Raw genomic sequence first — 57,671 nt, forward strand, 5'->3', positions numbered from 1 at the left:
TCGTACGTGACCAAATCGGAGATAAGCGGCGTTCCGCGTCACGGGTCTGTGACCGGAAAGCGACGGGGGTGGATGCGGACGCGCTTGTCGCGATACAGATGAACATATGAGCAGCAACGGGGGAGCCCCTTACGGATCCGGCCATGGATCCGGTCAACCCGGTCACGGGCCTGGTCAACCCGGTCACGGCCCCGGCTACGGGACCGACGCGCCGACCAGTTTCGGACTGCAACCGCCGCAGCCGGCCGGGCCGTACCCGGGGAACCCGTACGCGCAGCCGACGCGGGTGGCCGCGCAACCGGCGCCCCCGTCGGCGTCGCAGCCCCCGCAGGACCCTGGTGCGGGGCGGCTGATCGCGGGTCGTTACCGGCTGCTCGCCAAGCTCGGCCATGGCGGCATGGGCACGGTGTGGCGGGCGCAGGACGAGACGGTGGACCGTGAGGTCGCCGTCAAGGAGCCACGCGTACCGGACCATCTTCCCGAGCGTGAACGGGCCAACGCCTTCGAGCGGATGCGTCGTGAGGCCCGCGCGGCGGCCAGGCTCGATCATCCGTCGGTCGTGAACGTGCACGATGTGGCGGTCGTGGACGGCCGGCCATGGATCGTGATGGAGCTGGTGCGGGGGCGTTCGCTGGGCGACGCGCTCCAGGAGGGCACCCTCGGGGTGCGTGAGGCGGCGAGAATCGGTCTCGATGTGCTCGGCGCGCTGGAGGCGGCGCACGCCGCCGGCATCCTGCACCGCGACGTGAAGCCGGACAACGTCCTCCTCGGCCGCCACGACCGGGTCGTCCTCACCGACTTCGGCATCGCCCAGATCGAGGGCGAGACGAACCTGACCGACACCGGCGGCTTCGTCGGCTCACCCGAGTACATCGCCCCGGAGCGGGTGCTGGGCCAGCGGCCAGGACCCGCGTCGGACCTCTGGTCCCTCGGCGTCGTCCTCTACGCCGCCACCGAGGGCGTGTCGCCCTTCCGGCGCAGCAACACGCCGGCCACCCTGCAGTCCGTCCTCAACGCCACGCCCGCGGCGCCCGCCTCCGCCACGGGCCCGCTGGCCGAGGCCATCAACGGCCTGCTGCAGAAGGACCCCGCGCGCCGCCCGACCGCCGCGCGGGTCCGGGAACTGCTGGAGACGGCCGCGAACCCGCCGGCCCCCGCGCCCACCCAGATCGTCCAGCGGATCGCCGGGCCGCCGGCGGCCGAGTCCGGCAAGGGCGTCCGTGTCGGCGCCAGGACCCTCGCGGGGCTCGGCGCGGTCGTCGTCGCGGCGGCGGTGACCGCGTATCTCGTGATCGCCGATCCGTTCGCGGGGCCGCTGCCGGACGGGTGGAAGCAGCGGGACCTCGGCTCGAAGGTCGCCGCGAGCGTGGGCGTGCCCGCGGACTTCGTGCGGGACAGGATCGAGCCGGACGCCACCGACGGGACGATCGCGCAGTACAGCGACCCGAGCGGGCTGATCCGGATCAACGTCGACCGGGACATCAAGAAGGACGACAAGGAGAACGAGATCCCGGGCGTGGCGCTGGACCGGGCGTACGCCGACTGGGAGCTCGTCAAGGACGGCGAGTACACCCTCGACGTCGCCGACGACCCCGCGCCCAAGGGCCGGCCGCAGGAAACCACGTTCCAGGACCACGAGGCCGCCGAGAACACCGTCGTCTACACGACCACGGACACTCAGAACCCGCGCCTGCGCGAGGCCCGGGTCCTCTACTACAGGGCGAGCAACGGCGACATGTACCGGATCTGGATCGACTATCCCGGCAAGGGGCACTTCACCGAGCAGGGCCGCGAGATCGCCCGTACGGCCCTCGCGAACCTGAAGATCGACACAATGTAGACGCGTGGCGGGGCGGAGCCTGCCTCAGGAGAGGCTGACCGCCAGGTCGTTGGTGACGGTGAAGAAGAAGCGGGCCTGAGGGGACGCGCCGCTCGGCGTGGTCAGGGGGACGGCCGGATACTTGTCGGTGTCCTTGCGGTCCACGATGTCGTCGAACAGCCGTCCGAGACGGATGGGTTCGGCGTCGGCGGAGGGGCGCAGGAACAGGTCCCAGATCACCTTGTCCGGTCCTGCCGGGTCCGGCAAGGACGTCAGCCGGGCGTGGAATCCGCGTACGCCCGTGCTCGTCGCCGGTGCCTCGAAGCCCGCCACCCCAGCGCCCCGGGCGACGCCCACCAGCGCCGCGCCGGCGCCGAGCCCGGCCCCGTGCAGAACACCCTCCACGGCGAGCGAGCCGTCGCCGACGGGCAGCGCGGTGACCTCGGCGTGCGCCGGGCGGTGGAAGGCGCGCAGGGCGAGGTAGCCGTCCTTGGTCGCGTACGGGATCCACCAGGCGACCGGCGCCTCCTGCGGGACCTCGGCGGTCAACAGGCCCCGCTGCTCGACCAGTCCGGCCCGCAGCCGGCGCCGGGCCTTGTCCTCGGCCCGCTCGACGTGGAGGTCCCAGCGGCCCTCCGCGAGGGTCAGGTCGGCCCGGTTCAGCGTGGCCGTCCACGGGCTCTTCGCGTCGTCCGGAGTCTCCCGCTCCAGCGGGACGCGGATCTCGTCGTCGCCGTGGCGTCGGCGCAGGACCAGCGCGAGGTCCTGCCCGGACACGCCGGACGCGGCCACCGAGATCCGTACGCCGCCGAGCGCGTCGACGCGGCAGCCGGCCCTCGGGCGTAGCGGCCGTAGCGGCCGTAGCGGCTTCGCCTCGGCGTTCTCGGCGGAGAGGACTGAGGGCACCGCCGCCGTGGTGGCCGTGGTGGCCGTGGTGGCCGTGGTCGCCGCAGCCCGTTCCGGGCCGGGAGTGCGGGACGTGCGCGGCAGCAGCGACCCCATGGCCCGCCGTAGCCGCCGTCCCAGCTTCACCGTCGCCGGGGTGCGGGCTTCCTGGAGCTCGGCGATCAGCCGCTCGTACTCCGCGGCGATCGCGCGGGGCGCGTACCGCTGGACGGTGGTGCGGCCGGCGGTGCCCAGGGTCTGCCGTAGCGCCGGGTCGTCGATGAGGCGCAGGAGGCCCGTGGCCAGGGCCTGCGGGTCGGACGGGGGGACGAGGAGGCCGTCGGTGCCGTCGGTGATGATCTCGCCGGGGCCGTGCGGGCAGTCCGTGGCGACCACGGGGACCCCGGCGTGCATGGCCTCCAGGATGGTCATGCCGAAGGACTCCCACTCGGAGCTGACGGCGGCGACGGAGGCCTTCGCCCACTCGGTCTCCAGGGTGGCGTGCGCGCCCATCAGGAAGACGTGGTCGCCCAGGCCGAGCGTGTCGATCGCGGTACGCAGCTTCGCGCGCTCCGGGCCCTTGCCGTAGATCCGCAGCCGCCACTCGGGGCGTTCCGCCACCACCTTGGCGAAGGCCTCGATGAGCAGGTCGTACCGCTTGACGGGGAACAGTCGTCCGGCGGCCACCACCAACGGGGCCCGCAGATCGGAGGGTTCGGCCTTCGGGCGGGGCGCCGCGTTGGCGATGTCCGTGATCCGGGTGCGCGGCCCGGGCAGATGACGGCGGTGGTCGGCGGCGTCCCGCTCGGAGACGGTGACGAACGCGTCCAGGCGGCCGATCGCCGCGTTCTGCGCCTCGCGCACACCGGGCACGTGGTTGTCGTACGACAGGTGTTCCTGCCCGATGAGCAGCGGGCGGCGCGACGAACCGGAGGAACCGCGCGATCCCACCGAGCCGTGCTCGGCCAGGAAGACCACCAGGGCCGGGCGGGTCGCGATGACGACGTCGGCGTCGGTGGTGTCGAGGAAGGCGCGCAGGCGTTCGTCGGTGAGCGCGGTGTAGCGGTGGGCGAGGACCTCGGTGGGCGGGACGACGGTGGAGGGCCGGGACATCAGCTCGTGGCCGCCGTCGTACGACTCGGCGTCGGGGCGTTCGTCGACGAGCGGTACCAGGCCGACCTTGCCGCTCACGCCGAGCAGGGGGCGCTCCTCGGTGCGGAACACCGAGACGACCTCGACCTCGTGACGGGCCGCCAGGGCCCCGGCGAGGTTGAGGGTCGAGCGGACGGTGCCGCCGATGGCGTACGCGTTGTGGAGCAGGAAGGTGATCTTCATGGCGCTCAGTGCGTCCTCTCGGCGATCCATGCCAGGACCCGGTCGGCCACGCCCGGCTCGTCCAACAGTGCCCCGCCGTGCGAGGAACCGGCGACCGTGTCCACCGTGACCCCGTTGAGGGGCATGTTGTGGTCGGTCTCCTCGGACGCTTCGAGGTCGAGCGAGTGCTGGACGGGCACGAGGTCGTTCGCGGAGTGGAGTAGGTACATGGGGGCGTCGTCTCCGCCGGAGGCACGGCTCCTGGCGGACATGTCCTTCCAGGTGTCCCGGCAACTCGGGTGCGTGGAGGCGTCGGTGTCGGCTGCGTCTTCCTCGGTGTCCGCCGTGTCCGGGGAGCAGCGCGCCAGGATGGTGGCGTTGTCGCGGAGCTTGCGCTGCCTGTCCGTCGCGCCGGGGGCGTTGCCGTCGTTCCAGGCGCGGCGCGGGGAGTTCACGGGCGAGAGGGCCACCACGCCGTCGACGCGGTAGGCGCCGGCGCCGTAGGTCGCGACGGTGGTGGCTATCTGGCCGCCGGAGGAGGAGCCCAGGAGCACCAGCCGGTCGGTGTCGAGGGCGAAGTCGGCGGCGTGGTCGCGGATCCAGTCCAGCGCGGACAGCGCGTCGGTCCGCTGGGCCGGCCAGGGCGCGTCGAAATTCAGCCGGTAGTCGACGGCGAAGACGGCGAACCCGGCGTCTGCGAAGGTACGCGACCAGGTGGCCCAGCCGGTGTCCTCGTACCAGTAGCCGCCGTGCAGGATCACGATGCCCGGCTGTTCCCCGTCCCGTTCCTCACCGGCGGCGTTCCAGTAAGCGTCGAGGGTCTGCCGGTCGTGCGAACCGTAGGAGTACGTGGCCTCGTTGCGGTCGGCCGCCTCGCTGTCCCGCGCGTCGGCGACGAGGAGGGCCGCGACTGTCGCGGCGCAGAGCACGAGACAACCCCAGAGCCGACGCACGGCCACCTGCCCTTCGAGTGACATGACGGCAGGCGCCGTTGTCCCCGGGCACGGGATCCGACCGAAACGTCCACAGTGAGGGGGCGCTCGCACAGCCTGCTTGCGTGAGCAACCGGACTATAAGCGGCCTCCGCGACCAAGCGTCAACCGGGGTCCGATGGTTGGCCGGAAATATCCGGCCTCAACACCTTGGCGGGGTCGTGGATGACTTGTGCGAGCATCGCCCACAGGCGCACACGTCCAGGTGACGGCCCCACACAGGCGAACTCCGGTGGGGCCGTCGCCCTTGTCCGGCCACGTCCCTCTACCATGCCGTGACGAGTGCATGATCGGCGCGAAGGGCGAGCGAGCGTGGGCATCGAACACCTGGACGTGCGGGCTCACGCGAGACAGCGCTGGGCGGCCAGGGCCGCACTGGGCTGCGCGGTCCTCGCCGTGCTGCTGCCGCTCGGCTACGCCCGCGAGGCGAGCCTCCTGCTCGCCGCCGGGGTCGTCCTGGGCGTCGGCCTCACCGTGGCCTCGCTGTGGTGGGTGCTGACCCGTCGCGGCGCCGCCCGGATCGCGGCGGGCGCGCTGGCCGTGGCCGCACCGGTCGGCGTCATCTGGTGGTTCGCCGCCGTCAACCTGCTCTGGGTCGTGGTCGTCTCCGCCGCCCTGTGGGGTGTCGCCGTCTGGTCCGGGAAGTTCGCCCTCAGCAGCACCAGGTCGCACCAGGTGCACGTACCGGAACACCGCACACCGGCGCCCACCCGCCCCTTCCTCATCATGAACCCCAAGTCCGGCGGCGGAAAGGTCGAGCGCTTCCGGCTGAAGGAGAAGGCCGAACGCCTCGGCGCCACGGTCCATCTGCTCGACCCCGCGCACCACGAGGACGTCGCCGTCCTGGCCCGGGACGCCGTCCGTGCCGGCGCCGACCTCCTCGGCGTCGCCGGCGGCGACGGCACGCAGGCCCAGGTGGCAGCCATCGCGGCGGCGTACGACGTGCCCCTCCTCGTCATCTCCGCCGGCACCCGCAACCACTTCGCCATGGACCTCGGCCTCGACCGCGACAACCCCGCCGCCTGCCTCGACGCCCTCACCGACAAGGGCGTCGAACTCCACGTCGACCTCGGCTACGCCAGCGGCCACCCCTTCGTCAACAACGCCTCCTTCGGCGCGTACGCCGCCGTCGTGCAGAGCCCCGCCTACCGCGACGACAAGGTCCGCACCACCCTGGAGCTGCTGCCCGAACTGCTCACCCACCAGCGGGGTCCGCGCCTCACCGCCCGTATCGGGGACGCCGTCATCGACGCGCCCCAGGCCGTCCTCGTCAGCAACAACGTCTACCGCAGCGACGACCTCGTCGGCCTCGGCCGCCGCGAGCGGCTGGATGCCGGGGTGCTGGGCGTCGTCGGCATCCGCGTCGACAGCGCCGCCGAGGCCGCCGGCCTGGTCCTCGGACCCAACGCCCCCGGCCTCAGCCTCCTCATCGCCGACGAGATCGTCGTCGAGGCCGACCGGCCGGAGATCGAGGTCGGCGTCGACGGTGAGGCCCTCGTCCTGCCCACCCCCGTCCACTGCCGGGTCTCGCCGAAGGCCCTGCGCGTCCGAGTGCCCCGCGACCGCCCCGGCGTCCCCGAGCCCAAACCGCCCCTGGACTGGCGCCGGTTGCGCAAACTCGCCGCCGCCGTCGGCCGTACGGCCCTGCCGAAGCACCGCGAACGGTACGGCTGGGCACAGGAGTTGTGGAACCGCCGCCGTTAGTGGCTCGCGCCTACCGGGCGGTACGTCGACAAGCTCCGGCCCCGCGCGGTAGTGATGGGGCATGAGCGACGACGGCGAACACCCGCACGACGAACACCCGTACAGCGGTAGGACGTCCCAGGCCGCCGGTCGGCTGATCGGCGGCCGTTACCGCCTCACGGAACGCGTCGGATCCGGCGGCATGGGCACCGTGTGGAAGGCCGTCGACGAGCTCGTCGACCGCGAAGTCGCCGTCAAGCAACCGAAGTTGCCCGGTGACGCCGACGACCCGGACGGCCCGGAGAACGAGGCGCGCCGACGGGCCGCCAACCGGCTCTACCGCGAGGCCCGCGCCGCCGCCCGCGTCGACCACCCCTCCGCCGTCACCATCCACGATGTCGTGGTCGAGGACGGCTCCCCGTGGATCGTCATGGAACTGGTCCGCGGGGAGTCCCTCCACGAGGTGCTCGAGCGCGGCGCCCTCACCCCCGCCGAGTCCGCCCGCATCGGCCTCGCCGTCGTCGGCGCGCTGCACGCCGCGCACCAGGTCGGCATCGTGCACCGGGACGTCAAGCCCGCCAACGTCCTCCTCGGGCCGCACGGCCAGGTCGTCCTCACCGACTTCGGCATCGCCCACGTCCAGGGCGAGGAATCGCTCACCGTGACGGGGGAGTTCGTCGGCTCGCTCGAATTCGTCGCCCCCGAGCGCATGGCCGGCCCCGGCGCCGCCGGCCCGCCCTCCGACCTGTGGTCCCTCGGCGTCCTGCTGTACGCCGCCGTCGAGGGCTGGTCCCCCTTCCGCCGTACGACCCTGGAGTCCACCCTCGCCGCGATCCTCTCCGCCGAGCCCCCCGAGCCCGAGCGGGCGGGCCCCCTCGGACCCCTGCTCGTACGGCTGCTGGCCAAGGACCCGGCGGAACGCCCGGACGCCCAGGAGGCCGCCGGAATCCTGGAGGACGTGGCGAAGGAGCGGGCTCCGGACACCCAGACACCGTCCGAGCTGCGGCAGTTGGGCGAGGACGTGGGGACGATGCGGCTGGGCGGCACGCCCGCCGGTCCCGCCGGAGCCGTGCCGGAAGTCGTGACGGCAGCCGCGACGGAGGCCGCGACGAGCGCCGTGCCGGAAGCCGCGACGGGGGCCGTGCCGGAGGCCGCGACGAGCGCCGTGCCGGAAGCCGCGGCGGAGGCCGTGCCCGAGGCCGCGCGCACCACCGCGGTCGGGGGAGCCTCGGCCGCGCGGGCGAGGGACGGACGGCGTGCCGGACGCCGCGTGGCCGCCGTGGCCGCCAGCGGGCTCCTGCTGGCCGGCGGGGGAGCCTGGGCCGGGGCCGCTCTCGACACGGGCGAGGAGTTCACCGAGGTCCCCGAGCCCAGCGTCGGTTGGGTGGACGCCCGTGTCGCGTCCCCCAGTACCGGCAGCACGGCCGGTACCACGGCCGGTACCCGCTGGGTCGCCCACCGCGAGAAGGCCATGAACGCCGTCCTGTCCCTTCCCGCTTCCTACGAACGGCTCAGTGCGGAGGGCGGCGGCGACGATCAGCCCCGTACGGTCACCTACGACGGCGAGAAGGGCATCCAGGTACGGCTGACGCAGTGGGACCAGGCGCCCGCCTCGCCCATGGAGCAGGCCAAGGACTCCACGGACATCGTGGCGCACGGTGTGAAGGCGGCGGCCAACTACACCACCACGAGCTTCCACGACGACGAGGCCGTCCTCGCCGACACCACCCACTCCGCGGACGGCACCCCCACCCGTGTCATGGAGCTGATCATCCGCACCGACGACAGCCGGATGTACGAGCTGCGCGTGGACATGCCGAAGGGCACGGAGGACGAGAAGACGGGCACGGCGCTGTTCAAGGGCGCGCGGGAGCGGCTGGAGATCGGAACACAGTGATCAACACCGCATTCGCGGCCGCACGGCACCGCTCGCCGCGCTGATCAGCGACTTCGTTGCCAGCGATCACTGGCGTGGTGCGCGCGCCCGAGAAACCCTGTTACCGCCGGGTACCCAAAGTCGTCCGGTCCGGAATACCCTGCGCGTCATGACGGACTCGCAGGCCCCCGAAAAGACCGGCACGACCACCACGGGAACGACCGGCACGGCACGGACGACCGGCACCAACCCCCTCGCGGCAGCCCCCCGGGGCGCCCGCACCGCCGCCGACGTGGTCACCCCCGAACTGGTCGCCCAGCTCACCAAGGGCGTCGTCGGCTCCGGCCGCACCGCCAACCACACGCCGTTCACCGGCGAGAAGCTGGCCGACCTGCCGGAGTCCACCCCCGAGGACGTGGAGAAGGCGTACGAGCGGGCCCGCGCCGCCCAGGCCGTCTGGGCCCAGCGGCCCGTGCGCGAACGCGCCGCCGTACTCCTCCGCTTCCACGACCTGGTCCTCGAACGCCAGGCCGAGGTCCTCGACCTCATCCAGCTGGAGACCGGCAAGGCCCGCCTGCACGCCCACGAGGAGGTCCAGGCCGTCGCGGTCGCCGCCCGCCACTACGGCCGCAAGGCGCCCTTCTACCTCAAGCCGAAGCGGCACACCGGAGCCGTACCGACCCTCACGAAGGTCACCGAACTGCGCCACCCGCGCGGTGTGGTCGGCCAGATCGCTCCCTGGAACTACCCGCTCGAACTCTCCGTCGGCGACGCGATCCCCGCCTTCGTCGCGGGCAACGCGGTCGTGATGAAGCCCGACACGGAGACCTGCCTGACCGCCCTGTGGGCCCGTGACCTGCTCATCGAGGCCGGCCTGCCCGCCGAGGTCTTCCAGGTCGTCATCGGCGAGGGCCCCGTCATCGGCCCCGAGGTCGTCAAGCACGCCGACTACGTCTCCTTCACCGGCTCCACCCGCACCGGCCGCGAGGTCGCCCAGGGCGCCGCCGCCCGTCTCGTCGGCGTCTCCCTCGAACTCGGCGGCAAGAACGCGATGCTGGTCCTCCAGGACGCCGACATAGAGAAAGCCGCAGCGGGCGCCGTCCGCGCCTGCTTCAGCTCCGCCGGCCAACTCTGCATCTCCATCGAACGGTTGTACGTCCACGAGTCCATCGCCGACGCCTTCCTGGAGCGCTTCGCCGCCCGCACCAAGGCGATGCGCCTCGGCAAGTCCCTCGCGTACGGCGCCGAGATGGGCTCCCTCGTCGGCGAACGCCAGCTGGAGACCGTCACCCGCCACGTCGACGAGGCCGTGGAGAAGGGCGCGAAGGTCATCGCGGGCGGCGTCGCCCGCCCCGACATCGGCCCCTACTTCTACGAGCCCACGATCCTCGACGGCGTCACGGAACCCATGTCCGTCTGCACGGAGGAGACCTTCGGACCGGTCGTCTCCATCTACCGCTTCAAGGACGAGGACGAGGCCATCGCGGAGGCCAACTCCACCGCGTACGGCCTCAACGCCTCCGTCTGGACCAAGGACGGCCGCCGTGGCCGCGAGGTCGCCTCCCGCGTCCGCGCCGGCACGGTCAACGTCAACGAGGGCTACGCCTCCGCTTACGGCAGCGTCCAGTCCCCGATGGGCGGCATGAAGGACTCCGGCCTCGGCCGCCGCCACGGCTCCGAGGGCATCCTCAAGTACACGGAGGCCCAGACGGTCGCCCAGCAGCGCATCCTCCCGATGGCCCCGGCTTTCGGCATGGACGACGAGAAGTACGCCCAGTTCATGAGCCGAAGCCTGAGGGCGATGAAGGCACTCCGGCTCCGCTAGTCCACCTTTCGCACTTACGACCCGCACGGACACTCAACGAGGAGCACACGTGCCCCAGGACGCTTACGACTACGACGTCATCGTGGTCGGATCGGGCTTCGGCGGGAGCGTCACCGCCCTGCGCCTGACCGAGAAGGGCTACAAGGTCGGCGTCCTGGAGGCGGGCCGTCGCTTCACCCGCGCCACCCTCCCCAAGAACTCCTGGGACCTCAAGAACTACCTGTGGGCCCCCGCCCTCGGAATGTTCGGCATCCAGCGCATCCACCTCCTCGGCAACGTCATGGTCCTGGCCGGGGCCGGTGTGGGCGGCGGCTCGCTCAACTACGCCAACACCCTCTACGTACCGCCGAAGCCGTTCTTCGAGGACCCGCAGTGGAAGGACATCACCGACTGGCAGGAGGAGCTGAAGCCGTACTACGACCAGGCCCGCCGCATGCTCGGCGTACGGCTCAATCCGACGATGACGCCGTCGGACGTACACCTCAAGGCCACAGCGGAGCGCATGGGTGTCGGCGACAGCTTCCACCTCGCCCCGGTCGGCGTCTTCTTCGGCGACGGCGAGGACGCCGACGGCAAGGCGAAGGCCGCGCCCGGCGACCAGGTCGCGGACCCGTACTTCGGTGGCGCGGGCCCCGCCCGCAACGCCTGCACCGAGTGCGGCGCATGCATGACCGGCTGCCGGCACGGCGCGAAGAACACCCTCAACGAGAACTACCTCCATCTCGCCGAGAAGGCGGGCGCGGTCGTCCACCCGATGACCACGGTCGTCGCCCTCACCGAGGACTCCCAGGGCGGCTACGCCGTCACGACCCTCCCGACCGACAGGCGCCGCAAGGGCGAATCCCGGGTGCTGAAGGCCCGCCGGGTCGTCCTCGCGGCCGGCACCTACGGCACCCAGACCCTGCTGCACCGTATGAAGGCGGGCGGTCAACTCCCGCACCTCTCGGACCGCTTGGGCATGCTGACCCGCACCAACTCCGAGGCCCTGGTCGGCGCCCAGACCGACAACCGCCGCTACCGCAAGGCCCACGGCGTGCCCGAGGTCGACTTCACGCGGGGCGTGGCGATCACCTCCTCCATCCACCCCGACGCCAACACCCACATCGAGCCCGTCCGCTACGGCAAGGGCTCCAACGCGATGGGCGGCCTGTCGATCCTCCAGGTCCCCTACGCGGGCGGCACCGCGTCGGACGCCTCGCGCGTCCTCGGCTGGCTGGCGTACGCGGCCAAACACCCTCTGCTGGTAGCCCGTTCCCTCTCCAACCGCCGCTGGTCGGAGCGGACCATCATCGGCCTGGTGATGCAGTCCCTGGACAACTCCCTGACGACGTATCTGAAGCCGAAGGGCCTGGGCAAGGGCCTGCTGACGGCACGGCAGGGCCATGGCGCCCCCAACCCCAAGCAGATCGAGGCCGCCTCCAAGGCCGCCTCCGCCCTGGCCGCCGAGATCAACGGCTTCGCCGGCAGCAACGTGGGCGAGCTGATGGGCACCCCGCTCACCGCGCACTTCCTCGGCGGCTGCCCCATCGGCGCCACCGCGGCCGACGGGGTCATCGACCCGTACCACCGGCTCTACGGCCACCCCGGCATCTCCGTCGTCGACGGCGCCGCCGTCTCCGCGAACCTGGGCGTGAACCCGTCCCTGACCATCACCGCCCAGGCCGAGCGCGCGATGTCGTACTGGCCCAACAACGGCGAGCCCGACCAGCGCCCGGCCCCAGGCGCCGGCTACGAACGCCTCCGCCCGGTCGAGCCCCTGCACCCGGCGGTCCCGGCGGACGCCTTCGGCGCGCTGCGGCTGCCGCTGGTACCGGTGCCGACGGTGCCGCCGAAGAAGTAGCCACGGCCGAAGAAGTAGCCACGGGAGTGGCGAAGGCGGAGAAGGACCCGCACCCCCCTCCGAGCGCGGGTCCTTCTCTCGTGTGCCAGGTGTGACCGGCGAGTGGCGTGAAGGGTTGCCCCTGCGATGACAGTTTTTTCGTGTGGCGTGAGTCACACACGAAGGGGGCTGAAGTGGCACAACGTATTGGTGCGCTCTGCTGTCACATACATGTTCGATGGGGCCTGTGGTGCCCCTGTGAGACATGAAACGAAAGTCGTGAAGGTGGGGGACATGCAGTCGAAGATGTCGCGGGCGGTGGTGGCCGTCTCGGTCGTGGCCACGCTGGGGTTCACCGCGGCGTGCGGTGGGGGCGGCGACGAGGACAAGGGCGCGGAGACGAAGCCGTCGGCCGCCGGCAGTGCCACGGCCGCCGGTGACTCGAAGCAGGACGCGGCCGGGAAGTCCGCGCTGACCGAGGCCCAGCTGAAGGAGGCGGCCCTCGCGAAGGGGGACGTGAAGGGGTACAAGGTCGCCGACATGCCCGCGGAGGACATGCCGGCCGAGACCGTTCCCGCGGAGCCGGCCGCCTGCCAGCCCCTCGCGAACATGTTCAACTTCACCTCAGACCCGCAGCCGAAGGCCCGCGCCGGACGCACGGTCACCTCGGAGGACGAGCTCTCCGCCAATGTCATCTCCCTCGCGCTCGCCGCGCACGGGCAGAGCGACGCCGAGAAGGTGATGGCCGACCTGCGCAAGGCCACGGAGACCTGCACCAAGTACGAGCACGTCGGCAACAAGTACTCCGACATCGAGGCCCTCACCGCCCCCGAGCAAGGCGACGAGGCCGTCGCGTACAAGCTCAAGGGCAACATCGAGGGCGCGAAGATCCCGATGTCCTTCACGGTCGTGCGCAGCGGCTCCACGCTCATCGGGTTCTACTCGATGAACATGCTCGACGCGGACAAGGCGGAGGTGCCGGCCGAGCTGCTGGAGGCCCAGGTCGCGAAGGTGGAGAAGGTCGCCGGCTGAGCGGCGGCGACGCCGTATGACGAAGGGCCCCGCGAGAGGAAGTCGCGGGGCCCTTCTGAGTCGGCACCGACGTCACGGCTGCGCCGGTGCTTCGAAGCGGCGCCGGGGGATTGCGCCGCGGGCCCGGAGTCCGGAAGTACGATCGGCGCCCCGGCGCCCCGGCGCGCATCGGGGGCGCGCACCTGGTGTCGACCATTGACGGCAGGCGGCGGCTGTTCTCGCATCGTGAGGGAGGGACGACGGCCTCCGCAACCGTCCCGACCACCCTTGAACAGATTCCGCCGGCCGGCCCCGGGCGTCCCCGGAGCCGACCGTTCTCTTGAGTGACCGGGCTGCTGTCCCCTGCCGTCCGGTCACAACCCTGGAGCGAGGTCCCACGGCGTACGCACGATCCGTACGCCTCATCGCTCCAGCGGAGCCACGCGTGGTTCTTTCGGGCCGGGCCTGGCTGGCACGGACACCGACACCAACGAAGCGTGTCGTACGACGGTCACGCGCCGTACGGGTGAGAGAGCAGGCGTACTTACGTGCGCCGCTTGTGCGCTGCCTCCGCGCGCCGGTCAGATGCGCCCCCGGCACAGCTCCAGCAGGGTCATGGCGAGCGCGGTGCCGGGCTTGCCGAGGGCGTCCCTGTAGTGGGCGAGGATCTCCATCTCCCGCGACAGGTTCACGCGCCGCCCGCCCGACTCGATCCGTGCATCCTGAATCACGGCCGACACCGCCATCCGTTCCTGCACCAGCCCGATGATCCGGTCGTCGAGCGCGTCGATCCGTTCCCGCGCACCGCTGATCACACCGGCGGCCTCCACGGTCCGGGCACCGGTCTTCTCGGTGGCCGTCTTGTCGGTGGCGGCGGTCTTCTCGGTGGAGGTGATGGTCATCTTCGGGGCTCCTCGGCGTGTCCGATCGGCCGCCCCGCCCCGACAGTTCCCGAAAACGCCAGGCGCCCCGGGCCTTGTCGGCCCGGGGCGCCTGGGAAGTCGCTTGTCAGTAGCTCAAGCAGCACGACCATGGCAGCCGGTGGGCCGGCGGCCATAGGTAAAGACGAAGGTCGAGTGCGCAAGCATGCGGCCCAGTATGCCACGCCCGCGCGCCCGCCCAGCCCAGGGGCAAGGCGTCACACTGCAGCTTCGGTCCGGGGCGCCGTTGCGGCGCTGCGTGTGGGGCGGGGTGCGTGCGTCGCGGTTTCGGTCTGGGGTGCGGTTTCGGCGCTGCGTGTGGGCGGGGTGCGTGCGTCGCGGTTTCGGTCTGGGGTGCGGTTTCGGCGCTGCGTGTGGGCGGGGTGCGTGCGTCGCCGTTTCGGTCTGGGGCGCCCGTTCCGTGCTGCCTGCGGGACGGGGAGCGAGTGCCACCGCTTCGGACCGGGCGCCGGTTCCGTGTCGTCGCTCAGGACCGGATGCTGTTCCACGTCGTCGCCCCGGGCCGGAGGCCTTACGCGCTGCTTCGTCAGCCGGAGGTGATTTTCCGTGCCCCGCTCCGGCCGCAAACTTGTCCACCTCCGGGCCGAGAGGCCCTCTCCGTGCTGCCTCTGCCGCCCGAGGCGCTCGCCGCGCTGTCTGTTCCGGCCGAGGGGGCTGCGCCGAGCCATCCCGCCGACCGAGGGGCCGTGCCGCGCTATCGCGCAGACCGAGGGACCTGCCCCGTGCCGTTTCTCCGATCGCGGCGCGGCGCCTTTTACCCGGCCTCCGCTGTAGCCGAGTCCGGTGCCTTCTCCTCCAAGCGAGTCGGGTGGTGGGTGGGCGAAGGGTCTCGGGGTCTGGGGGCGGAGCCCCCGGTGGCCCACTCCAAGAGACGGCACCCCCCGGTAGACTCGGCCACACAGACCCCCGCCCAACCGCCGGAAGGCACCCCGTGTCATCAGCGACCCCCGCTGCCACCGCCCCCGACACCGTCCTGGTCGTCGACTTCGGCGCGCAGTACGCCCAGCTCATCGCCCGTCGCGTCCGCGAGGCCCGGGTCTACAGCGAGATCGTGCCGAGCACCATGCCGGTCGCGGAGATGCTCGCCAAGAACCCGGCGGCGATCATCCTCTCCGGCGGCCCCTCCTCGGTGTACGCCGAGGGCGCCCCCCGCCTCGACCGCGAGCTCTTCGAGTCCGGTGTCCCCGTCTTCGGCATGTGCTACGGCTTCCAGCTGATGGCCACCACCCTCGGCGGCACCGTCGACAACACGGGGGCGCGCGAGTACGGCCGTACGCCCCTCCACGTCTCCAAGGCCGGCAGCACCCTCTTCGAGGGCACCCCCGACGAGCAGTCGGTCTGGATGTCCCACGGCGACGCCTGCTCCGCCGCCCCCGAGGGCTTCACCGTCACCGCCTCCACCGACGTCGTACCGGTCGCCGCCTTCGAGAACGACGAGAAGAAGCTGTACGGCGTCCAGTACCACCCGGAGGTCATGCACTCAACCCACGGCCAGCAGGTCCTGGAGCACTTCCTCTACCGGGGCGCGGGCATCACCCCGAGCTGGACCACCGGCAACGTCATCGAGGAGCAGGTCGAGGCCATCCGTGAGCAGGTCGGCGACAAGCGCGCGATCTGCGGCCTCTCCGGCGGCGTGGACTCCGCCGTCGCCGCGGCCCTCGTACAGAAGGCCATCGGCTCCCAGCTGACCTGCGTGTACGTCGACCACGGCCTCATGCGCAAGGGTGAGACCGAGCAGGTCGAGAAGGACTTCGTCGCCGCGACCGGCGTACAGCTGAAGGTCGTCGACGCGGAGGAGCGGTTCCTCAAGGCGCTCGCCGGGGTGTCCGACCCCGAGGAGAAGCGCAAGATCATCGGCCGCGAGTTCATCCGCGTCTTCGAGCAGGCCCAGGCGGAGATCATCGCCGACGAGGGCCCCGAGGTCGCGTTCCTCGTCCAGGGCACCCTCTACCCGGACGTCGTCGAGTCCGGCGGCGGCACCGGCACCGCCAACATCAAGTCCCACCACAACGTGGGCGGCCTTCCGGAAGACCTCGAGTTCAAGCTCATCGAGCCGCTCCGCAAGCTCTTCAAGGACGAGGTCCGGATGGTCGGCCAGGAGCTGGGGCTCCCGGAGGAGATCGTCCAGCGCCAGCCCTTCCCGGGCCCCGGCCTCGGCATCCGGATCGTCGGCGAGGTCACCAAGGACCGCCTCGACCTGCTCCGCGAGGCCGACGCCATCGCCCGCGAGGAGCTGACGGCGGCCGGCCTCGACCGCGACATCTGGCAGTGCCCGGTGGTCCTCCTCGCCGACGTCCGCAGCGTCGGCGTCCAGGGCGACGGCCGCACCTACGGCCACCCCATCGTCCTGCGCCCGGTCTCCTCCGAGGACGCCATGACCGCCGACTGGTCGCGGCTGCCGTACGAGGTCCTCGCGAAGATCTCCACCCGGATCACCAACGAGGTCGCCGACGTCAACCGCGTCGTCCTCGACGTGACGAGCAAGCCCCCGGGGACGATCGAGTGGGAGTGAGCCCCGGCGTGACTCCCCGGCGTGACTCCCCGGCGTGAGTCCCCGGCTTCGCTGCGCGAAGGGGCTCAGGTCCGTTTGAGCGTCCGCACCGGCGCTCCGGGCTTCCAGACCTGGACGACCAGATACTTGTCATCCTCGACGTAGGTCCGTACGACCTCCGTCACCTCGGTGCGGAAGAGGTGGAACGGCTCCGGCGGTTCCACCTCTTCGCCGTACGCGGCCTTGACCGCGGGATCGTCGACCTCGACAGCCCGCCCGCTCACCCGTACGTCACCGCCGCCCATCCCCGTCCCCGGGCCGGGATTGGCCTGGAGCGCGAAACGGGGATCGCGGCGCAGATCGAGCGCCTTGAGCGAGTCGGGCATCATCCCCAGCCACAGCTCGCCGTTCACGAACCGAACCTCCAGCCCGGTCGTACGCGGGGAGCCGTCCTTGCGGAGAGTGGCGAGGATGTGATGGGTGAAGGCCCCGAAGCGCGCCTCGACGGTCCGTGCGAGCTCGGGTTCGGCGGCGACGAACGCGCCCCAGTTCGAAAGATTCTCCGGCATACGTCGAGTCTGGCGCGGATACCCGACAACCACTGTCCGGTTACCCCGAGCGACGTACGGCTTGACCCGAACGGTGTGCGATCTCGCGCGCTTCTGTGACTTGCGTAACGGTTGCGCACTCTCTTCACGGAACGGGCCTGTTCCGCGTGGGGGACCGACGGTAACTTCCGATTCGTAAAGGAAGTCAGTCTGGAGGACACATGCACGGGCCCACACCGCCCCTGCCCCTACCCACCGACCAGCTTCGGTTCGCCATGCCGCCGATGCACGAGTCGGCGGAGGACGAGCGGCGGCACCGCAAGGAACGGCTGGCCGGGGCTCTGCGGATCTTCGGGCGACTGGGGTTCGAGGAGGGGGTCTCGGGGCACATCACCGCACGCGACCCGGAGTTCAGCGACTGCTTCTGGGTCAATCCGTTCGGGATGCCGTTCAAGCACGTCACGGTGAGTGACCTGGTCCTCGCCAACCAGGACGGGCAGGTGATCGAGGGCCGCTACCACGTGAACCAGGCGGCCTTCACCGTCCACGCCCAGGTGCACGCCGCCCGCCCCGACGTCGTCGCGGTCGCCCACTGTCACTCCGTGCACGGCCGCGCGCTGGCCGCCCTCGGGGAGCTGATCGACCCGATCACCCAGGAGTCCTGCGCGTTCTACGAGGACACCGCGCTGTACGACCACTACACGGGTGTCGCGGTGGACGCGGACGAGGGCCGCCGGATCGCCGCGGTGCTGGGGAGCCGCAAGGCTCTGGTGCTGCGCAACCACGGTCTGCTGACGGTCGGCGACTCCGTCGACGCGGCGGCGTGGTGGTTCCTGTCGATGGAACGCTCGGCCCAGGTGCAGCTCACCGCCAAGGCGGCCGGACGCCCGCTCCTCATCGAACACCGGCTGGCCGCGGCGACGCGGGAACAGGCGGGCGGCGACCTGGTGGCATGGATCAACTACCAGCCGCTGTGGCAGGACATCAGCCGCAGCGAACCGGATCTGCTGAGCTGAGCAGCAGCGCCCCGAAAGGGGCGCGGGGCGGGGTCGATAGGCGACTCCGCCCCGCGGGCGCGACCAGCCACAGAACACCCGCCGGACGCGAGACGGCCGTGTGCAGCCGTGTACGGCCGTGTGTTTGGTACGGCGGCTGCGCGAAAGCCCTCAGAAGTCGCGAAGCACCGCCGCCTTCGTGGCCGCGAACTCCTCGTCCGTGAGGACACCGTCGCGGTGCAGCGCGCCGAGTTCGCGGAGACGGCGAAGGAGGGTGTCGTGGTGGTCGGCGGCCGACGGCGGGCCCGTGGCGGCCCCGGCCGGCCCGGACCGGTCCGCATGGTCGTTCGCCCGCGTCGACGGGTGAGGCAGCCGTGCCGTCACCGCCGTCGCGACGAGCGCCGTGAGCAGGTCGCGCCGCGTGCTGCCCCACAGGTCGAGAGCGAACGGGTCCCGCTCCGGCGGCAGCTTGGAGAACACGGTCTCCCGCGTCACGAACCGCAGGAACCCGTCCTCGTAACCGGAGTTGGGCAGCCACTCGACCTGCACCAGATCTCCGAGGTCGATGATCCGCGGGCCGGTCGCGCGCTTCACGCGATCGGACGTGTCGTTCCAGTCGATCCTCACCTGCGTACCGTCGAACGACACCGTCCCGTCGCTGGACCGCACGGACACCGGTACGGGCGGCCCGGGCAGCAGATAGGTCCTGGCAGGCTCCTTCGGCGTCTGCTCCAGCAGCATGGACTGCCGTATCTCCTCGGCCACGTACTCGGCGATCCCCGAACGGTCGAGATCGACCGTCAGCCGGTACGGGTCGGCCGCGTCCGGCAGCCGCCCGCCCGTCGCCTGGAGCAGCGGATCACTGCCCTCACGCAGCCGCAACCGGAGCCGCCCGCGCTTGCGTTCGGGCTCGTAGACGACACCGGCCACCGCCTCCAAGGGCACCGCGATCTCCCCGTACGTCTGCCGGAACAGCGCCACGGAACGGTGCAGGCCCGGCGTGATCCGAACCGTGCTGCCGTCGAAGGCCCAGGTCCCGTCCCGCTGGATGATCTCGGCCATAGAAGGATTCTCGCAGCCGGGTCAACACGAGCACCGAGACTTCACCCCGCCCATCACTTGCGGGGAGTGGCCCCTGCCGGACGCGGGCCGTGTTCCGTACGGCACAATTCGCTGTCATCGCAGGGCAGTTGTACGGCCGCACGGCTGTGGCAGTGAGCGGATGTACGTACGACGTCCGGCGATGACGGTGATGGCGTCGATGAAAGCGTCCAGGGCGGCGTCGACAACGGCGTTCATGGCGTGGACGACGGTGTTCATGGCGTTCGATACGACGGTGGCGGCGAATGCCGAGGAACGCGGACGCGTAGGCGGACGCGGCGCGGGAAGGCGGGCTCGGACGTGGCGGTGCAGGAGGCGAGAGGCGGTATGGGCGCGGGCGCCCATACCGGCGGCTGCACGTGCGGGGACTGCCCGCACGGGGCACGCGCGGGACATCGGCGCGCAGTCGCGGAGTTCCTGCTGAAACGGGAGGAGTTCGCGTCCGGGCAGGGGCTGCCCGCCGCCGTCGCACACTCCGCGTCCGCCTCCCGGCAGTGGGTCTCCGACGAACTCACCCAGTCCGCTGCCCTCGTGGCCGAACGGGGCCGGGTCGAGGGCGAGGCCTGGCTCGCCTGCCTGTGGCTGCGCACGGCGATCGTCGTCTGGATCGCCGTCGTGACCCTCCTCCTCGTCCAGTCCCTCACCGCGATCGGCGCGGGCTGGACGGTCGCCCGCACCGCCGGTCTGCTCGCCGCCCTGCTGGTGGGCGCCACGCTGACGGGCGCCGGATATCTGCACCGGGCGCGCGGCGGCGCCCTCGCCCCGGTCATCGGTGAGGACAACCGTCTCTCCACCTCCCGTGCCGTCGCGGCGAGTTGGGTCCTCTTCGTCGTCTTCGCGATCCTCGTCCTCGTCGGCCGCCTGGCCGCCGCCTCCGACCACCGCGAACGCGACGCCCTCATCGCCGGCCTCGACCTCGCCCGCGGCGCCGGCATCGTGACCGTCCTCGCCGTCGTCTGCGGCATCGCCGTCCTGGTCCGCCGTGTGGTCGGCCTCCGCGTCCTCGCCCAACGCCTCCAGAAGGTCCGCGCCCACCGCCCCCGCGCCGCCGACCTCCTCACCGACGACTCGGGCCGCGGCAGCTTCACGGACATCCAGTACGTGATCATCTGCACCGTCGCCCTCGCCTTCGCGGCCGTCCGCCTGGCCCGCCGCCCCGACCAACTCCCCGATCTCCCCTGGGGCCTCGCCCTCCTCGTCCTCGTCTCCGCGGCCACCTACGTCGCCGGCAAATACGCCGAGGGCGGCCGCCCCGTCATCCTCTCCGTCGTCCGCGCCCGCGAGGCCGGCGACCTCGACGCCCCCATCCGCAACGGCGACGACATCGAGATCCGCGGCGCCGGCTTCGTTCCACCCGGCGCCCAGACCGCCGACCGCCTCTCCCGCATGGTCGTCCGCATCGGCCCCGTCCATGTCCACGTCCCCCTCGTTCCCGTCGCCGGCGGCTTCAGCAACCCCACCGACGCCGTCCTCACCGCCCCCGTCCCCGCCGACGTCGAACCCGGCAAGGTCGAGGTCCAGGTCGTCACCGCAGCGGGCGTCGAAACCAACCGCTACACGATCGAGGTCTCCGCGGACTGACCCCGAGCGCCGGTCCGAAGCGCCGCGAGGACGAGTGCGCGAAGGACGGGGACGGGGACGGGGCTGGGCGGCGGGCGGCGGGTGGTGGGGCGAAAAGAACATCCGGGCCGCCTTCCGGCGCCGGACCAGGCTGCCCGCCCGGAAAAACGTTCCGCACTATTGAGCGCCCCCACCCCTCCGAACGTATCGTCTGTTGAGGGGTCAACTTGCACGGCGGACAAGAGGCGGCGCAGACCATGACTCATGACATTCGCTCGAACTCCTACACCCCCTACGTCGACGGCGGCCACGACCTGCGGGACACAGCGACCCGCTACGCCCTGCTGCCCCTACGCATCTTCCTGGCCGTCACCTTCATCTACGCCGGCCTGGACAAACTCACCGACAGCGCCTTCATGGCCGACTCCGGCTCCGGTTCCATCGGCGACATGATGAGCGCCGCCCGAGACTCCTCCGCCATCCCGGCCCTGATCGACATGGCCCTGAAGAACCCCGTCGGCTTCGGCTACGCCATCGCCTTCGGTGAACTCGCCGTCGGCATCGGCACTCTCCTCGGCCTCCTCTCCCGCCTAGCCGCCCTCGGCGGCGCCCTGATCTCCCTCAGCCTCTGGCTGACGGTCAGCTGGTCGGCATCCCCGTACTACTACGGCAACGACCTCCCCTACTTCATGGCCTGGATCCCCCTGATCCTCGCCGGCGCCCCGGTCCTCTCGGTCGACGCGGCCATCCGCTCCCGCCGCCACGCAGGCACCAGACACCGCGCAGGCACCCACCGCTGAGCACCCCTCTCCGCCCCACTCACCACCACTCGGTCCCAACAACCCGCCCACGTCGACCGAGCCGCCCGCCTCCACCGAACCGCCTGGACCGCCCACCCGAGCTGCGTGTCCGGGCCGCGCCTCCGAGCGGCGCGCCTGGACCGTTCCTCTGAGTTGTCTGTCTGGACCGCCGGTCTGGACCGCCGGTCTGGACCGCGTCCCTAGGTCGCGTCCCCAGGACGCACACCGGCGTCGCCTGCCCGGCCGTGTGCCTGAGGCGCCTGCCCGAGCGGCGTGTCGGGCTGCGCGTCCGGGCCGTCCGCCCACAGCCCATCCGCCGGACCATCTCCCAGACCCAGACCCAGACCCAGACCTAGACCTAGACCTAGACCCAGACCCAGACCCAGACCCAGACCCAGACCCAGACCCAGACCCAGACCCAGGAGCCCAGGCCGGGGCCGCAGCGCCGGAGCTCGGCAGTGACCGCCGTCGGTGTATGCCTGAGGCCGGGTAACAAGACCGCCCTTGGTCAACCCGCTCCGGCACCGGCTGCGACTCGCACCTGCTCGGCCGTTGCGGGCGTCGGCTGCCTGGTAGCACCCCCCTCACGCACCTGCTCGCCGTGTTCACTCCAGAGCTGCCCCCGCGTCCCGCCCTTGTCCGTCAATCCGACCCCCGCGCCGCCTCTCCCGTCGTCCCCGCCCTCCCGGCTTGTTCGGTTGCTCCATCCCGTCCCGCCGTCCCGGTCGGCCCCATCGACCCGGTCGTCCCGCTCGCTCCCGCCATCCCGGTCATCCCGCTCGCTCCCATCGGCCCGGCCGTCCCCGTCCGTCCAGATGCCCGGCGGCCCCGTATCGAGTGGTTCAGGAATGCCACCGCACCCGCGAGGCACAGTCCGCCGACGATGAGCGGTATCACGACGAACCACGGAGTGTGCCAGGCGTCGCCCGCGTCTCCCAGGTAGACGACACCGGTGGCGGTGAGGAAGAGGCCGGCGACGAGTTTGCCCGGCCGGAAGTCATGACGCAGCACGGGCCACCTCCGCCTGTCCCAGACCCACTTCGAGGTCGATGGTGAGGGTGCCGCCGTTCTTCGAGCCCTTCGCCGGGGACAGCGTCAGCCGATCGCTCTTGTCCGGTGCCACGTCCACGTCCTCCTTGTCGTCACCCGGCAACTGGATGTCACCGAGGCCCACCTCGATGTCGAGCCGCACGGTGACGTCCGGCGGTACCACCACCTTCACCTTGCCCGCGCCCACCTCCACTCTCGTGGCCAACGTCTCTCCCTCGGCCACGTCCACCTCCGACAGGTCCAGCGTGCCCACGCCGGTCCCCAGCTCGTACCGGGCCGCCACACTCTCCGCGTTCCTCGGTGTCCACTCCGTACGGGCCCAGTCGGTGGTGATGTTGGCCGGGAGCGCCGCCGTGCACGCCAGGAGCCCCGCCGTGACCACGGCCAGGAAGATCGACCCCGCCCCCGTACGGCCCAGGAGGGCGCTCAGGGCTATGCCCAGGCCGAACACGGTCAGCGCGCAGGCCAGGCCGGTCTGCAGGCTGGCGGCCAGTGCGCGGTCCTCCCAGGTCGCGCCGGTGCCGATGCCGCCGGCGAGCAGCGCGAGCAGGAAGACCCAGCCACCTATCCACCGCGGCCCACGCGGCTTCGGCGGCCGCATGACGCGTATGTCCGGGCGGGATGGCGGCAGGCCCCGGGCGATGTTGACGGCCGCCGCCATGTCCCGGTCGCGGGTCTCCCACGGCCCCCACAGATAGCCCGTGCCGCCGACATGGGTCCCGTCCTTGACTATCGGGTCCCGCCACCAGGACGGGTAGGAGGCGGGAACGGGCGGCGCCTGGGCCTCCGGCGGCGCGTCGGCCACGGCCTGCGCGGCAAGCGGATCGGGATCAGGGGCGCCGCGCTGCTGCGACCAGTACCCCGCGCCGGCCAGGAGCAGGGAGACGACCACGGAGAAGGTCAGCACGGTGGTGTTGCTCAACAGGGTGAGAAAGACGCCGCAGCCGACCAGCGCGAAGAGCACGGCCGCGAGGGCCTGGCCGTCGACCCGGCCGGTCAGCAGCTTGCGTACCTCGTTCTCCTCCTCGTCGTCGTAGGGCACGAAAAGCCAGGCGAAGCCGTAGAAGATGAGGCCCAGGCCGCCGGTCGCGGAGAGCACCGCCAGCACCACCCGGAAGATCACCGGATCCATGTCGCACTGTCGGCCGAGCCCCGCGCAGACACCGCCCAGCATCTTGTACCGCCGGTCACGGCGGAACCTGTGCGGAGCGGCGGAGGCGCCGGCCGGATCATCGGGGGCGAGGCGGCCCGTCGCGCCGACGGCGGACTGGTCCGCCGCGCCGGGCGAGGGCCGGCCAGCCACCGGTGAACCGCCCGGGCCGGTGGGGGCCGCTTGATCCGCGTGCGCGCCCGCGCCCGCCCGCGTGCCCGCGCCTGCGTGCGTGTGCGCGCTTGCCCGGGCGCCCGCGCCCGCGTGCGGGCCCGCGCCCGCGTCCTCGTGTGCGCGCGGCTCCTCGGCCGTGCCCGATGGGGGCACGGCGTCCTGCGGCTCGTCGGTGAGCCGCCGGGCGTCCGGACCCGAGCCGGGGCCCGGCTCCTCCGCTGCCGCGTGCTGGTGATCCGTCATGCGTCCATCGTGACCGCCGAGCCGGTCCGATGGCAGTCGGGATGACCCTGGTCGAACCCTGATATCCGCCCGGGGATGCGTTCGATCACGCCTGGGCCGAAGATCAGGGGCGTCTCGGGGATCGACCCTGATGCCTCGATCGGCCGTGCGTGTGAACATCGATGGCATGCCGGAAGCCGCAGCACTGCCAGTCGACACTCCGCGGCCCCCGCGCAAGCTCTACCGCAGCAGCGACGGACGCTGGCTCGGAGGCGTGGCGCGAGGGCTCGCCGGACATCTCGGCCTGCCCGTGATCTGGGTGCGGCTCGTGTTCGCCGGCCTCTTCCTCGCGGACGGCCTCGGCGCCCTTCTCTACGCGGCGTTCTGGTTCTTCGTGCCGCTGGGCGTCGGCGGCGTAGACAATCAACGGCCCCCGTCCCTCGCCACCGAGACCTCACCCGACGGCCGTCGCAGACTCGTGGCCCGCAAACCCGACCGGGGCCAGATAGTCGCCCTCCTCCTCATGGTCGTCGTGGCCATGGTCTTCGTCGGCAATGTGGATCTCGGCGATGCCGCAAGGGCGTATCTCTGGCCGAGCGTGCTCGTCGCGGCCGGCGTCGCCCTGGTCTGGCGCCAGGCGGACAACGCGCGGCGTGCCCGCTGGGCCGAGGTCGGCCGCCGTCGGCGCACGATCACCTTGCTTCGTTCCGTGGCCGGTGTCCTGCTGGTCACCGCGGGGGTCTCCGGGATCTTCGTCCTGCAGGGCTCGGCCGACCACCTGGGCTCGGTGCTGCAGGCCGCGCTCGCGGTCCTCGTCGGGATAACGCTGCTGGCCGGCCCGTACCTCGTCCGTATGACCCAGGACCTCTCCGAGGAGCGCCTGATGCGCATCCGCGCCCAGGAGCGCGCGGAGGTCGCGGCCCACGTCCACGACTCGGTGCTGCACACGCTGACGCTGATACAGCGCAACGCGGACAACCCGAACGAGGTTCGCCGCCTCGCCCGCGCCCAGGAGCGCGACCTGCGCAACTGGCTCTACAAACCCGAAGGCACAGGAAAGGACGAGGACGACGAACCCGACACGCTCGCCGAGGCCGTGCGACGCAACGCTGCCGAGGTCGAGGACAAGCACGGCGTCCCCATAGAGGTGGTCGTCGTCGGCGACTGCCCCCTCGACGACGGACTGACCGCACAGATGCAGGCCGCGCGCGAGGCGATGGTGAACGCCGCCAAGTACGGTGGCGAGGGCGGCGCCGTACAGGTCTTCGCCGAGGTCGAGGGAAGGACGGTCTTCGTGTCCGTCCGCGATCGCGGCCCCGGCTTCGACCTCGACGCGATACCCGCCGACCGTATGGGCGTCAGAGAATCGATCATCGGCCGCATGGAGCGCAACGGGGGTACGGCACGGCTCCGCGCCGTACCGGACGGCGGCACGGAGGTCGAGTTGGAGATGGAGAGGGCGGAGACGACGTCATGAGCGACGCGAACGGGGCGAACGACCTTGCCGTGCAGGGCGGTTCGGGCACGGGCCCGGGCGGCGACCAGGGAGGCCCGGCCGCGCGGGGCACCGGGTCGGTCGAAGGCGGGGCCCGCGAGCCCGACCTGTCCAGCGAGCCAAATCAAGCCGGCGAGTCCAATGAGGCCAGTGAGCCCGACCGAGCCTCTGCGGCCGGCGACTCCGGAGTGGCAGGCCCGGCCGGGGTCTCCGGGCCCGGGCGGCATGTCCGGGTCGTGCTGGTCGACGATCACCGTATGTTCCGTACGGGAGTGCAGGCCGAGATCGGACAGACGGACCGTACGGGCGTGGAGGTGGTCGGGGAGGCGCCCGACGTCGACCAGGCGGTCTCGGTGATCACGAGCACGCGGCCGGAGGTGGTGCTCCTCGATGTGCACCTGCCCGGCGGCGGTGGCGTCGAGGTCCTGCGTCGCTGTTCGGCGTTGATGGCGGACAGCGAGCAGCCCGTCCGCTTCCTGGCCCTGTCCGTGTCGGACGCGGCGGAGGACGTGATCGGGGTGATCCGGGGCGGCGCGCGGGGCTATGTCACCAAGACGATCACCGGCTCCGACCTCGTCGACTCGATCTTCCGGGTCCAGGACGGCGACGCTGTCTTCTCCCCGCGTCTGGCCGGCTTCGTCCTCGACGCCTTCGCCTCCACCGACGCCCCACCCGTCGACGAGGACCTCGACCGGCTCACCCAGCGAGAGCGCGAGGTACTGCGTCTCATCGCCCGTGGCTACGCGTACAAGGAGATCGCCAAGCAGCTCTACATCTCGGTGAAGACGGTGGAATCCCATGTCTCCGCCGTGCTACGGAAGTTGCAGCTCTCCAACCGGCATGAGCTGACGAGGTGGGCGACGGCACGACGCTTGGTGTGACACCCACACCACCCCCTCCGGACCTCACCCACACCGCCACCGCAGCCGCGCCCGGGGGCTCAACTGAAAGACGCTGGCTGCGGCGAGGTCGGACTCGGGCTCGGTGATGCCCGCCCCCTCGTCGACGGCGAGTCGGGCAGGGGGATCTCGTCCCACACGGCGTCGTCGGCGAGCAGGACGAGGTCGTCCTTGTTCTGACGTGCCGGCAGCCGGCCGTAGCGGCGGTGCCGAGCCGCTTGCGCAGGCAAGCCACGCGCGTCGCTCAAGCCACCCGCGTCGCCCCCGCGAACGGCATTTCGTCGAGTGGGGCCACGCGTACCGGGGCGGATGGGTTCGGGGCGTGGATCATCTGGCCGTTGCCGATGTAAATGCCCACGTGGCTGATGCCGGAGTAGAAGAAGACGAGGTCGCCGGGGCGGAGTTCGGAGCGGGCGACGCGCTGGCCGGCGTTGATCTGGGAGTAGGTGGTGCGGGGGAGCGAGATGCCGGCGGAGCGATAGGCGGCCTGGGTGAGGCCGGAGCAGTCGAAGGCGTTGGGGCCGGTGGCGCCCCAGACATACGGGCTGCCGATCTTGGTGTAGGCGTAGGAGATGGCCGCGGCGGCGCGGTAGTTGGGGGCCTCGGCGGTGGAGGACGTGGGCGAGACCGGGCCGGTGAGGGCGCGCTGGGACGACGCGGAGGAGCGTGAGGCGTGCCCCGGGGCGCTGCCCGCGGTGTCGAGCCGTGCCCGGTCCTCGGCGGGGAGCCGGCCGAGCAGCTGTCGCGCGTTGGTCAGTTTCGAGGTGACCGTCTTCTTGTGTCGCCTGAGTTCCGTCTGCCGGGTCTTGAGCGTGCCCAGTTCGACGCGGGCGGCCCCACGCAGCCGTTCGATCTCCAGCAGTTGCTTCCGTACGCTCGACACGTCCGCCGCCTGGCGGCTGCCGACCCGCTCGATGAGGGCGGCGCCGTCCAGGTACTGGTCCGGATCGCTGGAGAGAGCGAGCTGCCAGGAGGGGTCGATGCTCCCGCTCCGGTACTGCGCCGCCGCCAGCGTGCCGAGTTCGTCCCGCGCCGAGTTGAGCCGTTCCGTCCGGCGGGCGGCCTGGTCGCGCAGCTCTTCGAGGTTCTCCTGCGCCCTGTCGGCCTTCTCCTTCGCGCCGTTGTACTTCTCGGTGGCGACCTCCGCCTCTTGATACAGCTTGTCCACTTTCGCCTTGACCTGCTCAGGCGTGAGCTGTGGATCGGCGTGCCCGGTGCCGTCGAAACCCGTCGCGGTCGCCGCGCTCGCGAGGGCGAACGTCGCGGCGGTGCGGACCGTATGGCCGCCGAGCGAGCGCTGTCTGGGCTTGCGGTGCGCTGCCACGTGGACTCCACGTCCTCTCCGTACGACCGCCGTCCGTTGTACGAACATCGGTCTGTCCGTACGGACCGCCTGGGGGAGCGGTTACGCGTCCGGCGGCGGCCCGCACAGGGGGAGCGGGACGCCGCCGGACCTTCTCGGCGGTGGTGGCCGACTGCCGCCCCTGGCCCGGGCGGCGGTGGGGAGCCGGTCACCTGCTGGAGGACGCTAAACCTGGGCGTGGTGGGCCGGTAACGCGTTGTACGGAAGTGGCGCGCATCGACCATGAGGTGACCGTATGTGACCGTGATCCCGTCCTGGTGCCGCGGGCTTCACGCTCTGCGATGACCGATGCGGCGATTTCGGACCAGACGGGAGTGCGGTGGTGCTATGGAGCGCATATATGCAAGGTTGTTCCGGTTGGAACGGATCCCGCGAAGCACCCTCCGGCACCCGGCCCGGCACTGGCGCGAACCCCGGCACAGGCGCCCGCCCCGGTCCCGACGGAGCACAGCCCCCTCAATAGGCTCCGCGCATGGACGTACTCATCCACATCCTCGTCGCCCTGCACATCATCGGCATCGCCTCCCTCCTGGGCGGCTTCCTCACCCAGATGAAGGCCATGGGCCAGGACACCGCCCGCTTCGTCCCCGCGATGCTCCACGGCGCCCTGACCATGCTCGTCACCGGCGCGCTCCTCGTCGGCCTCAACCAGGCCGACGACCAGCCCGTCAACAACATCAAGATCGGCATCAAGCTGGCCCTGCTGATCGTGATCCTGGGGCTGGTCTACGTGAAACGGGACGAGGAGACGGTGGAGAAGCCGCTGTTCGGGCTGGTGGGCGCGCTGACGACCGTGAACATCTTCATCGCGGTGCTCTGGACCTGACGGCTCACCGGGCCCGAGCCCTCGCGCCCCCTGAACCCTGCCGTCATGCCGGCCGCACCACGCTGTGGATCGACGACTCCCCGTCGTAGAAGACCGACTCCTCGCGGACGTACGCCCCCGGCTTCGGGGCGTGGATCATCATGCCGTTGCCGATGTAGAGGCCGACGTGGCCGATGTTGTCGTAGAAGAAGATCAGGTCGCCGGGCCTGGCGTTGGTGAGGGAGACGGTCGTGCCGGCGGTGACCTGGTCGTAGGTGGTGCGGGGGAGGTCGACGCCGGCGGCCTTCCAGACTGCCTGGGTGAGGCCGGAGCAGTCGTAGGAGCCGGGGCCGGTGGCGCCCCAGACGTACGGCTTGCCGATCTGCGCGCGGGCGAAGGCGAGGGCCTTGGCGGCCTTCGAGGCGTAGGTGGCGTCCTCGGCCGGGGCCGCGGTCTCGGAGCCGGTGGACGTGTCCTCCTGGACCGTCCCCGTGCCTCCCTGGGCTTCCTGCCTCCCTTGGCTCTCCTGGGTCTCCTGGGGCGTCGCCTGCGCAGGCGCCTGGGCGGCCGCCTGCTGCCGCGCGAGCTCCTCCGCCTTGCGCTCGGCCTCCTCCCGCTCGCGCTGTTCGATCGCGGCGAGCCGGGTCCGCTCCTCGGCGGTGAGGGTGGAGAGCAGTTCGCGGGCCTCGGCGAGCTTCGCCTGGACCTTGGCCTTGCGGGCCTTGAGGGTGTTCTGTGACTCGGTGAGCTGTTCGAGGCTGTCGCTCGCCTCCTGGCGCTGCTCCGTCACCTCGGCCTGCTGCGTGATGTACCCGTCGACGGCGCCCTTCTGGCGGTCCGTCAGCCGGTCCATCAGCTGGTTCTGGTCGAAGTAGGCCTGCGGGTCGTCCGCCACCAGCAGCGAGGCCTGGTCGGGGGTGGCCGCGCCCGTGCGGTACTGGGCGGCCGCGAACGAACCCAGCTCCTCCCGCGCCTCGTTGAGCTTCTCCGTGCGCTTGGCGACGTCGTCGAGGAGGGTGTCGACCTTGTTCTTCTGCTTGGTCGTCTTCTCCTTGGCCGCGTTGTAGTTCTCGGTCGCCGACCCGGCCTGGCGGTAGAGGTCGTCGACCTTCTTCTCGACCTCCTCCAGGCTCGGCTTGTCCTCGGTCGAGGGCGCGGCGGTGGCCGTCTGGGAGAGCAGCGCCACGGAGGTGAGGGCGGCGGTGGCGAGAGCGGGGGTGCGTATGCCCGCGCGCGTCCGGCCGGTCGGACGCGGCTTGCGGTGCGGCGCCATGGTTCGGCGTCTCCTTCCGTTGTCCGCCTACCGAGTTAGCTGTCGGGTTCGGGCGCAAGCTTCGGAAGGTTTGCCCTACGCCCCTCACCGCGAGCGGCGGTCGGGTCGATTCACCCCAGAGGATCGGTGGGTCCCCGGCTCCGGCTGCCGACGAAAAGGCGTACCGGACTCGGCGGAGGTCGTGCGGCCCGGCGACGTTCGCCGGTTGGGTCGTACGGCCCAGAAGAAAAAGCTAGCCAACTCGTGTGGCCCGTGTGAAGGTTGATGTTCGATATGCCCGATACGTTTTCGTGACCTTAGCCTCTTCGGCGCGACAGGCGATACGCTCGATCGCTCACCGTCGCGGGTTGGGTACGGTGGGTGGGCGGGTGCGGACTTCCCGGGGCGGCCCCGCGCTGTCAGTGGGGGCGCCTAGACTCGGAGAGCGATGAGCAGCCTCTTTGACGACAGCTTCCTGGCGGACCTCCAGGCCCCCCGCGGCCATGAGGAGGAGCCCCCGCCGCCGCCCGAGGACGATCACGGAACGGAGTCGGTTCCGGACGATCTGTTCGGCGGGAAGTTCGACGTGCCACCGGACCGGGACGCGTACTACCGCGACGGCGCCCCCCGCCCCGCCCTCGACGCGGCGGCGCTCCTCGACGGGCTGAACGAGAACCAGCGTGCGGCGGTGGTGCACGCCGGCTCCCCCCTGCTCATCGTGGCCGGCGCCGGCTCCGGCAAGACCCGTGTGCTCACCCACCGCATCGCCCATCTGCTCGGCGAGCGGCATGTCCACCCGGGGCAGATCCTCGCGATCACCTTCACCAACAAGGCCGCGGGCGAGATGAAGGAGCGCGTCGAGCAGCTCGTCGGACCGCGCGCCCACGCGATGTGGGTGATGACCTTCCACAGCGCGTGCGTACGGATCCTCCGGCGGGAGTCGAAGAAGCTCGGCTTCACGTCCTCCTTCTCGATCTACGACGCCGCCGACAGCAAGCGGCTGATGGCGCTCGTATGCCGTGATCTGGACCTCGATCCGAAGCGCTTCCCGCCCAAGTCCTTCAGCGCCAAGATCTCGAACCTGAAGAACGAGCTGATCGACGAGGAGGACTTCGCCGCCCAGGCCTCCGACGGCTTCGAGAAGACCCTCGCCCAGGCCTACGCGCTCTACCAGTCCCGCCTCCGCGAGGCGAACGCGCTCGACTTCGACGACCTGATCATGACGACGGTCAATCTGCTTCGCGCCTTCCCTGATGTCGCCGAGCACTACCGCCGCCGCTTCCGCCACGTCCTCGTCGACGAGTACCAGGACACCAACCACGCGCAGTACGCGCTGGTCAAAGAGCTGGTCGGTACCTCCGAGCACCCTGTGGACGTACCGCCCAACGAATGGGACGTGCCGCCGGCCGAGCTGTGCGTCGTGGGTGACGCCGACCAGTCGATCTACGCCTTCCGCGGCGCGACCATCCGCAACATCCTCCAGTTCGAGGAGGACTACCCGGACGCGACGACGATCCTGCTGGAGCAGAACTACCGCTCCACCCAGACCATCCTGAGCGCGGCCAACGCCGTCATCGAGCGCAACGAGTCCCGCCGCCCCAAGAACCTGTGGACCAACGCGGGCGCGGGCGCCCAGATCACCGGTTACGTCGCCGACACCGAGCACGACGAGGCCCAGTTCGTCGCCGACGAGATAGACCGACTGACGGACGCGGGCGAGGCGAAGGCCGGAGACGTCGCCGTCTTCTACCGTACGAACGCCCAGTCCCGTGTCTTCGAAGAAGTCTTCATCCGTGTCGGCCTGCCCTACAAGGTCGTCGGCGGGGTCCGCTTCTACGAGCGCAAGGAGGTCCGTGACGTCCTCGCGTATCTGCGTGTTCTCGCCAACCCGGAGGACTCGGTCCCGCTGCGCCGCATCCTGAACGTGCCGAAGCGCGGCATCGGCGACCGCGCCGAGGCCATGATCGACGCGCTCTCGCAGCGCGAGAAGATCAGCTTCCCACAGGCCCTGAAGCGCGTCGACGAGGCGTACGGCATGGCGGCCCGGTCGACCAACGCCGTCAAGCGGTTCAACACGCTGATGGAGGACCTGCGGACCGTCGTCGAATCCGGGGCCGGACCGGCGACCATCCTGGAAGCCGTTCTCGAACGCACCGGCTATCTGGCCGAGTTGCAGGCCTCCACCGACCCGCAGGACGAGACCCGCATCGAGAACCTCCAGGAACTCGCCGCCGTCGCCCTGGAGTTCGAGCAGGAGTCCGGGGCCGCGGAAGGCGAGGGCGAGGCGGCGGGTACGACATCCGCCGGGCTCTCCGACTTCCTGGAGCGGGTCGCCCTGGTCGCCGACTCCGACCAGATCCCGGACGAGGAGGAGGACGGCTCGGGCGTCATCACGCTCATGACCCTCCATACCGCCAAGGGTCTGGAGTTCCCGGTCGTCTTCCTGACCGGCATGGAGGACGGCGTCTTCCCCCACATGCGCGCGCTCGGCCAGACCAAGGAGCTGGAGGAGGAGCGTCGCCTCGCGTACGTCGGCATCACCCGCGCACGGGAACGGCTCTACCTCACCCGGTCCTCACTGCGCAGCGCCTGGGGCCAGCCCTCCTACAACCCGCCGTCCCGCTTCCTGGAGGAGATCCCGGCCACCCATCTGGAGTGGAAGCGCACGGGTGCCTCCGCGCCGGTGTCCTCCGGCCCGGCCGCCGGTATCGCCTCCTCGCTGTCGTCGTCGCGCTCCCGGTCCTCCGCCTCGGGCGCGTCCGGCTTCGCGACGCGCCGCACCGACGACAAGCCGGTGGTCTCCCTCGCTGTCGGCGACCGCGTCACCCACGACCAGTTCGGCCTCGGCACGGTCGTCGGTGTCGGGGGCACGGGCGCCAACGCGGAGGCGACGATCGACTTCGGCGACGCCAAGCCGAAGCGGCTGCTGCTGCGGTACGCGCCGGTGGAGAAGCTGTAGCGAGCTCGCCGCCGACGCGACTCGGCACCAGACTCGGCACATGACTCGGGCCCCTGCTCAGCAGGGGCCCGGTCTTCGTCTCTGTGTCCCCTACGTCGGGTCCAGCCCGTGACTGCGCAGCCACGGCAGGGGGTCGATGGCGGAGCCGCCCGCCGGGTGGACCTCGAAGTGCAGGTGCGGGCCGGTCGAGTTGCCCGAGTTGCCCGAGTACGCGATGACGTCGCCGGCCTTGACGGTCGTACCGGAAGCGACCTTGTACGTGGAGAGGTGGCAGTACCAGGTCTCGGTGCCGTCCTTGGCGGTCACGATGACCATGTTGCCGTAGGCGCTGTTCCACTGTGTCCGCACAGTGCCGTCGGTCGCGGCCATCACCGGCGTTCCGTACGAGACGGGGAAGTCGATGCCGGTGTGCAGGGACATCCAGTTGACGCCGGACTGCCCGTAGTACGCGCTGAGTCCGTGCTTGGAGACCGGGAGCGCGAACTTCGGGCGCAGCCGCTCCTTGCGCGCCGCCTCGGCCGCCGCCTTCTTCTGCTCCAGCTCCTGCTGGGCCTTGAGGTCGATGCGCTCCTGCGTCCGGCTCGCCCGGTCGGCGAAGTCGTCCGCCTCGGCGGAGAGGCTCTCCAGCTGGGTGTCGAGCTGGTTGTTGGCGGTCGACGGCTTCACGGCGGTGACATCCGACTTGGTGGACGCCGTCGTCTCCGTGTCGTCCGACGTGGCGCCGACCGAGGCCGCCGCGATCCCCGCGACACCCATGACACAGGCCGACGGAACGGCCACGGTCAGCAGGGCGGAACGTTTGGCCGGAGCCTTGCGACGCGATCGCGAGGCCGCGCGGGTGGCCGCCCGGCCGGGGCCCGCACTCCTGGTCACCGCCGCGACGACCTCCTCCTCGCCGTCGAGGAGTACGGCGCGGTCCGCGGCGTCGGTCTCGAACTCGCCGTCCGCGGGAAGGTGTTCGTCCTGGTCGTACGGGGCGATCTGCTCGAAGGTGGCCGTCGCCTGCTGGTGGAAGTCCGCGGCCTCGGCCGAGAGGTCCACCACCACGGTCTGCGGGTGCTCGTGCGCGTCGTACGACTCGGGGGTGCCCCCGCTGTGGTCGTACGACTCGGAAGCGGGGCCGCCGTGTTCGTCGCCGCCGACGGGCGAGCCGTCGCTGTTCCACTGGGTGGCGTCGAACGCGCCCGTGTCGAAGTGCTGGGTGCCGATCCACTGCTGGGTCTGGTCGGCCTGGCCCAACTGACCCGTCTCGTCGGACTGTTCGGGCCGCAGCCAGCCGCTCGCGTCCCACTGGCCGCTGGCCTCGGGGCCCGTCGACTGCGTCGGGACCTGGGCGAGGTGCTCGTAACCGGCCGACCAGGACGTGGTGTCGTAACTGCCCGTGTCGTAGGCGGCCTGGTGCTGGGCGGCGTACGGGTCGTAGTTCAGCGTCTGGTGGCTGCCCGTCGACCACTGCGTGGCGTCGTAGGAGCCGGTGGCGCTGTCGTTGCCCGGCAGGTCGCCGAAAAGGGGGTCGACCGCGAAGGTGCCGGTGGCGGCCGCGTGCGCGCCGGTGCCGGTGTCGAAACCGGTGGCGGTGTGGTCGCCGTACGTGGTGAAGTCGCCGTAACCGGCTTCCTGGTGGCCGTACGACGCGTAGTGCGCCGGGTCGGCTTCGGAAGCCGGAGCCGGGGGTGTTGCGGTCCCCGACGGGTGACGATCGTTCACCAACTTCTCTTTCGCCTCGACGACAGGGGCTGGCAGAGCAGTGCGGTGACTGTACCCGGCGGTATGCGGGCGCGACAATCTTCAACGGGTTTCGCGCCCGCAGGAAACGGGCATTCGAGCGTCTTTCGGCGGTCTACGGGTACGACTTTGGCTTTGCGTTCGAAGGTTGTTCGATAGTGGACTGCTGTGTGGGGACTGTGGGACGGCCGCGTCGGCGGGGTCGAGACGTCTCGCAGGGTGAAGACGTGTCGGAGGTGGGGCGCGTTGGGGGTGTCGGGAGGGGTGTCGCGCGTCGGGCGCGTGGTGGGGGCGCGTAGGCGTGCGTCGCGTTTACGGCATTACGTCCCTGTTTGTTCGGCTGTGGCGAGGGTCACTGCGCTCTGGCCGGTGGCAAGTCGCGCCCGAGGCGGGCTCACGCCACGGTCAGGCCGCCGGGTCGGGCGGCGGTCCGGGCCCCCGTCAGTGAGGTGTCGAGGGCCTCTCGTACTCCGACGGCGACGGCCGGGTGCACGGGCAGGGCGAGATGGCCGATGCCGGTGACCGGGATGTTCTGTGCCATCAGGTCCGGGTGGTCGACACAGGCGGTCTCCGGCGGGTCCATCACGTGGTCGAGATCGCTCCAGAACGCCACGAAGTGCGTACGGCAGCCCGGTGCGGGCTCCCGCAACTCCTCCAGTACCTCCGAACCCGGCCGCATCTGGCGGACGATCGGGTGCGCGTCCGCCAGCGGCACGGCCCGCGTGCCGCCGTGCGGGGTGCCGAGCGTGACGAGCGTACGGACGCGGTGGTCGCCGCCGAGCCGCTGCACGTAGTACCGCGCTATCAGTCCGCCGAGGCTGTGCCCGACGACGTCCACCCGCTCCTGGCCGGTGCGCTCGCAGATGTCCTCGATGTGCCGGCCGAGCAGCTCGGCGGCCGTGCGGATGTCCCAGGTGAGGGGCGAGTAGTTGAGCGACTCGATGTGCCGGCCGCCGTGCTGCGCGAGGGAGCGGCGCAGCAGGACGAAGACCGAACGGTTGTCGATGAAGCCGTGCAGCAGGAGAACCGGGGGCTTCTCCTCCGTCGGGAGCCGGGGCGCGTCGGGCGGCGGGAGCGTGGGCGTGGTCCGGCGCTCCTGTGCCATCCCGGACGGGTACAGCAGCAGATGCCCGGCGAGGATCGCCAGTTCCAGGGCGGTCGCCTTGAGGAGGGCCACGGACAGTCCTGCCAGCCGGGCGGGCAGAAGCCGCTCACAGAGCGGAAGAAGGGGCGTGACCGCCCTGGTGACCTTCATGCCCGACCTCCCGTCGGCAGCCGGGCGGACGTCTGCGTCCCCCGTATGCCCTTGTGGAGAGCCGCGGTGCTGGCGGCGGGCGGCGGGTGCGATGCGGCGCGGTGTCGCGTGGCGTGTGCGACGTGCGATCCGATGCGGTGCGTGCGCGAAACGTGAGGCGTGGATCGCGCGACGAGGGGTCCGGCCCTCCTGACTCCCCGCTGCCCTGCCGTCTGCCGTCAGCAGGTGCCGATCCGCCTCATCACCCTGGCCTCCCGCGGGTGGTGGGTCGGCGCGACGCCTCTCCGACGACTCTCCTTGCGCACGCTCCCCCGTGGCGCGTACGCCGCAGGAACGTGTGGCACCGGCTCGGAAGCCGCCCGGATACCGCGATCACCACCGTGATCACTTCAGTCCCCGCGACGCGTGAGCCGCGGAAACCGGGAGCGGTGCGCGGCGAACTTGTCCCATCGTGTGATTTCCCCCTCGCTGACCACCGCGAAACTGCCGGTTGCGGGATGCTGGAGATAACGTTCGTTCACTTCTCGGGGTGCGATGCGGGTAGGTGTTCTGTGGGCCTCATGCCGTGGACCCCATGCCGTGCAGGCGATGCCGTGCCGACGTAGCGGGTGCGGCGCGGGTGCGGCGGGTGGTGATATCTGCGGTGTGCGTGGTTCGCGCGACATATGGGGCCGTGTTCTGTTACGGGTTGGTGTAGTCGTTTCATGGAGGCAGTGATGGGTGTGGCAGCCGGTCCGATCCGCGTGGTGGTGGCCAAGCCGGGACTCGACGGCCACGATCGCGGGGCCAAGGTGATCGCGCGGGCGCTGCGCGACGCCGGTATGGAGGTCATTTACACCGGCCTCCACCAGACCCCCGAGCAGATCGTCGACACGGCGATCCAGGAGGACGCCGACGCGATCGGTCTCTCCATCCTCTCCGGGGCCCACAACACGCTCTTCGCCGCCGTCATCGACCTCCTCAAGGAACGCGACGCCGAGGACATCCTCGTCTTCGGCGGCGGCATCATCCCCGAGGCGGACATCCCGCCGCTGAAGGAGAAGGGTGTCGCCGAGATCTTCACGCCGGGGGCGACGACGGCGTCGATCGTGGACTGGGTCCGCGCGAACGTACGACAGCCGGCGGGGGCGTAAGCCACCGGGTTGGCCGGGTCCCACGCCCTGTGGGCCGGCCAAAACCAGCTTTGCGGGAACCGAAGCCGTCGGACCCGCGCCCCTGAAGGGCCGCAGGCCCCTTCAGGGGCGCGGGGAACTGCGCGATCAGCCACGCACGACCCGCACTCGCCCGACAACACACCGGATCACGACGACGGCGCCAGCTCCGCCCCCATGACCGCCCGCAACCGCAATGTCGTCGCAAGCCGCTGAAACGCCTCCGCCCAATACCCCCCGGCCCCGGGCGCCGAATTCTCCGCGTCCTCCGGCGTAGCCGTGAGCGGCTCCAAGCGCACCACCTCCGCCGGATCCAGACACCGCTCGGCCAGCCCCATCACCCCACTGAAGCTCCACGGATAACTCCCCGCGTCGCGCGCGATGTTCAGCGCGTCCACCACAGCCCGCCCCAGCGGCGGAGCCCACGGCACCGCACAGACCCCCAGCAGCTGAAACGCCTCCGACAACCCGTGCGTGGCGATGAACCCCGCCACCCACTCGGCCCGCTCCCCACCCTCCAACGTCGCCAGCAACTTCGCCCGCTCGGCCAGCGACACGGCCCCCGGCCCCCCGGCCTCCGGTACGGACGGCGCCCCCAGCAACGCCCGCGCCCAGCCGGCATCCCGCTGCCGCACCGCCGCCCGACACCACGCCCCGTGCAGCTCGCCCTGCCATTCGTCGGCGACCGGCAGCGCCACGATCTCCTCCGGCGTACGCCCCCCGAACCGCCGCGACCACGCCCCGAGCGGCGCCGCCTCCACCAACTGGCCCAGCCACCAGGACCGTTCGCCCCGCCCGGCCGGCGCCTTGGGCAGCACGCCGTCCCGCTCCATGCCGGGGTCGCACTCGTGCGGCGCCTCGACCACGATCGCGGGCGTGCCGCTGGTGGACGTGCCGGTCGTGTGGTCGACGGCCACACACGCGGTCGCCCGGCCCGCCATCCGCCCCGCGAGCGCCGAGCCGGGCAGCGCGGACAGCAACTCGGCCGCCGTGGCCCGCACATTACGGCTGCGATCGGCCAACGCGGCCTCCAGGAACGGCTCGTCAGCCGCCTCCAGCCCCGTGCGCAGCGTGTCGAGGAACATGAGCCTGTCCTCGGCCCGCTCGGTCGCCCACGTGGACGCCAGCAACTCGCGTGCCGACGCGGCATCCCGGCCCCGTATCGCCGTGAGCAGCGCGACACGCTCCGCGAACAGGCCCTCCTGCCACAGCCGTCCGACCCGCTCCGGCTCGTCCGGGCCGGGCAGTGCGGCGCCGCCGCCCGGCGCGGCACGCAGCGCGAAACGCCAGTCCGGGTTCAGCCGCGCCAGCCACAGCGCCCGCACGCCCGCGAAGGTCAGGACGGCGGGGCGCAGATCCGTACGGCCCCGGGCCGTGTCCAGCAGGGCGGGCAGGGCCTCCGGGGGTGCCGCGTAACCGTATGCGTTGGCCGACGTCAGCCACTGGGGGAGCAGTTCCATCAGATCGGGAGCGCTGCCCCGTCGGCCGCCGCCCGTGCCGGGGCGGTCGGCCAGCAGCGTCGCCAGTCTCCGTGCGGCGGCGGGCGGCAGCGGCGGGCGCCGATCCGTTGCCGCCGGCTCCGTCCGCGCCGCCGCCCGCACCGGCCGTATCCCCGCCCTGCGCCGCACGGTCTCCACGGCCGCCGCGTCCAGCAGCGCCACGGGCGCCTCCCGGCCCGACGCCGGTCCCGGCGGCGTACGACGATCCGTGCCGAGCAACGCCGTGGTGACGAGCTCCTCCCAGGAGAGCCCCGCCGTTGTGGATGAGGCGGTGGCTGACGTGCTGGTCATGAGGGGTCCTTCCGTGCGGGGACGGCCGGTTGGAGATGAACGGGTTCGGGGGTGTGGGTGTGGGTGGCCCCGCCGGTTGGGCCGACGGCTCGGTCTCCCCTCAGCACAGCGCCACCGCCCGCCCGGCCGCCCTCTGTGGTTGCTCGGTCTCCTTCGTCGCTGTCCCTGTCGGCTCCGGCCACGCCGTCAGGGGGGTGAAGCCACGGTGGCCGCACTCGCCGAAGACGGTGACGGGTGTGCCGCCGGAGAGGGCGACGAGGCGCCACAGGCCGGGGCGGGAGCGGGCGGACGGGCTGACGGGGAGGGCCAGGTCGCTGTCGGCGTCGGCCAGTTGCCAGGAGTCTCCGTCCGGGGTGGGGATGACGCGGGTGAGGGTGACCGGGTAGGAGTCGAGCCAGGGGTCCTCCCGGAGGGCCGCGCCGTAACGGGCCGCCGCTTCGGCCGGTGTTACTCCCGGCGGTCGTAGGGCGGTCGGCTCGGGCGCCGTGAATCGCTCGCCCAGGGCCGCTCGTAGTTGACCCGCGCCGGGGTACGCCGACACCTCCGCCTCGAAGGCCAGCCCGACCGGGAGCGACAGCTCGGGGGCGCGACCGGCGGCTCCGTAGGAGAGGAGCAGCGCCGTACGGCCCGAGTCGGTGCCGTGGAGCCAGATGCGGCGGGTCGTGAGGCGGGAGTCGGACGTGTCGTACTGGGCGAGGGCGAGCCAGCGGTCGCGGACCGGTGGGCCGCCCGGCGAGCCGGGCAGGCCGACCCGGGAGCGGACCGTGGCCGCGAGGCCGTCCGGCAGGTGCTCACGGCGCAGCCAGCCCTGGTCGAGGAGATGGAGGAGGGCGCACTCCTCCAGGAGACGGACCGGCCAGCCGGGTCCCGAACCCGGTATCGCACCCAACTCCCGGACCCGGGCGGCCAGTCCGGGGGCCTGGGCGTCGACCATGCGGGCCGCCGTCTCCTCCCAGAGCCCGTATCCCGCCTGCTCCGCGGCGGCGAGGCCGCCGCGGAGCAGGTCGGTCAGGCGCTGTTCCAACTCCGCCGCGCCCGCGGTGATCCGGTCGGCGCGCCGCTCGGCTCGGCGACGCGCCGCCTCGGTGTCAGCGGACGTGGCCCCAGATGCCGCGCCCGTCCTCGTCGTCGTCTCCGCCGCCCGCCTGCGGCGGCCGGCAAGCCACTGCTCCGCCCAGTCCGGCGCCTGCCCAGGCGGCACCGCGGCGTCGTCCCCCGCCCACAGCAACAGCAGCCCCAGGGCGTGCTTGCAGGGAAACTTCCTGCTCGGACAACTGCACTTGTAGGCGGGCCCGGTGGATCCCGCGACGTCGACAACTGTTTGATACGGCTTGCTGCCACTGCCTTTGCATAGTCCCCACACCGTCCCCTCGTCCGAGCTGCCCGCCTGCGACCACGGTCCGGCCACGGCGAGTTTGCTTCCGGCTTTGCGCGACGTGGCGTCAGGTGCCAATGCCAGCACCTGCTCAGCCGTCCAGCGCACCCCCTGCTGAGTCATGCTTCGAAGGTAGATCCCACCACTGACAATTGGCTTGCGCGATCCAATTTCCGCAGGTCAGACTGGATTGTCAGTGGCGTGGTGCAGTGTGGTCAGCAGATCCGAACCGGCCGAGCTGGAGGGGGACTCAGCCATGTCTGCGTCCGTTGAAACGACCACTGTCGACCCGAGCCACAACCAGTCCGCGCCCGCGAACACGCACACGCCTGCGCCTACGGGCGGCGGGACGGGCGGTGAGGTTCTGCGTGCCCACGCCGAGGACGCCTTCGCCGGTGAGCTCGCCGCGCTGGTCGCCCAGGACGACCGGCCCCGGCCGGCCCGCTGGAAGCTCTCGCCGTGGGCCGTCGCCACGTATCTGCTCGGCGGGACGCTTCCCGACGGGACGGTGATCACCCCGAAGTACGTCGGTCCGCGCCGCATCGTCGAGGTCGCCGTCACCACGCTCGCCACCGACCGCGCCCTGCTCCTGCTCGGCGTGCCCGGCACCGCCAAGACCTGGGTGTCCGAGCATCTGGCGGCGGCCGTCAGCGGCGACTCCACGCTCCTCGTGCAGGGCACGGCGGGCACACCGGAGGAGGCGATCCGCTACGGCTGGAACTACGCGCAGCTGCTCGCCCACGGCCCCAGCCGCGACGCGCTCGTGCCCAGCCCCGTCATGCGGGCCATGGCCGAGGGCATGACGGCGCGCGTCGAGGAGCTGACCCGGATCCCGGCCGACGTCCAGGACACACTGATCACGATCCTGTCGGAGAAGACGCTGCCGATACCGGAGTTGGGGCAGGAGGTGCAGGCCGTCCGCGGCTTCAACCTCATCGCCACGGCCAACGACCGCGACCGCGGGGTCAACGACCTGTCGAGCGCGCTGCGGCGCCGTTTCAACACGGTCGTGCTGCCGCTGCCGGAGAGCGCCGACGCCGAGGTCGACATCGTCTCGCGCCGCGTCGACCAGATCGGCCGCTCCCTCGACCTGCCGGCCGCACCCGACGGCATCGACGAGATCCGCCGCGTCGTCACCGTCTTCCGCGAGCTGCGCGACGGCGTCACGACGGACGGCCGTACGAAGCTGAAGTCGCCCAGCGGCACCCTGTCGACCGCCGAGGCGATCTCCGTCGTCACCAACGGGCTGGCTCTCGCGGCTCACTTCGGCGACGGCGTCCTGCGCCCGTCCGACGTCGCCGCAGGCATCCTCGGCGCCGTCGTCCGGGACCCGGCCGCCGACCGCGTCGTCTGGCAGGAGTACCTGGAGACGGTCGTCCGCGAACGCGACGACTGGACCGACTTCTACCGCGCCTGCCGCGAGGTGAGCGCGTGACGGGAGGAGAGGAGGGGGCGGCGGAGAGCGGTCGCGGCCTTCGGGCCGAGGGGACGGGCCAGGAGGCCGGGGTGGACGTACGCGGCACGGTGAAGCCGCACGCTGAGGTGGAGCCGAGTGACGGGGCGGAGACGCGTGGCGTGGTCGGGGTGCGCGCGGAGGTGGAGCTGCGTGCCGATGTGGAGGCACCTGGCGGGGTGAAGGGGCGCGGCGGGCGGGGGATGCGCGCCGAGGTGACAGCGCGCGGCGGGGCGGCGTCGCACGCTGAGGCCGAGACCCGCGACGCGGTGAAGGGGCGCGGCGAGCCTGAGGTGCACGTGGAGGTGGGAGCGCGAGGTGGGACGGGGGCGTACGCCGGAGTGGATGCGCGCGGCGACGTGGAGGTGCCTGGTGGGGTGCGCGCCGTCGGGGACGGGGCGTTGTTGCTCGGGGTGCGGCATCACGGGCCGGGGTCGGCCCGGGCGGTGCGGGCGGCGTTGGATGCGGCTCGGCCCCGGGTGGTGTTGATCGAGGGGCCGCCGGAGGCGGACGCGCTCATCCCGCTCGCCGCCGACGAGGACATGCGGCCCCCGGTCGCCCTCCTCGCCCACGCGGTCGACGAGCCCGGCCGTTCCTCCTTCTGGCCCCTCGCCGAGTTCTCCCCGGAGTGGGTCGCGATCCGCTGGGCCCTGGGTCACGGAGTCCCGGCCCGCTTCATCGACCTGCCGGCCACACACACGCTGGCCTGGGGGAGGGAGGAGGCCACCACCGCCGAGCCGGAGGGGCGTACGGGCGAGGAATCCGGCGAGGCCTCAGGCGAGGACACGGGCGAAGAGGGGGCAGCGGCGGAGGACGAGGTCCGGGGCGATCCGTTGGCCGCGCTCGCTGAAGCCGCCGGGTACGACGATGCCGAGCGGTGGTGGGAGGACGTCGTCGAGCATCGGGGGGCCGGTGGGGACGTCTTCGCGCCGTTCGCCGCGTTGGAGGAGGCGATGGGGGCGCTCCGGGAGGTGTACGGGACCGGGGGGCGCGATCGGGACCCGGTGCGCGAGGCGTACATGCGGTTGCAGGTGCGGGCCGCGCAGAAGGAGTTCGGGGACGACGACGTGGCCGTCGTGTGCGGCGCCTGGCACGTGCCCGCGCTGCGGGAGAAGCGGACCGTGGTCGCCGACCGGGCGCTGTTGAAGGGGCTGCCCAAGGTCAAGACGGACATGACCTGGGTGCCGTGGACGAACCGGCGGCTGGCCCGGGCCGGCGGCTACGGGGCGGGGATCGACTCACCGGGCTGGTACGGGCACCTGTTCGACGCACCCGACCGTCCCGTTGAGCGGTGGCTCACCAAGGTGGCGGGGCTGCTGCGCGAGGAGGACCGGATCGTCTCCTCCGCGCACGTCATCGAGGCGGTACGGCTGGCCGAGACGCTCGCCGCGATGCGCGGGCGCCCGCTGCCCGGCCTGACCGAGACCACCGACGCCGTACGGGCGGTGATGTGCGACGGTTCGGACGTACCGCTGTCGTTGGTGCACGACCGACTGGTGGTCGGCGACGTCCTGGGCGAGGTGCCGGAGTCGGCGCCGGCGGTGCCGTTGCAGCGGGACCTGGCCCGGCTCCAGCGGCGGCTGCGGCTCAAGCCGGAGGCGGCGGAGCGGGAGTTGGAGCTCGACCTGCGGAAGGAGACCGACGCGGAGCGCAGCCGTCTGCTGCACCGGCTCCGGCTGCTCGGTGTCGAGTGGGGCGAGCCGACGACCTCGCGCGGCAGCACGGGCACGTTCCGGGAGACCTGGCGGCTGCGCTGGGAGCCGGAGCTGTCGGTGCAGGTCGCCGAGGCCGGGGTGTGGGGGACCACCGTGCTGTCCGCGACGACCGCGAAGGCCGAGGCCGACGCGGTCACGGCCCGGTCGCTCGCCGACATCACCGGACTCGCCGAGCGCTGCCTCCTCGCCGAACTCCCCGCCGCCCTGCCCGTGGTGATGCGGATCCTCGCCGACCGCGCAGCCCTCGACGCCGACGTGGGCCACCTCGCCCAGGCGCTCCCGGCCCTGGTCCGCTCCCTGCGCTACGGCGACGTCCGCGCCACCGACACCCGCGCGCTGGCCGAGGTCGCCGCCGGACTCGCCGAGCGCGTCTTCGTCGGGCTTCCACCGGCGTGCGCCTCGCTCGACGCCGAGGCGGCACAGGAGATGCGCCGGCATGTGGACGCGGTGCACGGCGCGGTGGGGCTGCTGCGGGACGCCGTCTCGGGGCCACGAGCGGAGCACGACGGAGACGGTGACGGCGACGGAGACGGTGACATACGGGGCCGTTGGCATTCGGTGCTCCGCGTCCTCGGCGGACGGGACACCGTTCCGGGTGTCATTCGGGGGCGGGCCGTGCGACTCCTGCTGGATGACGGGGAGTTGGCGCAGGACGAGGCGGCGCGGCTCATGGGGCTCGTGCTCTCGCCGGGGACGGCGCCGGCCGACGCGGCGGCGTGGATCGAGGGGTTCGTCGGTGGAGGCTCCGGTGGCGGGATGCTCCTGGTGCACGACGAGCGGCTCCTCGGCCTGGTGGACGCCTGGCTGACCGGGGTGCCGGGGGACGCGTTCACGGACGTACTGCCGCTGCTGCGGCGGACGTTCTCGGCGTACGAGGCGGGGGTGCGCCGAACACTCGGCGAGCTGGTGCGGCGCGGGCCGGGCCGGCGGCAGCGGGGGAGCACGGCGGCCGGCGGAGGCGGCATACCGGGCTTCGCGGCCGAACTCGACGGCGGACGCGCGGACGCGGTGCTGCCGGTGGTGCGGCTGCTGCTCGGCCTGGACGGTGACGGGCGGCCGGCCGTCGACGACAACGACCTTGTGGGGGTGGCGGGATGACGACAGACGGACTGCGATCGCGTGAGCCGAGGCGGGCCGGCGGAACGATCGACGCCGGGGACGGTCCGGTGAGTGGACGCCTGGCGCGGCCGGGCGACCGCCCGACGACCGTGACGGTGATGCCCCTCTGGGCCCGGCCTCGTGCGGGGGTGCGCGGATGACGACGGGGGCGGAGCTGGACGCGGGCGTGGACGCGGCCGGCGAGCGGTTGCGGCGCTGGCGGCTCGTGCTCGGAGGGGACGCGGCGGACGGCACCGGGTGTGCGCTGGGCGGGCGGGACGCGGCGATGGACCAGGCGTTGACCGCGCTGTACGGGAAGGGGGACAAGGCGCAGGCGGGGCGGGACCGTTCGGCGGGGCTCGGGGCGTCGGCGCCGTCCGTGGCGCGCTGGCTCGGGGACATCCGGACGTACTTCCCCTCCTCCGTCGTCCAGGTCATGCAGCGGGACGCCATCGACCGGCTCGGACTGTCCGCGCTGCTGCTGGAGCCGGAGATGCTGGAGGCGGTGGAGGCGGACGTTCACCTCGTCGGCACCCTGCTCTCGCTCAACAAGGCGATGCCGGAGACGACGAAGGAGACCGCGCGGGCCGTCGTACGGAAGGTCGTCGAGGACCTGGAGAAGCGGCTGGCCACGCGTACCCGGGCCACGCTCACCGGGGCCCTCGACCGCAGCGCCCGCGTCAACCGGCCGCGCCACCACGACATCGACTGGAACCGCACGATCGCGGCCAACCTCAAGAACTACCTGCCGGAGTACCGGACGGTCGTCCCCGAGCGGCTCATCGGGTACGGGCGGGCCTCGCAGTCGGTGAAGAAGGAAGTCGTGCTCTGCATCGACCAGTCGGGGTCGATGGCGGCGTCCGTCGTCTACGCGTCCGTGTTCGGGGCGGTGCTGGCGTCCATGCGGTCCATCAGCACCCGTCTCGTCGTCTTCGACACGGCGGTCGTCGACCTCACCGACCAGCTCGACGACCCGGTCGACGTCCTCTTCGGCACCCAGCTCGGCGGGGGCACGGACATCAACAGGGCGCTCGCGTACTGCCAGTCGCAGATCACACGGCCCGCCGAGACCGTGGTCGTGCTCATCAGCGACCTCTACGAGGGCGGCATACGCGACGAGATGCTGAAGCGGGTGGCGGCGATGAAGGCATCGGGGGTGCAGTTCGTGACGCTGCTCGCGCTCTCCGACGAGGGGGCGCCGGCGTACGACCGCGAGCACGCGGCGGCCCTGTCGGCCCTCGGCGCACCGGCGTTCGCGTGCACGCCCGACCTCTTCCCGGAGGTGATGGCGGCGGCGATCGAGAAGCGGCCGTTGCCGATACCGGACAGTGCGTGAGGGCCTGACGGTCCGTGCGACGCGTGCGGCGGGGCATGTGGCGGTGGCGTCGGTCGGGGCGGGAGCGGGGAACCGGGCAAGGGGGGTTGAAAAGCGGACATGACTGCACATCGGTGACCCGGGGCTTGCGCGACGACGGGAGTCCCGTGCGAGGATCGGCAACGCCTCACAGGCTTCACGCGAGTGTTCGCATTTCGCGCATCTGTCGTACCTTCCCCTCTTCCGCTCTTCCGTATCTTCGCCCCGTACTCCGTCGTTCCGCCGCACGGGAGGGTCCTCCCCGTCTTGACTTCAGCAGCCGCACTTCCCGGTGCCGGTGCCGTTCTGCGCGTGGTGCGCGGGGCCGCCGGGCGTCGCATGGTGCGGGTGGCGCTGTTGGTGGGTGGGCTGTTCCTGCTCGCGGTTCTCTGCGGGGAGCGGGCGAACGCGGCGGAGGGGGCGCCGACTTCGGGGCCCTCTGTCTCGTCCCCGGCCGACTCGGTTCCTGTCGTTTCGTCCCTGGCCGACGAGGTTCCTCCCCCGGCGATCGACCCCGCGACTGATCGGGCGGCTGATCGGGCGATGGGGTCGGTCGGGGAGCAGGTCGTGCGGCCCGTCATCGATGTCGTGCGGCCGGTCACCGACCCGGCGTCGCGGCCGGTGACCGAGCATGTCGTGGTGCCGGTCGGTGATCTCGTGGAGTCGGTGACCGAGGGACTGGCGGAGGCGCCGACGCAGTTCCCGCCGGTGAGCGGGATGCCGTCGTTGCCCGGGGAGCCGGGACTTCCGCACGTGCCGGAACTGCCGGGGCCGCCCGAGTGGTCCACGTTGCCGGTGGGGATTCCGCCCATCGATGCGGCGCCTCAGGAGCCGGGTCGGGCGGAGGCCGAGACACCGGGCTCGACCGTGGACGGTGACGGCGAGAACGGGGGTGAGCGGGCCGCCGGTCCGCGCTCCGGAGGGTACGGGCCGCACGCCGCGTACGGCGTCGTCGTCGCCGTATCGGATCCGCAGGCTCCGCATCGGGATGCCGCTGCCGGGGACTCGCCGGCCGTGCGCGTGCCCGCGCAGCAGAGCCCCGATGGGCTTCCGACGAGCACCCTCGGCCGCCACTCCGCGGTCGACAACAGCGGGCCGCGGCATGCCGAACCGCATGCCGTCGCCTCTCTCGACCGGGCGCCGCTGAGCCTCGTGCCCGGCGCCACCGCGGCCGATGTCGCGGACGGGACCCGGGACCGGCACCGGGACATCCCCGAGTTCCCCGGCTAGCGCAGACCTACTTCCCCCGCCAGACCTGTCGAGCGGGGGCGGAACAGGTCTGCCCCCAGTCCGGGCGTCCCTCCCTCTTTCCGGAGGCCCGGACGACAGTCCCTCGGAGCCGGAACCGCGATCCCGTCGAAACGGCGGTGCGGTAGCGCCGGGTGCACAGCCGCTGGTCCTCAACCCCCGGACCGTCAACGGAAGCGGCGTCACCGGTCGTGGTTCCTCCACCCGGCTCCCCACGACTCGGATTCCCGAAGGAACTGACGCAAGCATGAACAAGAACATCCGCCGCTCCATCGTGATAGCCGCCGGTGTCACCGGCGCGTGGGCGCTCGGCTCCACCGCCGCCAGCGCGGACGAACTGCCCGCTTCGGCGGTCACCGTGCCCGACGTGAGCGTCGACACGGGCGAGACGGCCGACACGGTCACCGACACCGCCGACACGCTCAGGGACACCGTGGGCACGGCCACCGGCACGGTCGACGAGGCCGTCTCCGACACGACCGGCACCGTCTCCGGCGTCTCCGGCACCTCCGCGACCGACGCCGTCACCGGTGCCACCTCGACCGTGACGGACCTTGCCACGAAGACGAAGTCCCAGGTCAGGTCGACGGTCACCGGCGTCGTCGCCGACGCCACCGGCGAGACCTCCGCCCGGGGGAAGCAAACCGCCGCCACGTCCACCGGGACCGTCGACCAGGCCCGCCGCTACGTGGATGCCGAGGTCCCGCAGGTCACGGGCACCGCCCAGGCCGATGCCGAGGCAGCGGTCGCCGACCTCGGCGCCCCGGGGGACGAGATCGACTACCTCTTCGGTCCGCTCGCCGCCTTCGCCCCGGAGTTGGAGGAGGCGCTCGCCGGCGCCCGGACACGGGTCCAGGGCACGAAGCCCGCCGCCCAGGGCCTGGCGCGGCAGAAGACGCAGACCGTGACCACGGGCGCGGCCCGCACCGCCGACGCCGGCCGCACCACCGCCCGGCAGACCACCACCGGCGCGAACGCCCGCCTCACCGGCACGACCACCGAGGCCCGGTCCGGGCTCGCCGACGTCACCACGGCCGCTCAGGACACCGTCTCCGCAGTCCCGGCCCACATCACCGGCACGGCCAAGGGCATCCCGACCACCGTCACCACCATCGCCACCACCACGGTCACCCCGATCGTCGACGAGACCGCCGCCGCAGCCTTGCCCCCGGTCGTCGGCCCCGCCGTCGACGGCGTCACGCCGGTCGTGGACCACGCCACGGACAACGCCACCGCGCTCACCGGCACGACCACCACCCGCACCACCACCGTGGCGCGAGGTGCGGTTGCCGAGACCGCCGCCCTCACCGGTCAGGTGTCAGCAGACGCCCGGACCCTCGCGTACGGCGTCATCGAGGACGCGACCGTCCTCGCCCGCCAGGCGGTCGCGGACGTGCCGCCCTACGCGACCGGCCTCGTCGGCCACCTCGTCGACGACACGGTCGACTCCGTGTTGCCGCCCGTCGCGCACACCGCCGTGGACGGTGCGGTGCCCGTTGCCGGACAGGCCGTCCAGGACGCGGGCGGGGTGGCGTACGGCGTGACGGGGGACGTGCGGCCGTTCGCGCAGGGGGTTGTCGGTGAGGTTCGGCCGTTGGTCACGGGGATGGTCGAGGACCAGGCCGGGCCTTTCGCGGAGCGGCTCGTCGGGGAGGACGTGCGGCCGTTCGCGGACGGGACGGTCGGGGCGGTACGGCCGGTCGTGGACGCGGTCGTCCACTACGCGCAGCCGGTCGCCGACGGTGCGGGCGGGCTGGCGTACGGCGTGGCCGGGGACGTGGCGCCCTTCGCGTACGGCGTCGTCGGCGAGTCCGCACCCGTGGCGGAGCGGGTCGGCCCGTTCGCGCGGGACCTGACCGGCACGGTCGGCGGGACCGCCGGGCCGCTGGTCGGCAACGCGGTCACCGGTACCGAGGGCATCGCCGAGTCGGTCACGCCGGTCTACGTCCAGCGGTACGTCTGACCTGGTACGGCGCCCCGGCCCGACCGACCCTCTGGGGCCCACCTGGCCCGGAGGGTCGGTCACGGCGAACCGACCGCCCGGGGCTTCCGGCCCCGTGGGAGGGTCACGGCGAACCACGCCCTCGGTGCCACCCGGCCCCGCAGGGCGGTCACCGCGAACCCGTTCCCGGGGCCCCGGCCCCGCAGGGCAGTCACAGCGAACCCGATCCCCGCGGCCTCGGCCACGTAAGGGCCGGTCACAGTCAACCGACCCCGCAGCAACCAACTCGCAGCAACCAACCCCCCCAGCAACCGACCCCCCTCGGCTGAAACCCGGACGGCCGAAAGCCGTCGGTTCCGTCCGGGTGGACTCCGGGGGGTCGTGACGGGTGGTCTCCATTGGGGAGGAGATCACCCGTCGGGGGCCCTTCAGCGTGATCGAAGGGCCTCGGAGGAGCCCCCTCCGGAGCCACGAGGGGCCCTTGCCGGGGCCTCACCGGACGTACCCCCGGCCGGTGAGGCTCCGCACTCGCGGCACGCGGTGCCAGTGAGCCCGGCATCATGTGACAGGTATCACCGCTCAGGTGTGACCCGCGATTTAGGGGGCTCCCGGAAGCAGCGATAACCTGCGAGACGGACATGCCGCGCGCTCGGACACCGTGTGCGCCTCCCTTGTGACTCTCGGCGGACGTCACGTTGCCCTTCGCGGCACGCCCACGCATCCAACGAACCGCGATCACTGATAGGGACGGAAGCGCGTGGACCTGTTCGAGTACCAGGCGAGGGACCTCTTCGCCAAGCACGGTGTACCGGTGCTGGCCGGTGAAGTCATCGACACGCCTGAGGCGGCGCGCGAGATCACCGAGCGGCTGGGCGGCAAGTCTGTCGTCAAGGCCCAGGTGAAGGTCGGTGGTCGAGGCAAGGCCGGCGGTGTCAAGCTCGCCGCCACCCCGGACGAGGCTGTCGCCCGTTCGACGGACATTCTCGGGATGGACATCAAGGGCCACACGGTCCACAAGGTGATGATCGCCGAGACCGCTCCGGAGATCGTCGAGGAGTACTACGTCTCCTACCTCCTCGACCGCACCAACCGCACCTTCCTCTCCATCGCGTCCGTCGAGGGCGGCATGGAGATCGAGGAGGTGGCGGCCACCCGCCCCGAGGCCGTCGCCAAGACGCCCATCGACGCCAACGAGGGTGTGACCCCCGAGGTCGCCCGCGGCATCGTCGAGGCCGCGAACTTCCCGGCCGAGGTCGCCGACAAGGTCGCCGACATCCTCGTCACCCTGTGGAAGACCTTCATCGAGGAGGACGCCCTCCTCGTCGAGGTCAACCCGCTGGCGAAGGTCGCCTCCGGCGACGTCATCGCCCTCGACGGCAAGGTCTCCCTGGACGAGAACGCGGACTTCCGCCACCCCGACCACGAGGAACTGGTCGACCACGCGGCCGCGAACCCCCTCGAGGCCGCCGCCAAGGAGAAGAACCTCAACTACGTCAAGCTCGACGGTGAGGTCGGCATCATCGGCAACGGCGCGGGTCTCGTCATGAGCACCCTGGACGTCGTCGCGTACGCCGGTGAGGCGCACGGCGGCGTGAAGCCGGCCAACTTCCTCGACATCGGCGGTGGCGCCTCCGCCGCCGTCATGGCGAACGGCCTGGAGATCATCCTCGGCGACCCGGACGTCAAGTCCGTCTTCGTCAACGTCTTCGGTGGCATCACCGCCTGTGACGAGGTCGCCAACGGCATCGTGCAGGCGCTGCAGCTGCTCAAGGACAAGGGCGAGGAAGTCACCAAGCCTCTCGTCGTCCGCCTGGACGGCAACAACGCCGAGCTGGGTCGCAAGATCCTCTCCGACGCCAACCACCCGCTGGTGCAGCGCGTGGACACCATGGACGGCGCGGCCGACAAGGCCGCCGAGCTCGCGGCTGCGAAGTAAGGGAAGAGGGACAGAACAGCCATGGCTATCTTCCTGAACAAGGACAGCAAGGTCATCGTCCAGGGCATGACCGGTGCCACGGGCATGAAGCACACCAAGCTCATGCTGGCCGACGGCACGAACATCGTCGGTGGCGTGAACCCCCGCAAGGCGGGCACCTCCGTCGACGTCGACGGCACCGAAATCCCGGTCTTCGGCACCGTCGCCGAGGCGATCGAGAAGACGGGCGCGAACGTGTCCGTCCTCTTCGTACCGCCGGCCTTCGCCAAGGCCGCCGTCGTCGAGGCCATCGACGCCGAGATCCCGCTCGCGGTCGTCATCACCGAGGGCATCGCGGTCCACGACTCCGCCGCGTTCTACGCGTACGCGGTGTCGCAGGGCAACAAGACCCGTATCATCGGCCCGAACTGCCCGGGTCTGATCACCCCCGGTCAGTCGAACGCCGGCATCATCCCCGGTGACATCACCAAGCCGGGCCGCATCGGTCTGGTCTCGAAGTCCGGCACGCTGACGTACCAGATGATGTACGAGCTGCGTGACATCGGCTTCTCCTCCGCCGTCGGCATCGGTGGTGACCCGGTCATCGGCACCACGCACATCGACGCGCTCGCCGCGTTCGAGGCCGACCCCGACACCGACCTCATCGTGATGATCGGTGAGATCGGTGGCGACGCCGAGGAGCGGGCCGCCGACTTCATCAAGGCGAACGTGAAGAAGCCGGTCGTCGGTTACGTCGCGGGCTTCACCGCGCCCGAGGGCAAGACCATGGGCCACGCCGGCGCCATCGTCTCCGGCTCCTCCGGCACCGCCGCCGCCAAGAAGGAGGCCCTCGAGGCCGCCGGCGTCAAGGTCGGCAAGACGCCGACCGAGACGGCGAAGCTGGCGCGCGAGATCCTCGGCGGCTGACGTCGTCCGATGGGGCCGGGCATAGGCCCGGCTGAGCCTTCCGTGGGCCCGCACCCCTTGATCGGGGTGCGGGCCCACTGGTGTGACCGGGGTGCGGGCCCACTGGCGTGACCGGGGGTGCGGACCCACTGGCGTGACCGGGGGTGCGGCCCGCTGGCGTTCGCGAAGACGACGGCTCGCGTGGCGTTTCAGTGGGCCTCCGGGTGGAGCCGTTCCGGGCCTGTGGCCGCCTCCGAGCGGAGTTTCTTCCGGAGTTTCTGCTGGCGTTCCGAGAGGGAGCCCGGGGCCGACTCCGGGGGGAGGCCCTGAACGGGGGTGCCTTCGGGGGTGGGGGGTTCGTAGTGGTCGGGGGCGGTGCGGAGGGTCAGGGAGGTGGTGGTGAGCAGAAGGATGGTGAAGGTGACGGCGGCCTGGGTCCAGCGGTTGGCGCGGAGGTCGGCTCGGGTGCGCAGGCCGAGGGGCTTGGTGGAGCCGGGGCGGACGTCGGCGGGTAGCTCGGCCAGGAGGCGGTGGAGGTCGTCGGGCGGGACCGGCTCCGGGAGACGTGCGGTGACGGTCGCGCGGGCGTAGAGCAGTCGGCCCGCCGCGGCGGGCGTGCTCGCCTCCGTCTCGGCGGCCGTGTCGGGCAGATCGAGCCCGACACCGTCGTAGAGGAGCAGCGTGCGGCGGTACGGGGGCGGTAGTTCGAGGAGTGCGTTCAGCAGGGCGCGGCCGGTGGGGTCGGTCGGGGGCGGCTCCCGGCGGTCTCGGGGGAGGCGGGGGCGCAGACGATGCCAGGGGGAGAGGGCGTACTCGTGGGCCGCCGCCCGCACCCAGCCCGCCGGGTCGCGGTCTACGGCCACCTCCGGCCAGTGCTGCCAGGCGAGCTCGAACGCCCGCTCCACCGCCTCGCGGGCGAGCCGACGCCGCCCGGTGAGCAGGTAGGTCTGCCGTACGAGGGTGGGGGCGCAGTGGGCGTAGAGCGCGTCGAAGGCCTGGTCGGGCGTCAGGGGCGGGGCCAGGTCGGGATCGTCGACGTCGTCCGCGGCGAGGGGACGCTGGTACCACTCGGCCCCGCCCGGGACGGACGGCTCCCCACAGGCCCCGGCCTCAGCTCCGGCTCCGGCTCCGGCCTCGGCTCCGGCCCCGGTCACCGGGGCTCCTTCCGCCATACCCACCCTCTCCGGGTCGACCCTCGTAGGAAAAAGCACATAAGCACATATTGGGCGACACGTGCGCGAATCCATTGTTACGCCGGTAAAGCGCGTGTCGTTGGGAGCATGGCCGACGTGACCCACGTGACCGACTCGAACGACCCGGCCGCGAGGCCGGACCACCCCGCCGACCGCAACCGGTCGGCCTCCCTCTCGGTGCCCGGGGCGCCCATGAGGCCCATGGCGCCGGCGGCATCCCTGTACTCGTCGCGGCGCTCTCCGCTGGCTCCGCTGGTCAGGCGACTGCGCGGCCGGTCGTCCCAGCTCGTCGCCGCGGCGCTGGGCGGGGTCCTCGCGGCGGGGCTCGGGCTCGGGGCGTTCGCCGCGCTGGTGACCGTGCTGTGGATCAGCTCGCCGTACCCGGACAGCGGGCCCGCCGGGGCGCTGCACGTCGCGGCGGCGCTGTGGCTGCTCTCCCACGGCGTGGAACTCGTCCGCGTCGACACGCTCTCCGGCGCCCCCGCCCCGGTCGGCCTCGTCCCCCTCCTGCTGCTCGCGCTGCCGACGGTCCTGCTCCACCGTTCGGCCCGCGACCACGCGAACGACGATTCCGGGACGAGCGCCCGTACGACGTGGGCCGGGCTCGTCATCGGATACGCGGCCGTCGGCGGGGCGGTCACGCTGTACGCCTCGGGGGGCGCGCTGCGGCCGTCGTGGATGTGGTCCGCGCTGTGCGTACCGCTGCTCGCGGCGCTCGCGTCGGGCACGGGGGTGTGGGCGGCGCGTGGGCGCCCCCGGCTGCCCCTGCCCGCGCTCCTCGGGGGTGCCCCGAAGACGGAGGGCCGACGGCACCTCGCGGCCGTCGCCGGGCGGGCCGCCGGGGCCGGTGTGCTCGTGCTGACCGGCGGGGGTGCCCTGCTGGTGGTCGTGTCCCTGGTCTGGCACGGGGACGCGGTCCGCGGCTCGTTCCTCCAGCTCACCGAGGGGTGGTCCGGCCGGTTCGCCGTACTGCTGCTCTGCCTCGCACTCGTGCCGAACGCGGCGCTGTGGGCCGCGGCCTACGCCCTCGGTCCCGGCGTCGTCCTGGGCGCCGGGCACACGGTCGGCCCCCTGTACGCGTCTGCCCCGGCCGCTTTCCTGCCCCCGTTCCCCCTGCTCGCGGCCGTCCCGGGGGGTGGGGGTACGCCGGTGTACTGGGCGGTGGGCGCGGTGCCACTCGCCGCGGGCGCGACCGTCGGCTGGTTCACCGCGGCCCGGGCCGCCGCCGACCGGGCGGCGCCCTGGTCCGCGTGGCGGACGGCCACCGCAGCCCTCCTCGCGGGCCTCCTGTCCGCCGCGGCCTGCGCCCTCCTCGCCCTCCTCGCGGGCGGCCCCCTCGGCGTGGCCACCCTGGCCCATTTCGGCCCCGTGTGGTGGCAGGCGGGGGGTGCGGCCGGGGTGTGGTTGAGCGTGATCGGGCTGCCGGTCGCCCTGGTGGCGAGAGGGTGGCGACTCCGGGTGAGAGAGCGGGCGACCTCGACGAGCGTGCCCCGCCGGGGCCGGGGGAAGCGGCCACAGGAGGAGAAGACGACCACTACGGCTGGGACATCCCGCCCCACCCCGAAGACGACCTCACGTCCGGAACTCCCGCCCGACCTGCGAGCGGTGACAGCGGAGGCCTTCCCAGCGGCGTCGGTCGGGCGGGCCGTGACGGAGGGTGACACAACGGGCGAGCGGGGGGCTGGGCGCCGGATCGCTGGGCAGGGGGTGACGGTGGACGGGAAGCCGGCCGAGCCGGGGGCCGAGCACCGGACTGCTCGGCAGGGCGTGACGGCGGACGGGGTGTCGGGCGAGTCCGGATCGGTGTCCCGCGCTGACGGGCAGGGTGTGGGGACGGGCGGGGGCCCGGGCGAGCTGGCGTCCGAGCCCTGCGCCGACGGGCAGGGTGTGGGGAAGGTCGGGAGCCCGGGCGAGCCCGCATCCAGGTCCCGCGCCGACGGGCAGGGTGTGGGGAAGGTCGGGAGCCCGGGCAAGCCCACAACCGCGCCCCGCCTCGCCGAGCAGTCACCGGATCCGCTCCCGCCCGTCTGGGACCCGGACCCCAGCGCCGACCGCTGGGCGGCCCTGCGCGAGGCGACCGCGACAGAGCGGAACGGCTACGAGCGCCCCTTTGACGCCGCTTCCACCCCCGCCCCCACAGTCCCACCCGCGCTTACGCCCAGCCCCGGCCCGACGTCTGGCTCCCGCCCCACAGTCCGGCTCGGGCTCACTCCCGACCCCGGCTCCCAGGCGATGTCCGCGTCCATGCCCGACCCAAGTCCGACGTCTGGCAGCCGCCCCACAGTCCGGCTCGGGCTCACGTCCGATCCCGACCCCAAAGCCACGCCTGGCCTCGCGGTCAACCATGCCCCCACAGTCACGCCTGGCCCCGCGCCCAACCCAGGCCCCACGCCCGGCCCCGCCTTCATCTGCCCCCACGACGACGCCAACGCCAACCCAACCCCCACCGTCGCACCCCACGCCTCCCACGGCCCCAACCCCAGGCCCAGCCACGCCCCCAACCTCGACCCGACCCCCACCCCCAAGGAAGCCGGCTGACGGCATGAAAGGGGCGCCGCCGGTTGATCACCGGCGGCGCCCCTCCGTGGCCTCCGTGTTGCTCTACTCCGCCACCTCTAGCTCGCGCCCAGTACCTCCCGCACCGGCCCCTCCGGCAGAAGCTCCTTGCAGGACTTCTCGGAGACCGTGGTGAGGGAGTCGTTGACGCAGGTGTAGTAGTCCTGGTAGACGAACTGGGCCGTGAAGGTGAAAGCCACGATGGCGAGGGCGATCGTGGAGGTCACCAGGCCGCTGATGGCCGCGGACCTCTGGGGCCGCCCGCTCGGCTGGGACGCCGCCGGCCGGTCCGGGTCCGGCGTACGTGGCTTGGCGCGCAGGGCGCTGACCGCCCAGTACACGGCCAGGGAGCCGAGCAGCAGGGCGACGTACGGCCAGGCGAAGAGCGCGAAGAAGAAGGCCCACATGCCGCAGAGCAACGAGTACCGCGCGCGACGCTGGGCGGGATCCGTCGGGTCCCAGCGTAGCCCGCTGCCCGGTCCGCCCTCGGGGCCCTGCCCGGGACCGCCCGGTCCGCCCTGGCCACGGGGGCGCTCCCCGAAGGGTCCGCCGGACGAGCGGCCGGGCTGCCGGTCGCTCCACTGACTGCCCCACGGCGAATGACCACCACCGCGGCCCGTCCCGTCGTCGGAACCCCGTCCGCCCGCGGGCCGGCGCGGCTGCCACGGCCTCTCGGGCGCGCCCTCGGGCGGCGGCGCGAACGGATTGTCGTCCGAGGAGCCGGAGCCCTGGCCCCGCCCGGGCTGCCCGGACTGCTCGGGGGTGTCCTCGCTCTCGCGCGGAGGCGTGGGCGAGGAACTCCGCTCGCGCAGCAGGAGCGAAGGAAGGCGGAGGCTGCGGTCCGGCATCAGGAGTGCGTCTTCCCCTTGGTGAATACGGTGATGATCTTGATCGTCCCGTCGTGATCCTGACGATGATCTCGACGGTGGTCCCCGGCGGTGATCTCGACGTGATCTCGAAGTGATCCCAACATCGACCCACCAACGAGCCCCATCGGTCCCACCATCGATCTCGGCAGTGATCTCGCAGTGATCTCGACGGTGAAATCTACTGGTAGGGCATGAGCTGTCACTTCGTGAACGCCCCGCACATCGACCGCGTTCCCGAGCCCGCTCGTCGCAGACGCTACCTTCCGGCCACGCCCCCGTCCCACGGGGGCCGTCCGGTGTGCCGGTATCGTTGCTGACGGTCGGCCGCTTCGTAGACTTCCCCGTATCGGGGGACGTGAAGCATTCGTATGAACGCACAAGCACGCAAGTGCACGATGGCAGACCCGAACGTCCCCCGCAGAACCCGTAGAAAGGGCCCCACCGTGGCCGCCAAGCCCGTGGCCAAGCGCCTCGTCGTGCTGGTCTCCGGATCCGGCACCAACCTCCAGGCGCTGCTGGACGCCATCGCGACGACCGGCGTCGAGGCCTACGGCGCCGAGATCGTGGCCGTCGGAGCCGACCGCGGCGGCATCGAGGGGCTCGCCCGGGCCGAGCGCGCCGGACTGCCGACCTTCGTGTGCCGGGTCAAGGACTACGCCACCCGCGAGGAGTGGGACGCGGCGCTCGCCGAGGCCGTGGCCGCGTACGAGCCCGATCTGGTCGTCTCCGCCGGGTTCATGAAGATCGTGGGGAAGGAGTTCCTGGCCCGGTTCGGTGGACGGTTCGTCAACACCCACCCGGCCCTCCTCCCCAGTTTCCCCGGGGCCCACGGGGTGCGGGACGCGCTCGCGTACGGCGCCAGGGTCACCGGCTGCACCGTCCACTTCGTCGACGACGGCGTCGACACCGGGCCGATCATCGCGCAGGGCGTGGTGGAGGTCAGGGACGAGGACGACGAGAGCGCTCTGCACGAGCGCATCAAGGAAGTCGAGCGAAGGCTGCTCGTCGATGTCGTGGGGCGGCTCGCCCGCAACGGCTATCGCATTGAGGGACGAAAGGTAGTTATCCAGTGACCGCCGACAGCACTGTCACGGCCG

General features: G+C 72.0%; 41 protein-coding genes and 1 riboswitch (1 of these 42 only partly in view). Of the genes, 25 read left to right on the forward strand and 16 right to left on the reverse strand.

The genetic code is table 11. The features are described 5' to 3' along the window. Positions 1–106: 106 nt before the first annotated feature. Complete coding sequence (locus ACWD26_RS09070; protein WP_451267751.1) at positions 107–1,840, forward strand: serine/threonine-protein kinase; 1,734 nt, start codon at positions 107–109, stop codon at positions 1,838–1,840. Between the two features lie 24 nt (positions 1,841–1,864). Here the strand turns inward: ACWD26_RS09070 and ACWD26_RS09075 are convergent, their stop codons facing one another. Beyond that, positions 1,865–4,039 carry a glycosyltransferase family 4 protein gene (locus tag ACWD26_RS09075; RefSeq protein ID WP_451267753.1) on the reverse strand — a complete coding sequence of 725 codons (2,175 nt, stop codon included), beginning with the start codon at positions 4,037–4,039 and terminating at the stop codon, positions 1,865–1,867. Positions 4,040–4,044: 5 nt separating this feature from the next. Beyond that, positions 4,045–4,995 (reverse strand): alpha/beta hydrolase, encoded by a 951-nt coding sequence (locus ACWD26_RS09080; protein WP_451267755.1) that lies wholly within the window; start codon positions 4,993–4,995, stop codon positions 4,045–4,047. A gap of 327 nt (positions 4,996–5,322) precedes the next feature. On the opposite strand from ACWD26_RS09080, the gene ACWD26_RS09085 reads away from it, so the two are divergent. The 5 genes from ACWD26_RS09085 (at position 5,323) to ACWD26_RS09105 (ending at position 13,245) form a co-directional block, all read left to right on the forward strand. Further along, positions 5,323–6,714, forward strand: coding sequence for a diacylglycerol/lipid kinase family protein (locus ACWD26_RS09085; RefSeq protein WP_451267757.1), 1,392 nt, complete (start codon positions 5,323–5,325; stop codon positions 6,712–6,714). 61 nt (positions 6,715–6,775) lie between these two features. Continuing rightward, complete coding sequence (locus tag ACWD26_RS09090; protein ID WP_451267759.1) at positions 6,776–8,590, forward strand: serine/threonine-protein kinase; 1,815 nt, start codon at positions 6,776–6,778, stop codon at positions 8,588–8,590. A gap of 148 nt (positions 8,591–8,738) precedes the next feature. Continuing rightward, entirely contained in the window at positions 8,739–10,394 is a 1,656-nt protein-coding gene (locus ACWD26_RS09095; RefSeq protein WP_451267761.1) for a succinic semialdehyde dehydrogenase, read from the forward strand. A gap of 49 nt (positions 10,395–10,443) precedes the next feature. Continuing rightward, the gene (locus ACWD26_RS09100) at positions 10,444–12,234 is read left to right on the forward strand and encodes a GMC oxidoreductase (RefSeq protein WP_451267763.1); all 1,791 of its coding nucleotides are present in this window, start codon (positions 10,444–10,446) and stop codon (positions 12,232–12,234) included. Positions 12,235–12,507: 273 nt separating this feature from the next. Beyond that, the gene (locus tag ACWD26_RS09105) at positions 12,508–13,245 is read left to right on the forward strand and encodes a hypothetical protein (protein WP_451267765.1); all 738 of its coding nucleotides are present in this window, start codon (positions 12,508–12,510) and stop codon (positions 13,243–13,245) included. 560 nt (positions 13,246–13,805) lie between these two features. Here the strand turns inward: ACWD26_RS09105 and ACWD26_RS09110 are convergent. Next, a complete protein-coding gene (locus tag ACWD26_RS09110) occupies positions 13,806–14,126 on the reverse strand; it encodes a chorismate mutase (protein ID WP_451267767.1) in 321 nt (106 codons plus the stop codon). Positions 14,127–15,096: 970 nt separating this feature from the next. Here ACWD26_RS09110 and guaA point away from each other — a divergent pair. Then, positions 15,097–16,677, forward strand: coding sequence for a glutamine-hydrolyzing GMP synthase (gene guaA / locus ACWD26_RS09115; protein WP_451267769.1), 1,581 nt, complete (start codon positions 15,097–15,099; stop codon positions 16,675–16,677). Between the two features lie 65 nt (positions 16,678–16,742). Here guaA and ACWD26_RS09120 read toward each other — a convergent pair whose 3' ends face one another. Next, the gene (locus ACWD26_RS09120; RefSeq protein ID WP_451267771.1) at positions 16,743–17,225 is read right to left on the reverse strand and encodes a pyridoxamine 5'-phosphate oxidase family protein; all 483 of its coding nucleotides are present in this window, start codon (positions 17,223–17,225) and stop codon (positions 16,743–16,745) included. A 200-nt stretch (positions 17,226–17,425) separates the two neighbouring features. Here ACWD26_RS09120 and ACWD26_RS09125 point away from each other — a divergent pair, with 200 nt between their 5' ends. Beyond that, positions 17,426–18,220, forward strand: a complete 795-nt coding sequence (locus ACWD26_RS09125; protein ID WP_451267773.1) for a class II aldolase/adducin family protein — start codon at positions 17,426–17,428, stop codon at positions 18,218–18,220. 150 nt (positions 18,221–18,370) lie between these two features. Here ACWD26_RS09125 and ACWD26_RS09130 read toward each other — a convergent pair whose 3' ends face one another. Further along, positions 18,371–19,261, reverse strand: coding sequence for a DUF4429 domain-containing protein (locus ACWD26_RS09130; protein ID WP_451267775.1), 891 nt, complete (start codon positions 19,259–19,261; stop codon positions 18,371–18,373). 114 nt (positions 19,262–19,375) lie between these two features. Then, positions 19,376–19,519, reverse strand: a complete 144-nt coding sequence (locus ACWD26_RS09135) for a hypothetical protein (RefSeq protein WP_451267777.1) — start codon at positions 19,517–19,519, stop codon at positions 19,376–19,378. Between the two features lie 81 nt (positions 19,520–19,600). On the opposite strand from ACWD26_RS09135, the gene ACWD26_RS09140 reads away from it, so the two are divergent. Together ACWD26_RS09140 and ACWD26_RS09145 are read left to right on the forward strand one after the other, a co-directional pair. Continuing rightward, positions 19,601–20,881 carry a hypothetical protein gene (locus tag ACWD26_RS09140; protein ID WP_451267779.1) on the forward strand — a complete coding sequence of 427 codons (1,281 nt, stop codon included), beginning with the start codon at positions 19,601–19,603 and terminating at the stop codon, positions 20,879–20,881. Positions 20,882–21,117: 236 nt separating this feature from the next. After that, complete coding sequence (locus tag ACWD26_RS09145) at positions 21,118–21,660, forward strand: DoxX family protein (protein ID WP_451267781.1); 543 nt, start codon at positions 21,118–21,120, stop codon at positions 21,658–21,660. 642 nt (positions 21,661–22,302) lie between these two features. Here the strand turns inward: ACWD26_RS09145 and ACWD26_RS09150 are convergent. Both ACWD26_RS09150 and ACWD26_RS09155 read right to left on the reverse strand, forming a co-directional pair. Beyond that, positions 22,303–22,671 carry a hypothetical protein gene (locus tag ACWD26_RS09150; RefSeq protein ID WP_451267783.1) on the reverse strand — a complete coding sequence of 123 codons (369 nt, stop codon included), beginning with the start codon at positions 22,669–22,671 and terminating at the stop codon, positions 22,303–22,305. Continuing rightward, entirely contained in the window at positions 22,658–24,277 is a 1,620-nt protein-coding gene (locus tag ACWD26_RS09155; RefSeq protein WP_451267785.1) for a PspC domain-containing protein, read from the reverse strand. The genes ACWD26_RS09150 and ACWD26_RS09155 overlap by 14 nt, the downstream gene beginning before the upstream one ends. 166 nt (positions 24,278–24,443) lie before the next feature. Between ACWD26_RS09155 and ACWD26_RS09160 the strand changes: the two genes are divergently transcribed. Both ACWD26_RS09160 and ACWD26_RS09165 read left to right on the forward strand, forming a co-directional pair. Beyond that, complete coding sequence (locus tag ACWD26_RS09160; RefSeq protein WP_451267787.1) at positions 24,444–25,733, forward strand: ATP-binding protein; 1,290 nt, start codon at positions 24,444–24,446, stop codon at positions 25,731–25,733. Then, positions 25,730–26,632 carry a LuxR C-terminal-related transcriptional regulator gene (locus tag ACWD26_RS09165; protein WP_451267789.1) on the forward strand — a complete coding sequence of 301 codons (903 nt, stop codon included), beginning with the start codon at positions 25,730–25,732 and terminating at the stop codon, positions 26,630–26,632. Before ACWD26_RS09160 ends, ACWD26_RS09165 begins: the two co-directional genes overlap by 4 nt. 262 nt (positions 26,633–26,894) lie before the next feature. Here the strand turns inward: ACWD26_RS09165 and ACWD26_RS09170 are convergent, their stop codons facing one another. Further along, positions 26,895–27,974, reverse strand: coding sequence for an NlpC/P60 family protein (locus ACWD26_RS09170; protein ID WP_451267791.1), 1,080 nt, complete (start codon positions 27,972–27,974; stop codon positions 26,895–26,897). A gap of 511 nt (positions 27,975–28,485) precedes the next feature. On the opposite strand from ACWD26_RS09170, the gene ACWD26_RS09175 reads away from it, so the two are divergent. After that, positions 28,486–28,839, forward strand: coding sequence for a hypothetical protein (locus ACWD26_RS09175; RefSeq protein WP_451267793.1), 354 nt, complete (start codon positions 28,486–28,488; stop codon positions 28,837–28,839). A 43-nt stretch (positions 28,840–28,882) separates the two neighbouring features. Here ACWD26_RS09175 and ACWD26_RS09180 read toward each other — a convergent pair whose 3' ends face one another. Further along, positions 28,883–30,091 carry an NlpC/P60 family protein gene (locus ACWD26_RS09180; RefSeq protein WP_451267795.1) on the reverse strand — a complete coding sequence of 403 codons (1,209 nt, stop codon included), beginning with the start codon at positions 30,089–30,091 and terminating at the stop codon, positions 28,883–28,885. A gap of 9 nt (positions 30,092–30,100) precedes the next feature. Beyond that, positions 30,101–30,276, reverse strand: a riboswitch (cyclic di-AMP (ydaO/yuaA leader). Positions 30,277–30,518: 242 nt separating this feature from the next. Between ACWD26_RS09180 and pcrA the strand changes: the two genes are divergently transcribed. Further along, on the forward strand, positions 30,519–33,029 hold the full coding sequence (gene pcrA / locus ACWD26_RS09185; RefSeq protein ID WP_451267797.1) for a DNA helicase PcrA: 2,511 nt from the start codon (positions 30,519–30,521) through the stop codon (positions 33,027–33,029). A gap of 90 nt (positions 33,030–33,119) precedes the next feature. Here pcrA and ACWD26_RS09190 read toward each other — a convergent pair whose 3' ends face one another. After that, entirely contained in the window at positions 33,120–34,736 is a 1,617-nt protein-coding gene (locus ACWD26_RS09190; protein WP_451267799.1) for a peptidoglycan DD-metalloendopeptidase family protein, read from the reverse strand. Between the two features lie 412 nt (positions 34,737–35,148). Beyond that, on the reverse strand, positions 35,149–36,009 hold the full coding sequence (locus tag ACWD26_RS09195) for a lipase family alpha/beta hydrolase (RefSeq protein WP_451267801.1): 861 nt from the start codon (positions 36,007–36,009) through the stop codon (positions 35,149–35,151). 716 nt (positions 36,010–36,725) lie between these two features. On the opposite strand from ACWD26_RS09195, the gene ACWD26_RS09200 reads away from it, so the two are divergent. Next, on the forward strand, positions 36,726–37,142 hold the full coding sequence (locus tag ACWD26_RS09200; RefSeq protein ID WP_451267803.1) for a cobalamin B12-binding domain-containing protein: 417 nt from the start codon (positions 36,726–36,728) through the stop codon (positions 37,140–37,142). Between the two features lie 167 nt (positions 37,143–37,309). Here the strand turns inward: ACWD26_RS09200 and ACWD26_RS09205 are convergent, their stop codons facing one another. Further along, positions 37,310–38,950, reverse strand: coding sequence for a DUF5691 domain-containing protein (locus ACWD26_RS09205; RefSeq protein ID WP_451267805.1), 1,641 nt, complete (start codon positions 38,948–38,950; stop codon positions 37,310–37,312). 100 nt (positions 38,951–39,050) lie between these two features. Then, positions 39,051–40,448, reverse strand: a complete 1,398-nt coding sequence (locus tag ACWD26_RS09210) for an SWIM zinc finger family protein (protein ID WP_451267807.1) — start codon at positions 40,446–40,448, stop codon at positions 39,051–39,053. A 133-nt stretch (positions 40,449–40,581) separates the two neighbouring features. Here ACWD26_RS09210 and ACWD26_RS09215 point away from each other — a divergent pair, with 133 nt between their 5' ends. The 7 genes from ACWD26_RS09215 to sucD all read left to right on the forward strand — a co-directional run bounded on the left by ACWD26_RS09215 (position 40,582) and on the right by sucD (position 51,977). Then, complete coding sequence (locus ACWD26_RS09215) at positions 40,582–41,760, forward strand: ATP-binding protein (RefSeq protein ID WP_451267809.1); 1,179 nt, start codon at positions 40,582–40,584, stop codon at positions 41,758–41,760. Between the two features lie 419 nt (positions 41,761–42,179). Further along, complete coding sequence (locus tag ACWD26_RS09220) at positions 42,180–44,591, forward strand: DUF5682 family protein (RefSeq protein ID WP_451268027.1); 2,412 nt, start codon at positions 42,180–42,182, stop codon at positions 44,589–44,591. A 157-nt stretch (positions 44,592–44,748) separates the two neighbouring features. Then, positions 44,749–45,927, forward strand: a complete 1,179-nt coding sequence (locus tag ACWD26_RS09225; RefSeq protein ID WP_451267811.1) for a vWA domain-containing protein — start codon at positions 44,749–44,751, stop codon at positions 45,925–45,927. Positions 45,928–46,488: 561 nt separating this feature from the next. Then, positions 46,489–47,175, forward strand: a complete 687-nt coding sequence (locus ACWD26_RS09230) for a hypothetical protein (protein ID WP_451267813.1) — start codon at positions 46,489–46,491, stop codon at positions 47,173–47,175. Between the two features lie 265 nt (positions 47,176–47,440). Further along, a complete protein-coding gene (locus tag ACWD26_RS09235; RefSeq protein ID WP_451267815.1) occupies positions 47,441–49,156 on the forward strand; it encodes a hypothetical protein in 1,716 nt (571 codons plus the stop codon). 736 nt (positions 49,157–49,892) lie between these two features. Next, entirely contained in the window at positions 49,893–51,071 is a 1,179-nt protein-coding gene (sucC, locus tag ACWD26_RS09240; protein ID WP_391001167.1) for an ADP-forming succinate--CoA ligase subunit beta, read from the forward strand. Between the two features lie 21 nt (positions 51,072–51,092). Beyond that, positions 51,093–51,977 (forward strand): succinate--CoA ligase subunit alpha, encoded by an 885-nt coding sequence (sucD, locus tag ACWD26_RS09245; RefSeq protein WP_215448615.1) that lies wholly within the window; start codon positions 51,093–51,095, stop codon positions 51,975–51,977. A gap of 188 nt (positions 51,978–52,165) precedes the next feature. Here sucD and ACWD26_RS09250 read toward each other — a convergent pair whose 3' ends face one another. Beyond that, the gene (locus ACWD26_RS09250) at positions 52,166–53,110 is read right to left on the reverse strand and encodes an RNA polymerase sigma factor (protein ID WP_451267818.1); all 945 of its coding nucleotides are present in this window, start codon (positions 53,108–53,110) and stop codon (positions 52,166–52,168) included. Between the two features lie 126 nt (positions 53,111–53,236). Between ACWD26_RS09250 and ACWD26_RS09255 the strand changes: the two genes are divergently transcribed. Continuing rightward, entirely contained in the window at positions 53,237–55,687 is a 2,451-nt protein-coding gene (locus tag ACWD26_RS09255) for a cell division protein PerM (protein WP_451267820.1), read from the forward strand. A gap of 77 nt (positions 55,688–55,764) precedes the next feature. On the opposite strand, the gene ACWD26_RS09260 is transcribed toward ACWD26_RS09255, so the two are convergent. Continuing rightward, positions 55,765–56,553 carry a hypothetical protein gene (locus tag ACWD26_RS09260; RefSeq protein ID WP_451267822.1) on the reverse strand — a complete coding sequence of 263 codons (789 nt, stop codon included), beginning with the start codon at positions 56,551–56,553 and terminating at the stop codon, positions 55,765–55,767. Positions 56,554–57,017: 464 nt separating this feature from the next. Between ACWD26_RS09260 and purN the strand changes: the two genes are divergently transcribed. Together purN and purH are read left to right on the forward strand one after the other, a co-directional pair. Next, a complete protein-coding gene (purN, locus tag ACWD26_RS09265; RefSeq protein WP_451268029.1) occupies positions 57,018–57,647 on the forward strand; it encodes a phosphoribosylglycinamide formyltransferase in 630 nt (209 codons plus the stop codon). Then, positions 57,644–57,671 carry the beginning of a bifunctional phosphoribosylaminoimidazolecarboxamide formyltransferase/IMP cyclohydrolase gene (gene purH, locus ACWD26_RS09270; protein WP_451267824.1) on the forward strand. 1,577 nt of this gene lie beyond the right edge of the window, so only the first 28 of its 1,605 coding nucleotides appear in the window; its start codon is at positions 57,644–57,646; the stop codon falls past the right edge of the window. Before purN ends, purH begins: the two co-directional genes overlap by 4 nt.

Source organism: Streptomyces sp. NPDC002787 (assembly GCF_053592095.1).

Excerpts from the sequence above, each read along its gene's own strand:
- ACWD26_RS09160 (WP_451267787.1), top strand. The coding sequence starts at position 24,444 with ATGCCGGAAGCCGCAGCACTGCCAGTCGACACTCCGCGGCCCCCGCGC.
- ACWD26_RS09210 (WP_451267807.1), bottom strand. The coding sequence starts at position 40,448 with ATGACTCAGCAGGGGGTGCGCTGGACGGCTGAGCAGGTGCTGGCATTG.
- ACWD26_RS09215 (WP_451267809.1), top strand. The coding sequence starts at position 40,582 with ATGTCTGCGTCCGTTGAAACGACCACTGTCGACCCGAGCCACAACCAG.
- ACWD26_RS09090 (WP_451267759.1), top strand. The coding sequence starts at position 6,776 with ATGAGCGACGACGGCGAACACCCGCACGACGAACACCCGTACAGCGGT.
- ACWD26_RS09175 (WP_451267793.1), top strand. The coding sequence starts at position 28,486 with ATGGACGTACTCATCCACATCCTCGTCGCCCTGCACATCATCGGCATC.
- ACWD26_RS09200 (WP_451267803.1), top strand. The coding sequence starts at position 36,726 with ATGGGTGTGGCAGCCGGTCCGATCCGCGTGGTGGTGGCCAAGCCGGGA.
- ACWD26_RS09260 (WP_451267822.1), bottom strand. The coding sequence starts at position 56,553 with ATGCCGGACCGCAGCCTCCGCCTTCCTTCGCTCCTGCTGCGCGAGCGG.
- ACWD26_RS09195 (WP_451267801.1), bottom strand. The coding sequence starts at position 36,009 with ATGAAGGTCACCAGGGCGGTCACGCCCCTTCTTCCGCTCTGTGAGCGG.
- ACWD26_RS09225 (WP_451267811.1), top strand. The coding sequence starts at position 44,749 with ATGACGACGGGGGCGGAGCTGGACGCGGGCGTGGACGCGGCCGGCGAG.
- ACWD26_RS09180 (WP_451267795.1), bottom strand. The coding sequence starts at position 30,091 with ATGGCGCCGCACCGCAAGCCGCGTCCGACCGGCCGGACGCGCGCGGGC.
- pcrA (WP_451267797.1), top strand. The coding sequence starts at position 30,519 with ATGAGCAGCCTCTTTGACGACAGCTTCCTGGCGGACCTCCAGGCCCCC.
- ACWD26_RS09120 (WP_451267771.1), bottom strand. The coding sequence starts at position 17,225 with ATGCCGGAGAATCTTTCGAACTGGGGCGCGTTCGTCGCCGCCGAACCC.
- ACWD26_RS09130 (WP_451267775.1), bottom strand. The coding sequence starts at position 19,261 with ATGGCCGAGATCATCCAGCGGGACGGGACCTGGGCCTTCGACGGCAGC.
- ACWD26_RS09075 (WP_451267753.1), bottom strand. The coding sequence starts at position 4,039 with ATGAAGATCACCTTCCTGCTCCACAACGCGTACGCCATCGGCGGCACC.
- ACWD26_RS09165 (WP_451267789.1), top strand. The coding sequence starts at position 25,730 with ATGAGCGACGCGAACGGGGCGAACGACCTTGCCGTGCAGGGCGGTTCG.
- sucD (WP_215448615.1), top strand. The coding sequence starts at position 51,093 with ATGGCTATCTTCCTGAACAAGGACAGCAAGGTCATCGTCCAGGGCATG.
- ACWD26_RS09255 (WP_451267820.1), top strand. The coding sequence starts at position 53,237 with ATGGCCGACGTGACCCACGTGACCGACTCGAACGACCCGGCCGCGAGG.
- ACWD26_RS09080 (WP_451267755.1), bottom strand. The coding sequence starts at position 4,995 with ATGTCACTCGAAGGGCAGGTGGCCGTGCGTCGGCTCTGGGGTTGTCTC.
- ACWD26_RS09135 (WP_451267777.1), bottom strand. The coding sequence starts at position 19,519 with ATGAACACCGTCGTCCACGCCATGAACGCCGTTGTCGACGCCGCCCTG.
- ACWD26_RS09145 (WP_451267781.1), top strand. The coding sequence starts at position 21,118 with ATGACTCATGACATTCGCTCGAACTCCTACACCCCCTACGTCGACGGC.
- ACWD26_RS09095 (WP_451267761.1), top strand. The coding sequence starts at position 8,739 with ATGACGGACTCGCAGGCCCCCGAAAAGACCGGCACGACCACCACGGGA.
- ACWD26_RS09070 (WP_451267751.1), top strand. The coding sequence starts at position 107 with ATGAGCAGCAACGGGGGAGCCCCTTACGGATCCGGCCATGGATCCGGT.
- ACWD26_RS09205 (WP_451267805.1), bottom strand. The coding sequence starts at position 38,950 with ATGACCAGCACGTCAGCCACCGCCTCATCCACAACGGCGGGGCTCTCC.
- ACWD26_RS09105 (WP_451267765.1), top strand. The coding sequence starts at position 12,508 with ATGCAGTCGAAGATGTCGCGGGCGGTGGTGGCCGTCTCGGTCGTGGCC.
- ACWD26_RS09155 (WP_451267785.1), bottom strand. The coding sequence starts at position 24,277 with ATGACGGATCACCAGCACGCGGCAGCGGAGGAGCCGGGCCCCGGCTCG.
- ACWD26_RS09110 (WP_451267767.1), bottom strand. The coding sequence starts at position 14,126 with ATGACCATCACCTCCACCGAGAAGACCGCCGCCACCGACAAGACGGCC.
- ACWD26_RS09125 (WP_451267773.1), top strand. The coding sequence starts at position 17,426 with ATGCACGGGCCCACACCGCCCCTGCCCCTACCCACCGACCAGCTTCGG.
- ACWD26_RS09235 (WP_451267815.1), top strand. The coding sequence starts at position 47,441 with ATGAACAAGAACATCCGCCGCTCCATCGTGATAGCCGCCGGTGTCACC.
- ACWD26_RS09230 (WP_451267813.1), top strand. The coding sequence starts at position 46,489 with ATGGGGTCGGTCGGGGAGCAGGTCGTGCGGCCCGTCATCGATGTCGTG.